Source organism: Lentzea tibetensis (assembly GCF_007845675.1).
In the GTDB taxonomy this organism is placed as follows: Bacteria; Actinomycetota; Actinomycetes; order Mycobacteriales; family Pseudonocardiaceae; genus Lentzea; species Lentzea tibetensis.
The window spans coordinates 1-57,671 of record NZ_VOBR01000031.1; the positions used below are offsets into that span (position 1 = coordinate 1).

A 57,671-nucleotide genomic window follows, 5' to 3' on the forward strand; every position below is an offset into this window, starting at 1 on the left:
AGATCCAGCAGGCGATCACCGAGGTGTTCGATCTGCGTCCGGCTGCGATCATCCGCGACCTCGACCTGTTGCGTCCGATCTACGCGCCGACCGCCGCGTACGGCCACTTCGGCCGCACCGACGTCGCACTGCCGTGGGAGTCCACCAACCGCGTCGCCGAGCTCCGCCAGGCGATCGGTCTTCAGTAGAGCCGAGGAGCACCGGTGAGTCAGACGTTGATCAGCCCGCTGGCGACCGACCCCCGCGAGCCGATGAGGCGGTTGTCCGCGTTGCTGGACCTGGGTACCGCACAGCTGGTGAGCGGAGGTGGGTCCAGCGGCGTCGTGGTCGTGACGGGCGAGGTTCGCGGCCTCGAGGTGGTGGCGTTCTGCACCGATGCCACGCTCATGGGAGGTGCGCTCGGCGTCGAAGGAGCCACGCACATCGCCGATGCCACCGATCTCGCGGTGAGCAGGGAAGTGCCCGTGATCGGAGTCTGGCACTCCGGCGGGGCCAAGCTCGCCGACGGCGTCGAGTCGATGGACGGCGTCGGCCGCATCTTCGCCGCCATGACCCGTGCGTCGGGACGGGTGCCACAGCTGTCCGTGGTGGTCGGTCCGGCGGCGGGAGCGGCGTCCTACGGTCCCGCGCTCACCGACGTGGTGATCATGGCGGCGGACGCCAGGATGTTCGTGACCGGCCCGGACGTCGTGCGCAGCGTGACCGGGGAGCAGGTCGACATGGCCGGCCTCGGCGGACCCGAGGCGCACAGCCGGAAGTCCGGTGTCGCGCACGTCGTCGTGGCCGATGAGGAGGACGCGTACGAGCGGGCACGTGAGCTGACCGAGCTGCTCGCCCGCCAAGGACGGTTCACGCCGGTGGGAACGCACGGCGACCTGAGGTTGCTGCTGCCGGAGTCGGCCAAACGCGCCTACGACGTGCGTCCACTCGTCAGCGCGGTGCTGGACGACGGCGTGGACTTCGTGGAGCTGCAGGAGAAGTGGGCGCCGAACGTGGTGACCGGGCTCGGCAGGCTCGGTGGCCGCACGGTCGGCGTGGTGGCGAACAACCCGCTCCGCAAAGGGGGATGTCTCGACTCCCCGTCCGCGGAGAAGGCGGCCAGGTTCGTGCGCATGTGCGACGCGTTCGGCGTGCCGCTCGTCGTGCTCGTCGACGTACCGGGGTACCTGCCGGGTGTCGGCCAGGAGTGGGGTGGCGTGATCCGGCGTGGAGCCAAGCTGTTGCACGCGTTCGCGGAGTCGGTCGTGCCGAGGGTCACTCTGGTCACCCGCAAGGCCTACGGCGGTGCGTACATCGCGATGAACTCCCGGTCGCTCGGGGCGTCGGCGGTGCTCGCCTGGCCGGGTTCGGAGGTCGCGGTGATGAGCGCGTCTGCGGCGGTCGACGTGTTGCACCGCAAGAAGCTCGCCCTCGTGCAGGGAGATGAGCAGGAACGCCTCCGCGCCGCGCTGCTGCGCGAGCACGAGCTGCTGGCCGGCGGGGTGGACCGCGCGGTGGCGATCGGCGTCGTGGACGGCGTGATCGCACCGGAGGAGACCCGGCGGGTGCTGGTGCGAGCGCTCGACTCGGCGCCACCGTTGCGCGGCAACCACACCAACATCCCGCTCTGAAGCCTGGAAAGCGGATGAAAGCGCACTGAATGCCGGCGCACCTAGCGTTCCGGTGACGACTGGCGAGTGCTACTCGGAGGTCCGGTGAGCAACTACAAGGAGCATCGAATCGCGGTGATCGGTGCCGGGGTGATGGGCACGAACATCGCGGCGACCGCGATCGGGCACGGCCTGCCGGTCGTGCTGGTGGACGTCGACGAGCACGTGGTCGAGGAAGCGCGCACCACCACGCTCAACCACGTCAGGCACGCCCAGCTGATGGGGGCGTTGCCTGCTGATCGTCCATTGGGGACTTTGACGACGAGCGTGTCGGTGGAGGACGCGGCGGACACGACCGCCGTGGTCGAGGCCATCGTCGAGTCGCCAGAGGTCAAGGCGAAACTGCTGACGGAGCTCTCCGCACTGGTCGCCGCGGGTACGCCGCTGATCTCGAACACGTCAGGGATCCCGATCGACGAGCTCGCGGACTGGGTCACCCGGCCCGCTGACCTGCTCGGCACGCACTTCATGAACCCGACCTACCTGATCAAGATGGTCGAAGTGATCCGCGGACCGCGGACGGGCGACGCCGCGCTGGAGTCGGTCGCCGACCTCCTCACGGCGATGGGACGGCAACCGGTCGTCGTGCGGGACGCTCCCGGCTTCGTCACGAGCCGTCTGCTGCACCCGATGCTGAACGACGCGGCCAGGATCGTCGGCGCCGGAACCGCGACGGTCGAGGACGTCGACGCGCTCATGTCGGGATGCCTCGGCCACCCGACGGGTCCGTTGCGCACGGCGGACCTCATCGGCCTCGACAACCTCGCGGACTCCCTTCGCGTGCTGCACGAACGCACGGGCGACGAGCGGTGTCGCCCGTGCGACCTGTTGCTGGACAAGGTCCGCGCGGGCCACCTCGGCAGGAAGTCCGGCCGCGGCTTCTACGACTACGGAAAGGCATTGTCGTGACGGCAGAACAAGACACCCGAACCGTCGAAGAGACGTTGCTCGGATTCCTCGAGGTCAAGACGAAAGCGAAGGTCGGGCTGGACCAGGACCTGTTCGCGTCCGGCCTCGTCACCTCGATGTTCGCGATGCAGCTCGTGGTGCACCTGGAGTCCGAGTACGGCGTGGCGATCGTCGGGTCCGACCTGAAGCTGGACAACTTCCGCACGGTGACGACGATGGCCGCTCTCGTGCGAAGGCTGCGCGACGAGTCGGCTGTGACCGAAGGTGTCTGACGCGATCGCGGACGCGATGGCCGCTGTGTCGGCACGCGTCCTCGACCGCGCCGCGGACTGGGACCTGGCCGGTGAAATCCCGCCATCGCTGTTGCGCGAGCTCGGCGACATGGGGTTGTTGTGCGCCGAGGTGCCCGCCGCCTTCGGCGGGCTCGGCATGACCAGCGCCGTGAGCGGAGAGCTCACGGCGCACGCGGGCAGCCTGTGCAGTTCGTTGCGCAGTGTCATGACGTCACAAGGGATGGCGGCGTGGACGATCCTGCGGCTCGGCGGCCTCGCGCAGCGGCGCGAGCTGCTGCCGCGGCTGACCGGCGGGGAGCTCGCCGCGGTCGGCTTCAGCGAGCGGGACGCGGGCAGCGACGTGGCGACCATGAGCACCCTGATCCGGCGGGACGGCGACGACGTCGTGGTCGACGGGGCGAAGGTCTGGATGACGGCGGCGGGCTACGCCGACCTCCTGGTCGTGTTCGGCCGGTTCGGAGACGACGCGGCCGCGGTGGTCGTACCGGCCAACGCGCCGGGGGTGCGGATCGAGCGCGTGCGCGATCCGCTCGGGTGCCGCGCCGCCGGGCACGCGAACGTGCTGCTCGACTCCGTCCGGCTGCCCGCTGGTCACCTGCTGGGTGGCGGCGGGCAGTCGTTGCAGCTGCTGGTGACGACCGCGTTGAGCTACGGCCGGATGTCGGTCGCGTGGGGATGCGTCGGCATCCTGCGGGCCTGCCTGGCCGCGGCCAGTGCGCACGCCAAGACGCGACAGCAGTTCGGCAAGACGCTCGGCGAGCACCAGCTGGTCGCGCGGCACCTCGCCGACCTGCTGATCGCCGAGCAGAGCGCGACCAGGGCGTGTGAACACGCCAGCAAGTGCTGGGACGACGGCTCTTCCGACGTGGTGATGGCGACCGTGCTGGCCAAGCACCTCAGCGCGACCTCCGCGGCAGCGGGTGCGTCGACCGCGGTGCAGGTGCTGGCCTCCGCGGGTGCTCAGGACGGGCACGTCGTCGCGCGGGCGTACCGGGACGCGAAGTTGATGGAGATCATCGAGGGCAGCAACGAGATCTGCCAGCTCGTGCTGGCGCAGCACGCGTTGACCCTGGCCTGAACCGAGGAGGGAGATCCGTGGCGAACAACCCGGCACTGGTGAAGTGCCTCGTGTGGGATCTGGACAACACGTTGTGGAAGGGCACGCTGCTGGAGGACGGCGAAGTGCACCTGCCGGAGGAGGTGCGTGACGTCGTCGTGGAGCTCGACTCGCGCGGTGTCCTCCAGTCGATCTCCAGCAAGAACGACAGCGATCTCGCACTGGCCCGGCTGAGGCAGTTCGGCCTCGCCGAGTACTTCGTGCTGCCGAAGATCGGCTGGGGACCCAAGTCGGACTCGGTCCGCGCGATCGCCGACGAGCTGAAGTTCGCTCTCGGCACCATCGCGTTCATCGACGACCAGCCGGCCGAACGCGCGGAGGTCGCCTACCACCTGCCCGAGGTGCGCTGCATCCCCGCGGACGAGGTGCTGTCCGTTGTGGACCTGCCGGAGTTCACCCCGGCCGCCGTCACCGTGGATTCGCGGCGCCGCAGGGAGATGTACCAGGCGAGCTTCGAGCGCGAGGCCGAGCAGGCCGCGTTCAAGGGACCCGACGAGGACTTCCTGAGGTCGCTCGACCTGGTCATGCGCGTCGACCGGGCCGACGCCGAACAGCTCACGCGGGTCGAGGAGCTGACGCTCCGCACCAGCCAGATGAACGCGACCGGTGTGCACTACTCGGACGCGGTGCTCCGCGAGCTGATGGCTGACCCTGAGCACGAGGTGCTCGTGACGACGCTGACCGACCGGTTCGGGCCCCACGGAGCCGTGGGCGTCATGCTGGTCGCGAAGCAGGACGGCCTGTGGCACCTCAAGTTGCTCGCGACGTCGTGCCGCGTGGTGTCCTTCGGTGTCGGTGCGGCGCTGCTCAACTGGATCGCGGACCAGGCCGCCCGCGCGGGTGTCCACCTCGTCGCGGATTTCCGGCGAACCGAGCGCAACCGGATGATGGAGATCGCCTATCGGTTCGCCGGCTTCACCGAGGAGTCGTGCGACTGCGTCGCCCGGCTCGGTGGCGACGACGGCACCCAACGTCTGCACCTGATCCCCGATCGCAGGCCCGCGCCGGCGACGATGCGGGTCATCACCCCTGAACTGACGGAGGCGTGAGGCGATGGCCGGTCAGCTGGAGTTGACTCCGGACCTGCTGGGATACGTCCGGGACGTGTCGTTGCGCGAGCATCCGGTGCTCGCCGAGCTCGGTGAGGAGACCGCGGGCCTGCCTGGCGGGACGACCATGCGGGTGATGGCCGAGGAAGGCCAGTTGCTGGCGATGCTGGCGTTGCTGATCGACGCCAGGTCGGTGGTCGAGGTCGGCACCTTCACCGGATACGGCACGCTCTGCCTCGCGCTCGCCGTTCCCGCGGACGGTCAGGTCGTGACCTGCGACATCACCAACCGGTGGCCGCTGGTCGGGGTGCCGCACTGGGAACGGGCCGGTGTGGCCGACCGGATCGACCTCCGGATCGGTGACGCCGCCGACACGATGACGGAGCTGCTGAAGGAGCGCGGTCCGGGAACGGTCGACCTCGTGTTCATCGACGCGGACAAGGTGAGCTACCGGCGGTACTACGAGCTCGCGCTGGAACTCCTGCGGCCGGGTGGCCTGGCCGTGGTGGACAACACCCTGTTCTCGGGCCGGGTCACCGACTCGTCCGTCGAAGACCCGGACACGCTGGCGATTCGCGAGTTCAACGCGTTTCTCCGCGACGACGACCGCGTCGACCTGTCGATGATCGTCATGGCCGATGGGATCACGTTGGCGCGCAAGAGGTTCTGAGGGGCGTGCACACCTGTCGTCACGTGCGGCGAGCGATGTTGTGCCGGTAGCTCCCGTCCGCGAGACCGGGCTGCGGCTCCGCGGACCACAGGAGTGCCTTGTTCACGAGGTTCGTGAACGCGCTGTTGCGGTAGCCCGCGAAGTCGGCGCCGAAGAGCCGGATGCCGCCGGGTCCGCCCAGGCGCCGGATGCCGATGGGCAGGTGCTTCTTCTTCTCGACGTACTGCTGTCGCGCGACGCTGCCGGGGAGCATCCGCCTCCGGATCGCGGCCCGGACGCCTTCGGAGATGTCGCGTTCGTGCACCCACTCGAGATCCGGGTTGCCCGCCTTGATCTGGTCGAACTCGGCCAGTCGCTGCGACGTGAAGATGTCGGTCTGCGAGAAGTAGCCTCCCGGCTTCAGCACGCGGGCGACCTCGCGGAAGAACTGGGGCAGGTCGGGGTAGTTGTGCGAGCTCTCGATGTTGAGCACCACGTCGAACTCGCCGTCGGCGAAGGGGAGGTCCTCGGCGTCACCCTGGACGAACTCCAGCTGCGGCGAGCGGGACAGCGTCGAGTTGGCCCGGTCGACCGCCCGCTTCGACAGGTCCAGGCCGATCAACCGTTCCGGCTGGATGATCCGGGAGAGGAAGTTGAGCCCCTCGCCCATGCCCGAGCCGATCTCGAGCACTCGCCTGGTGCGGTAGCCGGCGTAGTCGATCGGCAGTTCGCGAATGGTCAGCAGGTACATCTGCTCGGAGAAGGTGTCCGTGTCGAACTGACCGAACCCCGGGATGAGCTTCTCGATCTCGGCGGCGACATCGTCCTCGTGCAGCCCCCAGTTCCACAGTTCGCCCTTGACCGACGACTCGGTCGCGCCGTCGTAGACGGAGCTGATGGCGTCCTTCGGTACCCTCCCCCCGGGAGCCCCGGCATCTCCACCAGCTGAGTTCAGCTCGCGGAGATTTTCGAGAAAATCGTTCATCCCCTTGGTGTCCGCCATGCTCGGTGTCCTTTCACGGGAAATGGCTTCGGTCGATTCTATGGATTCTCGCTTTCATTTCGATTCTGCCCACGTTTTATTCGTCGGCTCGGTGCCGGGCGGTGGACCGCACTTCGTCCCTGGAAGCAAGGTGAAACCTGCGTGAGGGCGGGTGTCCCTATGGTCGTCGCGGATGCCTCGGCTCCCCGGACCGGGAGACGCGCAGATCTGGCCGCCGGGTGACGGAAGGAGTTAGCGATGGACCACTTGCAGCAGAACGCTCGGGAGGAAGTTGACCACGCGGCGCTCGACGGACTCCACTTCCCGTGGCACGGCTCTGCCGCTGACGACGACGGGCTGCAGCCGGTCGTCGTCCGGAGCTTCGACTGACGGCAGGGCGACACTCACCGATATCCACAACGGACAGGGGCTGTGCCCGGCCGGAGAACGCGGTCCGGCTCGGCGCAGCTCACTCCGCGCTTCGGGCGAGCAGGACCGCGCCGTGCAAGGACGACGCGACCGTGCAGGCGCTCGGTGCGATCTCCGGCAGGGCGCGGTGGCCGCGCCGCAGTTCGCCGGTGTGCTTCGCCAGCCTGTCCACGAAACCGTCGAGGCCCGTCGCGAACGCGCCGCCGACGACGATGATCTCCGGGTTGAGCACCTCGGCGATGTTGACCAGCGCCGTCGCCATCGCGACGCACGCGTCGTCCACTGCGGACACGGCCCACAGGTGCTGGTGGGAGAAGCCGATCTGCAGGTCCTCGAACGAGACCTCGCCACCGCGGCGCATCGCCGCCCGTTGCAGCACGGCCGGGCCGGAGCACACCGACTGGAGGCAGCCGCGCCTGCCGCACGCGCACGCTCGGCCGTACCGGTCGATGATCATGTGACCGAGCTCGATCGGCGGGTGTGGAGCAGCGGCCTTCACCTTGCCGTCGATCACGATCCCGCAGTCGATTCCCGCGTCGACCCCGACGTAGACGAGATCGTCGCAACCGGACACCGCCGACTCGGCGAGTGCCGAGAGCGCGCCGCGGTGGAGGTGCCGGACCTCGGCGCGGGGGAAGAGACCCGCGAGCGCCGAACGCAGATCGAGCCCCACCCAGTGGGACCGGTTCGACCAGACCGCGACGAGGCCCGCGGCGTCCAGGCTGGCTGGAACCGCCACGCCGACAGCGCCGACGGGTCCGGGCCAATCGTCCTGTGCGGACCGCACGTGAGCGGACAACGAGTCCAGATCGTGCTGCCACGAGTTTCCGGACGGCCAGTCGAAGCTGCTGCTGTGGACGAACCCGGCGTGGAACTCTGCGCGGAGCGAGACACCGTTGTCGCCGATGTCGATCCCCAGGTAGGCCATGTCGTGCCTTCCGTCACCAGTATTCGAAGCGGCCTTGGGTGCGGCAACTTCTGTCGTTCTTCTGTCATCGGCGGATCATCCCACCGTATAAGGACAGGTATACCTCGCGTTACCCCTCAGTCGACCCCTAGTGAACTTTATGCCCATTTGTTCACTCTTTCGGAGCATCGTCACAAATGGTCGCCATTGCATTTTGCACGGGCAGTTCGGTGTGCAGTGAATCAGGAATCGTCGCGTCGAATACCTGCGGAGCTAGTGTTGTTCCGCGGTAGTCACTTCGCGCCACCATCGCGCCGCACGAGTTCCATCTGGTTGACCGCGAGTTCCGACCAATGAGGCATCTTGTACTCGAGGAACGTCAGATTCGCCTGCTGGGCCAGCTCGAGTGCGGGCGAGGCGTGGGTTCGCATCAGCTCGACCCGCGACAGCGTCAGCCGGGCACGGGCGGCGTTGACCCGGTCGTTGTTGCGCTCGCAGATGACGATCGCCGTCCCGAGCTGCTCGGCCGCGGCGTCGAGCCTCCCGCGATGCATGTCGACGACTCCGGCCAGGTGAACGGCGTAGCTCTGCCCTTGCCTGTCGTTGGCCTCGCGAACGAGGTCCAGCACCTCGGCGATCAGCGTTGCCGCCGTCTCGTAGTCGCCCTGTGCGATGAGCACCTTGCAGATCTTGTACCGGATCTGCGACTCCATCCGCACGCTGCGCACCTCGCCGCAGATGAGGGCCGCCTTCTGGAGCAGTTCGAGCGCACGGGCCGCGCGGCCGTCGTCGAGCTCGATCTGGGCGATCTGCGACAGCACGCCCGCCTGGCCGACGACATCGCCGACACGGGCGAAGTTCGCCAGTGCTTCGTGGTAGCGCCGCACCGCCTCGGCCGGTTGACCGGTCTGCCGGTCCAGCAGTCCGAGGTTCCGCAGCGTCAACGCGAGTCCGTGGGTGTCGTTCAGCTCGCGGAAGATGTCGAAGGCCGGGATCAGCACCTCGCGCGCGAGGTCCAGGTGGTTCTGGTTGAGGTGCAACGACCCCAGGGAACACAGGACCGCGCCGGTACCCCGGTGGTTGCCCTTGCTCCGGGTCAGGTGGAGCACCTGTTGATGGGTGTCCATCCAGTCGTCGAAGTAGCTGCGCACCTCGAACAGCGAGACGGCGGTCACCGCGAGGTCCCAGCTCAGCTCGTCGAGCCCGGCGTCGACCCCGTGCGCGATGGCGGCGCAGATGTTGGCCCGTTCCAGCTCGAGCCACCGCAGCGGGTCCTCCACGACGGTCCGCATCTGCGCCGCAGGCAACGGCCAGCGATCCGCTGTGCCGTGCAGGATCGCGAAGTCACCGCCGTAGAGTCGTCGGTGGGCGTGCTCGGCCGAGAAGAGCCAGGCGCCCAGTGCGCGCCGCAGCACCTCGAGCTCCGAGTCGGGTTCGATCTCCCTGAGGCGTTCCCTCGCGAAGATCCGGATCAGGTCGTGGAACCGGAACCTCGGGGCGGTCGGGGATCCGTTGTCGACGGCGTCGAGCAGTTGGGTGTCCACCAGGCGATCCAGCTGGTCGGGCGCGCGGGGATCGTTGTCCAGCGCCACGGTCGCCATCCACGCCGGGAACTCGTCGGTGTTGAGAGCGCCGAGGCGGCGGACCAGCGTGGCGGTCGACGCGTCGAGACCGCTGTAGGCGAGCGCGAGGGTGCCGCGCACGTGCATGTCCCCGTGCACCAGCTCGTCCAGCCGCTGCGACTCGTCGGCGAGCCGGGTGACCATCGACGACAGCGACCAATGTGGACGGGCCGCCAGCCGGGCGCCGATGATGCGGAGCGCGAGGGGGAGACAGCCGGCGATGCGCACGAGTGCTCGGGCTTCGCGCAGCTCGTTGTTCAGGCGCGCGGTGCCGACCGAGGCTTCGAGGAGCATGAGCGCTTCTCTCGGCTCGAGCACGTCGACCGGTATCACCGCAGCGCCCGCCAGGCCCGCCAGCCGCGTGCGGCCCGTGAGCAGCACGGCGCACGTAGCCGTCCCCGGTACCAGAGCCGACACCTGCAGCTCGCTGGAGGCGTCTTCGAGCACGACGAGCACTCGCCGGTCCGCCAGGAACCCGCGGTACATCTCGGCGCGTTCGTCCTCGGTCTCCGGGATCGAGTCGCCGCCGACTCCCAGGGCGCGCAGGAAGCGTCCGAGCGCCTCGTGTGCGGTGATCGCCTGACCGGTGGTCGACTTCAGGTTGACGTACAGCTGACCGTCCGGAAAGGACCGCGCCGCGACCTGGTGCGCGACCTGCACGGCCAGCGCGCTCTTGCCGACGCCCGCCTTGCCGACGAGGCTGACCACCGGTACCGCACTGGCCGTCGCGCCGTTCCCGTCACGCAGCAGCGACTGTTCGATCGTCGCCACCAGTGCCGCGCGACCCGTGAAGTCGTGTATCGCCGAAGGCAGCTGTCGTGGGCTGGTCCAGCCGTCGCAGCGCGAGTCGGGGGCGGCCGGGGGTGGTGCCTGCACCAGCGAGCCGTTGTCGGCGAGGATCGCCACCTCGAGCTCCTTGAGCTTGGTGCCGGGATCCAGGCCGAGCTCGTTGATCAGCACCGTGCGACCGTCTCGATAGGCGTCCAGTGCCTCGCACTGCCTGCCCGACCGGTAGAGCGCCAGCATCAACAGGTAGCGGAACTCCTCGGAGAGCGGGTGCTCCACGACCAACGTGCGCAGCTCGCCGACGACGTCTCGGTGCCTCCCCAGCTCGAGCTCATGGCCGATGCACTCCTCGAGAGCGGTCGTGCGCAGCTCGTTCAACCAGACGAGTTGGTCGCGAACCCACGGAACAGCTCCCTCCAGCACCGGCCCGCGCCACAGTGCGAGTGCGGATCTGAACGCCGTTACCGCACCTTTCAGGTCGTCGTGCCGGGCGAGTCGCCTCGCCTGCTCGATTTGCGACTCGAACAGGTTCGCGTCAATTCTTCTCGCGGCAACGTCGAGTTTGTACCCAGGACGCTGGGTGACGATGTTCGCGGGCAGCTCGAGCGCTTTGAACTCGCTCCGCAGGGCATGTACGCAGAACTGGACCTGTGCTCGTGATGTGGACGGCGGCGTGTTGTTCCAAATGGCTCCGACGAGCTGGTCGATGCTGACGACCTGGTTCGCCCTGACGAGGAGAGTGGCGAGGACGACTTGCTGACGCCCGCCGAGTGGCCGCGCATCGCCAGATGGCGACACCAGCTCCAGGGGGCCGAGTGCACGAAAGGTGACATCGTTGTCAGCAATAGTTGTCCGTGGCACGTTCATTTAGCACCTCGATCAGCTGCGTCGCGACCTCGCCGCGGAATCTCTGGTGAAACACCTAGGTTCTGGAGGTTCCGGAGGTCGACATGGCGTTCCCCGATCGTCAACAGTTGAAACATCACGGTCTTCTTCTGCGGTAAAGCAAGCAAAGAGCATGGTCGCGTTGATCAAAATGGTCCCGGATCTAACAAGACCGCACAGTGACGGCGGCAACTGCGAGTAGTAGCGAGCTGAGACTCAATCGAGTTCGAATTCGGCCAACAACCTTGCCAGTTCCGCCCGTGATCCCGCGCCGTGGCGTCGCAACATCTGGCTCACATGGGTTCGCACGGTGCCCAGTGCGATGCCCAGTTGCTCCGCGATCTCCGCGTTGGTCCGGCCGGCGAGTATCAGTCTGGCGATGTCTTCCTGACGCCTTGTCAAGGTCGTGCTCGTGCCGCTCTTGCGAGACACGATGTCGACGAGTCCGGTGTGCGTCAACCGGGTGCCGCGGGCATGTGCTTTCCGGTAGAGACCGCTCCCGAGCTCGGCGACGGCCATCTGCTCCGCTGCCCGAGTTCTCTGCTTCCAGTATTCCCACGGTTCGGTTCCGGCGCGCTGGAGGGCCTGTGCGGCCGCTCCGAGCAGGACGGCGGTCTGGGAAGCATCACCCTGCCGGCTCGCCACGAGAGCGAGGCCGTGCAGCGCGAAGGAGAGAAAATAGGTTGTGTTCGCGCCGGTGATGACTCCTTCGGTGAAACACGTTCGAGCCTCGTCGAGATGGTCGCAGTCGAGCATCGCGAACCCGGCCGACGTGTGCACGTAGCACTTCCGGTAACCAGCGGCGTCGTCGGTCAGCAGTAAAAGAGACTGCCGTGCGACCGCGAGGGCTTCATCTTTCTGGCCGATCTGGCACAACGCTTTCACGAGATTCGACATGCACAACGCACTTCTCAGTGCGTCCCCGGACTGAACGGCTTGTCGGACGCTCGCCCGCAAGACGTCGATGGCTTGAGCGTCGTCGCCGGCCTGAATGGCTGCGAAGCCCACGGTGTTGAGCGCCACGGCCTGGTAAGCCGACGACCTGGATTTCCACAGATTCCGCAACTGGTTGGCGTGCCGCAGTGCTTCGGCGCCCTGTTCCAGTCGTATGTGGGACCATGCGGCGAAGTAGTGAACTTCCGCCGCGTAGTCGGAGTAACCGTGCTCGGCGAGCATCTGTTGTGCGAGGTGCAGGACTCGCTTGGCGTGTCCGTGCCGGGTCCAGGCATCGAGGATCGAAATGGCGAGGTATCCGTGCCTGGGGTCATTTCGCCGCTTGCACCAGTCGTGCGCGTTGATGAGGTGTGCGTGCAACACGAGGATGCGATCCTCGTTCGGCCGCGGTTCGTCCAGCTCCCAACCGGAGCGGGCGTGGTCGACCAGTGCGGCGACCAGTCTGTCGTAGGTCTGATCGGTGCCGTTGGTCGCTTTCAGGCGGTCGGCGGCGAACTGGCGAACAGGTTCGAGCAACCTGAACAGCAGCAGTTGATCTTTTTCCTCCTCGCGGACCAGCATCGACTTCGCGCACAGCGAAGAAATGACGTGGATGGCCGCGTGCCGCGGCGTGCTGCTGTCGCCGCAGACGCGCACTCCGAGGTCGAGGTCGAAGGTGCCAACCAAGATCGACAGCCGGTTCAACGCGTCGCGCTCGCCCGCGGAAAGACGTTCGTAGCTCCACGCGACCACCGCGTCGATGGTGCGGTGCCGCGGCGGCGATGCCGGATCGACCTGGTCGCCTGGGACCAGGGTGGACCGCATCGACTTCTCGAGCGCCTGCTCGATCTCGGCGAGCGAGAGCGTCCGCAGCCGGCGCGCGACGAGCTCGATGGGCAGGGGGAGATGTTCCACGCGATCGCACAGTCGGCCGATCAGGTCGTGGTCGCGGTCCCCGGCGACCAGGTGCGCCTGTACCGCGTCCGCTCGTCGGAGGAAGAGCGCGGTCGCGTCCGCGGGGTCCATCGGTCCGATGTAGACGCAGGCCTCACCGTCGAGGTCGAGTGGTTGCCTGCTGGTGACGAGAACCCTGAGGCGGTCACACGCCCGGAGGAGCTGGGTGACCACTTGGGCGCACGCCTCGACGAGGTGCTCGCAGTTGTCCAGCAGGACAACGGACTGGGTGCTCGCCAGTTGTTGAACGACCGCGCCGATGATGCTTCCGTGCACCTGTTCCCGCACGTCCACCGCGGACGCGATCGCGTGCCAGATCGAGTCGGGTCGCGACACGACGTCCAGATGAACTCGGACGGCCTGGTGGTCGTTCTTGAGCACTTCTTCGGCGAGCCGGGTCTTCCCGCTGCCGCCAGGTCCGACCAGGGTGACGAGTCGCCTGGACCTGAGCAGGCGTCTGACCTCGTTGAGCTCGCCGGCTCGGCCGATGAAGTCGGCGAGGTCGCGCTTCACCGGTCTGCTCTGCCCGGCCGCAGGAACCCGCCGGCCCCGACTCCCAGTCGGCTGACCTCGGCTGCGATCTGCGCGCGAGATCGCAGGCCGAGCTCTGCCTTGAGGCGGTGAACGCACTGCTCCGCGGTGCGGAGCGACACGTGCAGCCGAGCCGATATCTCGCGGTTGGTCAGCCCTTCCGCGATCAGCGTGGCGACCTTGGTCGCGCGGGTGTCCTGCCAGATGGTGGGGTCGGTGGTCGCCCCCCGAGCCGCGCACCGGGAGGTCAGCTGATCGCCCAGCTCGCCGACGAGTCCGCGGACCAGTGCCGAAGCCAGTGCGCGCCAGTCCTTCGTGCGCGGGGGAGTGAGGGTGAGTGCCTGGAAGAGGTTGGCCTGCTCCGCGTGCCACGTGGTCCTCGTGTCGATGCTGTCGGCCGCCGTGGCCATCGTGACGAGGCCGGTCCTGAGCGACTCGATGGCGGCGGCGAGCTCGCCGGTGTTCTGCAGGACGACTGTGGTGAAGGCGCGCACGCTCGCCGGCATTCGGCACCGGTCGTCCGTCCGTCCCGGTGTCAGAAGCGACTTCGCCGCCAGCGACTGAACCACCTGCCAGCTCATCGCAGGCTGGACGAGGCCGAAGAGCTCCCTGCTGACTCCGCCGGGCATGACGGCGATGGCGTGCACAGCCGACTTCTCGTCGGCGGACAGCGACCGGTAGCTCCAGTCGATCGCGGCGTGGAGGGACTGGTGCCGGGGAGGTGCGTCTCGCGGAGCACCCTCGAGCAGTGCGATCCCGGTGTCGAGACTGGAGAGGATCTCCGCCACCGAGAGGACTCTTCTCAAGCGTGCGGCCAGTTCCAGCGCGAGTGGCAGCCCGCCCAACCGGTCGCAGAGCAGGCGCAGCCGGGCCGGACTTTCCTGCGCGTGGGGGTCGATGCCGAGCTGGTGCGTGCGGTCGGTGAACAACCTGGCCGCGTCATCCGGCTGCAACGACCGGAGGAGGTACGTCTTCTCCTGCGGGAGTCCGAGTCGCTCCCGGCTCGCCACGACGATCTTCACCCTGGGACAGCTCTGGAGCAGGGTCCTCGCCACCTGGACGCACGGGGACAGTATTCGTTCCGGGCTGTCGAGCACGATGAGGTGAGGATTGCGGTTCAACGCGGTGGTGAGGGATTCGAGCCGCAGCGCCGGTAGATGTGCTGAATTGCAGATCGCGTCAACGACGTCCCGCGCGGAATGGGTTGTGGTCAGGTCGATGAATGCGACGTGTTGACGTCGTTCGACGAGCGCTTGAACCGCACGCGTCTTGCCCACGCCCGGTGGGCCGGTCACGGTGAGCAATGCGTGGTGAGTGATCAGCCGGTTCAACGCCGCGAGGTCGTCCGCGCGGCCGAGCATCGGGTTGAGGCGTTGTGCGGGCAGTGGGGACGTGCTGCGCCGGCGGCGGTACCCGCGTTGACGGCAGGCGGCGGAGCAGTACGTGGCCTGCGGTCTGAGAGATGAGCCGCACTCCAGGCAGCGTGAAATTGAGGATTCCGCGCCCATGAGCTCGTCGCCCTCCCGCGGCTATTTGACGCAGATCTGACGACCGGTTCAGCAGGTGCTCGTACCGTACGGCGGGCGTTGGTCTTGTGTCCAGACCGTGAGTTCGTCTGGGATGTCGTCTCAAATGGGGGTCGGCAGCGCTGCGAAGTGCGAAGATCCACAGTTGCGCGGTTGGTTCAACGGTTCTGGTGTGATGAGCGCGACAAATAAAGTGAGGATCGCTCACTTTTATTGTTCACCGATGTTCTTTCGCGGGCCTAGTGCTCGACGAGTGCGATCACGTCACCTTCCTGGACGAGGTCGCCCGCCTTCACCACGATGTCGACGAGCGTGCCCGTCCGTTCGGACCGCACCGGAATCTCCATCTTCATCGACTCGAGGATGACCAGGTCCGTTTCCGGTGTGACCGCCTCGCCTCGACGGACGAGCACGCTCGTCACGTTGCCCACGATCTCCGCAAGCACCTCTTCGGGCATCGGGAGCCTTCTTCCCTCGGTTCGCAGATGAGCGGTCTATTCGGACAATTCTAGAGCGACCCGCTTTCGTCTTGATTTTGTGCACGTTTCGCCGCTGGTCGGAGGCTGGGGACCCCCTATGTTTTGCGGTCTCCGTTGACGCTCTCAGGTGCTGATCGAAGAATCGTGTGCACGGAACCGTGATTGATTATCGGGGAGGCGCAATGGCCGGGCTGGACGTCAGCATCGAAAAGGTCGACTTTGAGAAGGCGTACCAGGACGCGATCGACGCCGGTGCGAAGATGCCGTGGGACATCGGTGCCCCGCAGCCGAAGCTCGTGGAGCTGGTGAAGGCCGGGGAGATCGGCGACGACGTGCTCGACGTCGGCTGCGGCCTCGGCGACAACGTGATCTACCTGGCCGCGCTCGGGCGGCGGGCGGTCGGCGTCGACATCGCGCCCAGCGCGGTCCGGCAAGCGGCCGAACGAGCGAAGGCGCAGGGCGTCGACGCCGAGTTCGCGGTGGCTGAGGCGACCAGCCTGGCTGGCTACGAGGGCCGGTTCGACACGATCATCGACTTCGCGCTCTACCACGGGCTCACGCCGGAGGCGCGGTTCAGCTACATCGACGCGTTGACCCGCGTCACGAAGCCGGGCGCCAGGCTGCACCTGTTCTGCCACTTCTCGATGGACCGGGGCGACGAGCTGCCTGAGGTCTTCCGGATCACCGAGGCGAGCCTGCGTGCGACCGTCGGAAAGACGTGGACGGTCACGCACATCGCGCCGACCGACTATTCCGCCGCACTCACCCCGGCGGAGCTGCACAAGGCCGTGCAGTCGATGGTGCCGACGCAGGAACTCGACGACGCGCGGATGGCCGAGCTTCCCGCTGATGAAGAGGGCCGTGCGGTGGTGAAGGTCTGGCAGCTGACCGCGATACGACCGTAACCCTTTTTTCTGGTGACCTTCCGGTCTTCGCCGCCCCGAACGCGATGGGGCGGCGAAGCCGCGTCGAAAGCCGCTTGATAGCGGGTCTGAATACGGTCGGCGGGAATGTGTTGCGCCGTCAACGGATAACCGATGAGAGGTGCGGGCTCGTGATCCGTGTGGATCTGATTCGACCAGTGACCGAGTTGCTTCGGGACAACGCCCGGCGGTTTCCCGAGAAGGTCGCGTTCGTCGATGCTCGACGCGCGGTCGGGTACGCGGAGCTGGAAGCGAGGACCCGCCGGATCGGCGCCGGACTGGCGGCGGCCGGGATCGAACGGGGAGACCGGGTCGCGCTCTTCCTGGACAACTCGGTCGAGGTCGTCGAGACCTACCTCGGCATCCTGCGCGCGGGCGCGATCGCCGTGCCGCTGAACCCGCACTCCTCCGATCACGAGCTCGGCTATCTGCTCGACGACAGCGGCGCCCGCCTGGTCGTCACCGATCCCGCACACCGCGAGCAGGTGACCCGGACGCTGGCCAGGGGCAGGGACTTCCAGCTCGTCGTCACGCGCACCGACGATCTCTACGAGTCGTGGGCGGCGACCGAGTCCGGGCAGGAGGCGCGCGACGGGCTGGGCCTCGACGAGCCCGCCTGGATCCTCTACACGTCGGGGACCACCGGCAACCCGAAGGGCGTGGTGTCCACCCAGCGCAACGCGCTGTGGTCGGTCGCCGCCTGCTACGCGCCGATCCCGTCGCTGTCGGCCGAGGACCGCGTCCTGTGGCCGTTGCCGCTGCACCACAGCCTCGCGCACATCGTGTGCGTCCTCGCCGTCACCGCGGTCGGTGCCACGGCTCGGATCATGGGCGGGTTCACGCCGGACGACGCACTGCGGCACCTGCGCGAGGACCGGTCCACCGTGCTGGTCGGTGTGCCCGCGCTCTACCACCACCTGGAACACGCGGCGCGCGGGCAGCGCTTCGAGGACCTCCGGCTCTGCCTGGTCGGGGGATCGGTGACCTCTCCCGATCTCCGTGCGGCCGTGGAGCGGACGTTCGGCGTCCCGCTGCTCGACGCCTACGGCAGCACGGAGACCTGCGGTGCGATCACCACGGGCGGCCTCGCGGTGCCGGGCCTCACCGTGCGCCTCGTCGACGACGCGGGCACCGACGTGCCCAGCGGCACCGAGGGCGAGGTCGTCGTCGGCAGCCCCGGCGTCGCGCTCGGCTACCACGAGCAGCCCGAGGCCACCGCCGAGGTGTTCCGCGACGGCTGGTACCACACCGGGGATCTGGCGCGGCGCGACGAGAACGGCTACCTGACGATCACCGGTCGCCGCCGCGAGCTCATCATCCGCGGCGGCGAGAACGTCCACCCGGCCGAGGTCGAGGACGTGATCCGCAAGGTGCCCGGCGTCGCCGACGTCGCGGTCGCCGGCCGCGCGCACGACGTGCTGGGCGAGGTGCCGATCGCTTACGTCGTGCCGGGCGACGAGGACCTCGACCCGGCCGCGGTCTTCGCCACGTGCCGCGAGTTCCTCGCGTTCTTCAAGGTGCCCGAGGAGATCTGCGCGATCGACGAGATCCCGCGCACCCCGTCGGGGAAGATCAAACGGCACCTGCTGGCCGAGCGGCCCGCGCGACTGCTCGCCACCGCGGACACCCGGCACGAGTTCGCGCCGGCGGCACCCGCGGCCGACAACGAGATCACCGCCGCGCTGCGCGAGCGGCTGGAGGGCACCGACGACCTCGCGTTCCTGATCGAGCTGATCCGTCGTGAGCTCGCGGAGCTGTGCGATGCGGGAAAGGCTCGTCCGGACACCGCTTTCCGGGCGCTGGGACTCACCTCCGTCACCGCCGTCGAACTGCGCAACCGGCTGACCGCGGCCACCGGACTGGAGCTGCCCGCGACCGTGGCGTTCGACCACCCGAACGCGGGTGCACTGGCCGAGCACCTGAGGGCGGAGCTGCTCGGCCTGCGCCCGAGCGTGCTGCCCGCGGTGCGGGTCACCGGATCACGTGAACCGATCGCGGTGGTCGGCATCGGCGTGCGCCTACCGGGTGGGGTGGCATCGCCCGAGGACCTGTGGGATCTGCTGGCGAACGGTCGCGACGTCATCGGTGACTTCCCCGATGACCGCGGCTGGGACGTCGACGCTCTCTACGACCCAGATCCGCACGCGCCGGGCAAGTCCTACACCCGCCGAGGCGGGTTTCTCGCCGACGCCGCGGAGTTCGACGCGGGGTTCTTCGAGATCTCACCGCGTGAAGCGCTGGCGATGGACCCGCAGCAGCGGCTCCTGCTGGAGACGTCGTGGGAAGCGCTGGAGCACGCCGGGATCGACCCGGCTTCGCTGCGCGGCACGGACGTCGGTGTCTACACCGGACTCATGAACCAGCACTACGGCACCGGGCGGGTGCCGGAGAGCGTCGAGGGCGTGCGGGCGATGGGCACCGCGACCAGCGTCGCCGCGGGCCGCGTCGCGTACGTGCTCGGCCTGCGCGGACCCGCGGTCGTGGTGGACACGGCCTGTTCGTCGTCGCTCGTCACGCTCCACCTCGCCGCGCAGGCCCTGCGGTCGGGGGAGTGCTCGATGGCGCTGGCGGGCGGCGCGACCGTGATGAGCACGCCGGAGTCCTTTGTGGACTTTTCACGGCAACAGGCGCTGGCCGCGGACGGCCGGTGCAAGGCGTTCGCCGACAGCGCGGACGGCACCGCGTGGGCCGAGGGCGCGGGCGTGCTGGTGCTGGAGCGGTTGTCCGACGCGCGGCGGAACGGGCACCAGGTGCTCGCGCTGCTGCGGGGGTCGGCGGTGAACCAGGACGGTGCGTCGAACGGGCTCAGCGCGCCGAACGGTCCCGCGCAGCAGCAGGTGATCCGGCAGGCGCTGGCGAACGCCGGCCTGACCGCGGCCGACGTGGACGCCGTCGAGGCGCACGGCACCGGCACGGCGCTGGGCGACCCGATCGAGGCGCAGGCGATCATCGCGGCCTACGGTCACGACCGCGCGCAGCCGCTGTGGCTGGGATCGTTGAAGTCGAACATCGGTCACGCCCAGGCGGCCGCGGGCGTCGCCGGCGTGATCAAGATGATCCTGTCGTTGCGGCACGGCGTGCTGCCGCGGACGCTGCACGTGGACGCTCCGTCGTCGAAGATCGACTGGTCCTCCGGCGCGGTCTCGCTCCTGACCGAGCAGCAGCACTGGCCCGAGCACGGCCGCCCGCGCAGGGCGGGCGTGTCGTCGTTCGGCGCCAGCGGTACCAACGCTCACGTCGTGCTCGAACAGGGTGACGCGGTCGCGCCGGCCGAAGGCACTGCGGCGACGACAGCACTCCCGATCGCGGTGTCGGGACGGAGCCGGGAGGCGTTGCGGGACCAGGCCGCGCGGTTGCGCGACGTGCTGAGCGACCAGGACGTGGGCGAGCTCGGCCGGGCACTCGTGTCGGACCGCACCGCGTGGGAACACCGCGCCGTGGTGCTCGCGGAGAGCATCGACCAGGCCGTGGCCGGGCTGGGCGTCGTCGCCGAGGACGGTTCGGCGCCGGACGTGCTGACCGGGGTCGCTGACGCGGACGGCAGGACGGTCTTCGTCTTCCCCGGCCAGGGCGCGCAGTGGGACGGCATGGCGCGCGGGCTGTGGGCCGCGGACGAGGTGTTCGCGGAACGCATGGAGGAGTGCGCGCGGGCGCTGGCGCCGCACGTCGACTGGTCGCTCGCGGACGTGGTCAACGGTGTGGCCGGCGCGCCGGGATACGACCGGGTGGACGTGCTGCAGCCCGTGACGTTCGCGGTGATGGTGTCGCTGGCCGCGGTGTGGCAGGCGCACGGCGTGCAGCCGGACGCGGTCGTCGGGCATTCACAAGGGGAACTGGCCGCGGCGTGTGTCGCCGGTGCGCTCCCGCTCGAGGACGCCGCCCGGATCATCGCGTTGCGCAGCAAGGCGATCGCCGCCGGACTGACCGGACGCGGCGCGATGCTGTCGGTGGTGGCGCCGGAGCCGGTCGTGCGGGACCTGGTGGCGCCGTGGGAGGACCGGCTGTGGATCGCCGCGGCCAACGGACCCGACGCGACGACCGTCTCCGGTGATCCGGACGCGCTGGTCGAGTTCGAGGCCGTGCTGTCCGGCAAGGCGATGCTGCGCTGGCGGCTGCCCGGTGTCGACTTCGCCGGGCACTCCGGCCACGTCGAGAGCATCCGCGACGAGCTGTTGCGCGCGTGCGAGGGAATCACGCCGCGCACGAGCCGCATTCCGTTCTACTCGACGGTGACCGGCGAGGTGCTGGACACGAGCGGCCTGGACGCGGAGTACTGGTACCGGAACCTGCGTCAGACGGTCCGGTTCGGTGCGACCACCGAGGCGCTGGCCGCGGCGGGGCACGGAGTTTTCGTCGAGGTCAGCACGCATCCGGTGCTGACCTCGAACATCCAGGAGATCGCGCGCGACGCCGTGGTGTGCGGCACGCTGCGCCGGGACACCGATGACCGGGCGCGGTTCGTGCGGTCGCTCGCGGAGCTGTTCACCCGCGGTGTGCCCGTCGACTGGGACGCGCTGCTGCCCGCGCGGACGCGGCGTCTCGCGTTGCCCACCTATGCGTTCCAACGCGATCACTACTGGCTGCCCAGCGCGGCCACCGGAGACCCGGCCGCGATCGGGCAGGCCGAGGCGTCGCACCCGTTGCTGGGTGCCGTGGTCGAGACACCGGAGTCCGGCGGCGTCGTGCTGACCGGCAGGTTGTCTCCCGCGGCGCAGCCGTGGCTGGCCGACCACGTCGTGTCCGGTGTGCCGACGGTGCCGTCGTCCGCGCTGGTCGACCTCGTCGTGCACGCGGGTGACCAGGTCGAGCACCCGGTGCTGGACGAGTTCGTGATCGAGAGCCCGATCGTCCTGCCGGACAACGGGTACGTGCGGGTGCAGGTCGCGGTCGGCGGCGCCGACGGGTCCGGCAGGCGCGCGGTGTCCGTGCACGCCAAGGCGGACGCCGGGCCGTGGATCCGGCACGCGACCGGTTTCCTGAGCGCGGGCGCCACCGTCGGTGGTGATCCGCTGCCGTGGCCGCCCGATGGTGCGCGGGCGGTCGAACCCGCCGAGCACTACGCGGCGCTCGCCGACCGGGGCGTCGGGCACGGCCCGGCGTTGCGGTGCCTGGAGAAGGTGTGGGTCCGCGGTGACGAGGTGTTCGGCGAGGCCCTGCTGCCGGAGCGGATGGACTCGGCGGGTTACGGCGTGCATCCGGCGTTGCTGGAGACCGCCGTGCAGCTGGTGCCCGCGGAACGGGATGCCGTGCCGGTGTCCTGGCAGCGGGTCGTGCTGCACGCGTCCGGTGCGACCTCGGTCCGGATCCGCCTGGCGGACAACGGTGTTGAGCTGACCGACGCGGACGGCAGGCCGGTGCTGACCGTCGGTGCGCTGGCGGCCGCGCCACTGGTGGCCGCTCGTCAGGACGACGCGCGGGACGCGTTGTTCGCGATCGACTGGGTGCCGTTCACCGGTGCGCGCGGCAGGACCGCGGCGTCGGGCTGGGTGCAGTTCGAGGTGCGGCCAGGCGATGTCGACGACGTGCGACGGGTGCGGCTGGCGCTCGGCGAGGCGCTGGCGGCCCTGCGGGAGTCCGGTCAGGAACGCCTCGTGGTGATCACCCGTGACGACACCGATCCGGCGGTCACCGCGGTGTGGGGTCTCGTGCGCGCCGCGCAGACGGAGAACCCGGACCGGATCATGCTGGCCGATCTCGGGCCGGACGGTCACCTCGACTTCGACCTCGACGCGCTCGCGGCCGCGGACGAGTGGCAGGTGTCCGTGCGCGACGGCCGGGTGTGCGTGCCCCGGCTGGTTCGCGCCGCGCACGAGCCGTCGTCCGGTGAGGTGCTCGATCCTGCGGGCACGGTGCTGGTCACCGGTGGCACCGGCACGCTGGGCGCGCTGATCGCCCGGCACGTGATCACGAACCACGGCGTGCGCAGTCTCGTGCTGGCGTCACGTCGCGGACTCGAAGCCCCTGGTGCCGCTGAACTTCAGGCCGAGCTCTCGGAGCTGGGCGCGCGGGTCGAGATCGTGGCCTGTGACATCGCCGAGCGCGACCAGGTGCGGGCACTGCTGTCGTGCGCGCCCGCCGACGCCCCGCTGACCGCGGTGGTGCACACCGCGGGTGTGCTGGACGACGGCGTCGTCACCGCACTCACCCCGGAACGCTTCGACGCGGTGCTGCGCCCGAAGGCCGACGCCGCGGTGCACCTCGACGAGCTGACCCGCGGTCTCGGCCTGGCCGCCTTCGTGTTGTTCTCGTCGGCGTCCGGCGTGTTCGGCAACGGCGGGCAGGGCAACTACGCGGCCGCCAACACGTTCCTCGACGCCGTCGCGGTGCGCAGGCGTGCCGCGGGTGAGGCCGCGGTGTCCCTCGCCTGGGGTTACTGGGGGCAGACGAGTGCGCTGACCAGCGGCCTCGGCCAGGCGGACATGGCCAGGATGGCCAGGCAGGGCATGAAACCGCTGGGATCCGCGCAGGGGGTGGTGCTGTTCGACCTCGGCCTCACGTCGTCTCGCGCGACGCTGGTGCCCGCCGCGCTGGACGTCGCGGCCCTGCGCCGGATGGCGGCGACCGGGCCGGTGCCATCGGTGCTGCGCGGTCTGGCGGGACGTGGTCGCAGCACGGCGAGGGCAGCGACCGGACTGGCCGCCAGGCTCTCCGGGCTGGCCGAGCCGAAGCAGCTGGACCTGCTGGTGGACGTCATCAGCGCGGAAGCCGCCACCGTGCTGGGTGGCGGTCGTGATCTGGTGCGGCGCACGCGGGCGTTCAAGGAGATGGGGTTCGACTCGCTCACGGCGGTCGAGCTGCGCAACCGGCTGAACGCGGTGACCGCGCTGCACCTGCCGACCACCCTGGTCTTCGACTACCCGAATCCGGCCGCGCTGGCCGCTCACCTGAGGGCCGAGCTGGTCGGGACGACCGCAGGGCCGGTGACGGCGGTCGCGTCGACGGTGACGGCTGAGCCGATCGCGGTGGTGGGCATCGGTGTCCGGCTGCCCGGCGGTGTGTCGAGTCCCGAGGAGCTGTGGGAGCTGCTGGCGCGTGGCGGTGACGTGATCGGCGACTTCCCGGCCGATCGCGGCTGGGACGCCGACGCCGTGTACGACCCGGATCCCGACGCGCCGGGGAAGTCCTACTCGCGCAGCGGCGGGTTCCTCTCCGGTGTGGCCGACTTCGACGCCGGGTTCTTCGGGATCTCGCCGCGTGAGGCGCTGGCGATGGATCCGCAGCAGCGGTTGTTGCTGGAGACGTCCTGGGAGGCGCTGGAGCGCGCCGGGGTCGATCCGGCCGCGTTGCGCGGCGAAGCGGTCGGTGTCTACACCGGACTGATCAACAACAACTACGTCGGCATTCCCGGTATCGGCACCGAGCTGGACGGGCATCTGCTCACCGGTGGTGCCTCGAGCGTCGCCGCGGGCCGGGTGTCCTACGTGCTGGGTGTCGAGGGTCCTGCGGTCACGGTGGACACGGCGTGTTCGTCGTCGTTGGTGGCGATTCACCTGGCATCGCAGGCTTTGCGGTCCGGTGAGTGCACGATGGCGCTGGCGGGCGGCGCGACCGTGATGGTGACCTCGGATCCGTTCATCGAGTTCTCCCGGCAACGCGGGTTGGCCGTGGACGGCCGGTGCAAGGCGTTCGCCGACGGGGCCGACGGCACCGGCTGGGGCGAGGGTGTCGGCGTGCTCGTGCTGGAGCGGCTGTCCGACGCGCGGCGCAACGGCAGGCGGATTCTCGGGCTCGTGCGGGGATCGGCGATCAACCAGGACGGTGCGTCGAACGGCCTGACGGCGCCGAACGGTCCGTCGCAGCAGCGGGTGATCAGGCAGGCGCTGGCCAACGCCGGTGTGTCCGCCGCCGAGGTCGACGCGGTCGAGGCGCACGGGACCGGCACCACCCTGGGTGATCCGATCGAGGCGCAGGCGTTGATCGCGACCTACGGCCAGAACCGCGCCGAGCCCCTGTACCTGGGGTCGTTGAAGTCCAACGTCGGCCACCCGCAGGCCGCGGCCGGGGTCGCGGGCGTGATCAAGATGCTGCTGGCGATGCGGCACGGCGTGCTGCCGCCGACGCTGCACGTCGACGCGCCGTCGTCGAAGATCGACTGGTCGGCCGGATCGGTCTCGCTGGTCACCGAGGCGGCCGACTGGCCGTCGACCGGACGTCCGCGCCGCGCGGGAGTCTCGTCCTTCGGGGTCAGCGGTACCAACGCTCACGTCGTTCTCGAGGAAGCGCCTCCGGTCGTCGACGTCGAGGTGACGCCTGCCCACGAGACGGCATTGCCCGTTGTGGTGTCGGCGCGTTCCACGGCTGCCCTGCAGGGGCAGGCGGCGCGACTGGCGGACTTCGCCGAGGACTCGAGTGCCTGTCTGACCGAGATCGCGGGAACGCTGGCAGGGCGATCGTCCTGGGAGTACCGCGCCGTGGTCGTGGCCGAGGACCGCGCCGAAGCCGTTGACGGTCTGCGGGCGCTGGCCGAGGGGCGTTCTGCGTCGAGTGTGGTGTCGGGCGTGGCTGACGTGTCGGGCAAAACCGTCTTCGTCTTTCCCGGGCAGGGCGCGCAGTGGGTGGGGATGGCCCGTGGGTTGTGGGCCGCTGATCCGGTGTTCGCCGCGCAGATGGCTCGGTGTGAGCAGGCGTTGGCTGCCGTTGTCGACTGGTCGTTGGCCGATGTGGTGCACGGTGTTGACGGTGCGCCGACGATTGACCGGGTTGATGTGGTGCAGCCGGTGTCGTTCGCGGTGATGGTGTCGCTGGCCGAGGTGTGGTGTTCCCGCGGGGTGACTCCGGACGCCGTGGTCGGGCATTCGCAGGGTGAGTTGGCAGCCGCGTGTGTGGCCGGTGCGTTGTCGTTGGAAGACGCTGCGCGGATTGTGGCGTTGCGCAGCAAGGTGATCGCGGCGGAGCTGGCCGGCCGGGGCGGCATGATGTCGGTCGCCGAGCCGGTGGATCGGGTGGCCGAGCGTCTGACCGGCCGGGTGGAGATCGCCGCGGTGAACGGACCCGAGTCGGTGGTCGTCGCCGGTGATCCGGACGCCCTCGACGAACTGCGGCAGCGGTGCCTGGACGACGGTGTGCGGGCTCGGTTGATCCCGGTGGACTACGCGTCGCACACGTGGCACGTGGACGCGATTCGTGAGCGGCTGGCGGAGTTGCTGGGCGGCATCGCTTCGAGTGCACCGGTGGTTCCATGGCTGTCCACTGTGGACTTCGAGTGGGTCGATGGGCCGGTCGACGCCGGTTACTGGTACCGGAACCTGCGGCAGCGGGTCCGGTTCGCGGACGCCATCGGCCTGCTCGCGAACGAGGACTTCGGCGTGTTCGTCGAGGTGTCGAGCCATCCGGTGCTCACGTCGAGCATGCAGGACGTGGTCGGCACGCGCGGCGTGATTTGCGGGACGCTGCGCCGCGACCAGGACGAACCGCGGAGGCTGCTCCAGTCGCTCGCCGAGCTGCACGTGCGCGGTGTTGCGGTCGACTGGGCGCTGCCCGCGGGCCGGGTCGAGCTGCCCACGTACGCGTTCCAGCGGGAGCGGTACTGGCTGACGCCGCCCGCCGGTGCGGGTGACCTGAGCGGGGTGGGGCTCGCCGGCACCGGGCACCCGTTGCTGGGTGCGGTGGTCGAGTCCCCGGACGGCGTGCTGCTGAGCGGGCGGATCTCACTCGGCACGCACGGGTGGCTGGCCGACCACGCGGTCTCGGATGTCGTCATCGTGCCCGGCACCGCGCTGGTCGAGATGGCGATCCACGCCGGTGACCAGGTGAACCACCCGGTGCTGGACGAGCTCGTCATCGAGACGCCGCTGCGACTCGCGGAGGGCGACGTGCTGCGGCTGCAGGTCGCGGTGAGCGACGCGGACGCGACCGGCAGGTGCCCGGTCACCATCCACTCGCGGCCGGACCGCGAGACGGGTGAGTGGACCCGGCACGCGACCGGCTTCCTCGCCGCGGGCTCCGCCGCCACCGGAGCGGACCTGACCGCGTGGCCGCCGCGAGACGCGGCGCCGATCGAGCTCAGCGAGTTCTACGACGAGCTGGCCGGCCGCGGCTACCACTACGGCCCGGCGTTCCGCGGGCTGACGGCCGCGTGGGTGCGCGGCGAGGAGATCTTCGCGGAGGTCGGTCTCCCCGAAGGCGTGGACGCGGCGGGTTTCGGCATCCACCCGGCGCTGTTCGACGCCGCGTTGCACGCCGGAGCAGTGACCACAGTGGACAGTGCGTCCGCCGACGAGAGCCAGGTGGCGCTGCCGTTCGCCTGGAACGGCGTCGTGCTGCGGGCGACCGGCGCCACCTCGGTGCGGGCACGGGTGGTGAACCACCCGGACGGCCTGCGACTCGACCTGGCCGACCCGCTCGGCGAACCGGTGCTGTCGATCTCCGCGCTGGTCACGCGAGCGACTCCGCTGGCGCAGCTCGGCGAGAGCCGCGACCGCGAGGTGCTGTACGCGGTCGACTGGACGCCGCTGCCGCTGGAGCTCACCGACACCGCCGGCGTGGTCGTCACGAATGTTCAGGACCTCACGGCGTTGCCGGAAACGCCGCCGTGGCTGGTGCTGCCGGTCGACGGCACCGAACTGGTCCGCGACGCGTTGTCGCGGGTGCTGGCCGTGCTGCAGGAAGTGTTGGCAGACCCGAGGTGGAGCTCGACCCGGCTGGCGGTGTGGACCCGCGGCGGTGTCGTGGCCAAGCACGGTGACGTGGTGGATCCGGCGGTCGCGGCCGTGTGGGGCCTGGTCCGGTCGGCGCAGACCGAGTGCCCGGAACGGGTGCTGCTGGCCGACGCGGACACGCTGCTGGGGCTCGACGTGGTGGCCGCGGCGGGGGAGTGGCAGGTCGCGATCCGCGACGGGATCGCGTACGCGCCCCGGCTCGCCCGCGCGGGCGGCGGCCTGCGACCGTCCGGCGTTCCGTGGGTGCTCGACACGACGGGTGCCGGGACGCTGGACAACCTGGCGCTGCTGCCGTGCCCGGATGCGTCGGCGCCGTTGGGCGCCGGCGAGGTGCGGGTGGACGTCCGCGCGTGTGGCCTGAACTTCCGCGACGTGCTGACCGCGCTCGGCATGTACCCCGGTGCGGCGAGCATGGGCGGCGAAGGCGCGGGTGTCGTGCTGGAGGTCGGTCCAGGGGTGACCAGGTTCGCGCCCGGCGATCGGGTGATGAGCCAGGACCTGCTGTTCGGACCGGTCGCGGTGGTCGAGGAACGGCTGCTGGCAACGGTTCCCGACGGGTGGTCGTTCGAACAGGCCGCGGCGACGCCGGTCGCGTTCCTCACCGCGTTCTACGGCCTGAGCGTGCTGGCCGGGGTGACGGAGGGCGAACGCGTGCTGGTGCACGCGGGTGCCGGCGGCGTCGGCATGGCCGCCGTGCAGCTGGCGCGCTACCTGGGCGCGGAGGTGTTCGCGACCGCGAGCACCGGCAAGCACGACGTGTTGCGCGCCATGGGCTTGGCCGACACGCACATCGGTGACTCCCGCTGCGTCGACTTCGAGCAGCGGTTCCGCGACGCCACCGGCGGTCGCGGTGTCGACGTGGTGCTGAACTCGCTCACCGGTGAGTTCGTGGACGCCTCGGCGCGGCTGCTGGCCGTCGGCGGCCGGTTCATCGAGATGGGCAAGACCGACATCCGCGACGCCGGGGCGTTCCCCGGTGTGCGGTACCAGGCTTTCGACCTGCGCGAGGCAGGGCCGGACGCGATCGGCCGGATGCTCCGCGACCTCGTCGTCCTCTTCGAGGCGGGCGCGCTCCGGCCGTTGCCGATCACCGTGTGGGACATGGGCGAGGCGCCGGACGCGTTCCGGCACATGGCGCAGGGCAAGCACGTGGGCAAGAACGTGCTGCGGGTCGGGCGGCCGCTCGACCAGGACGGGACCGTGCTGATCACCGGCGGCACCGGCACGCTCGGTGGACTGACCGCACGTCATCTCGTTGCCGGACACGGCGTTCGGCACGTCGTGCTGGCGTCGCGACGCGGACCAGATGCGCCGGGTGCCGACGGCCTGCGGGCCGAACTGGAGGGGCTCGGGGCGCGGGTGGACGTCGTCGCGTGCGACGTCTCGGACCGCGCGCAGGCCGAGTCGCTGCTGGCCGGGATCCCGGCGCTGACCGGCGTCGTGCACACCGCGGGCGCTCTGGACGACGGAGTGGTCAGCGCGCAGAACCCCGACCGCATCGACGCCGTGCTGCGCCCCAAGGCGGACGCGGCGGTGCACCTCGACGAGCTCACCCGAGGCAGGGACCTCGCCGCGTTCGTGCTCTTCTCCGCGGCGGCGGGTGTGCTGGGTGGTGCGGGCCAGTCCAACTACGCCGCGGCCAACACCTTCCTGGACGCGCTCGCTCAACGCAGGCGCGCCGCGGGCGAGGCCGCCACGTCGGTCGCCTGGGGCTACTGGGCCGAGACCAGTGAGCTGACCGCGAACCTCGGCGAGGCGGATCTGGCGCGCATGGCGCGAGCGGGTGTTCGCCCGCTGGAGTCGGCGCAGGGCATGGCTCTGCTCGACGCCGCACTGGTGTCCCCGCGTGCCGCGCTGGTGCCGATCGCGCTCGACGTGGCCGCGCTGCGCAGGCAGGCGGTGCCGTCGATCCTCAGCGGACTGGCCGGCCGGAGCCGGAAGGCGGCGAGCTCCGAGAAGGCCGCGACCGGGCTGGTCGCGCGACTCGCCGCCCTGCCGCGTGACGAGCAGGTCGCCGCGCTCGTCGAGCTGGTGCGCACCGAGGCGGCCGCCGTGCTCGGCGGTGCGCCCGACCTGGTGCGGGCGACCGGCGCGTTCCGGGACGCCGGGTTCGACTCGCTCACCGCGGTGGAGCTGCGCAACAGGCTCACCGGGATCACCGAGCTGCAGCTGCCCGCGACACTGGTCTTCGACCACCCCAACCCGGCGAACCTGGCCGAGCACCTGCACGGCAGACTGCTCGGCTCGGCCGCCGAGGCCGTGCGCGTGGCGGCGCCGGTGGCGTTGCAGGAGCCGATCGCGATCGTCGGGATCGGCGTCCGGCTGCCGGGCGGGATCTTCGGACCCGACGAGTTCTGGGACCTCCTCGCCGCCGGCGGCGACGTCATGGGCGGCTTCCCGGAGGACCGCGGCTGGAACGTCGAGACGCTGTACGACCCGGACCCGGACGCGCCGGGGAAGTCCTACACCCGCAGCGGTGCGTTCCTCGATCACGCGGCCGAGTTCGACGCGGCGTTCTTCGGGATCTCGCCGCGTGAGGCGTTGGCGATGGATCCGCAGCAGCGGTTGTTGCTGGAGACGACGTGGGAGGCGCTGGAACGTGCTGAAATCGATCCGACCTCGTTGCGCGGCAAGGACATTGGTGTCTACACCGGACTGATTTACCACGACTACGGCACCGGCGAGGGAGCCGTGCCGGAGGGCCTCGAGGGACACCGGGTGGCCGGCGCCGCGGGCAGTGTCGCCGCGGGACGCGTGTCGTACGTGCTCGGACTCGAGGGACCCGCGGTGGTCGTCGACACGGCGTGCTCGTCGTCGCTGGTGGCGCTGCACCTGGCCGCTCAGGGCCTGCGGCTCGGCGAGTGCTCGATGGCGCTCGCGGGTGGTGCGACCGTGATGGCGACACCGCAGACGTTCGTGGACTTCTCCCGGCAGGGCGGGCTCTCCGTCGACGGGCGCTGCAAGGCGTTCGCCGATGCCGCGGACGGCACCGGCTGGGCCGAGGGTGTCGGTGTGCTCGTGCTCGAACGGTTGTCCGACGCGCGGCGCCACGGTCGCCAGATCCTCGGTGTGGTGCGGGGTTCGGCGATGAACCAGGACGGCGCGTCGAACGGTCTGACGGCGCCGAACGGTCCGGCTCAGCAGCGGGTGATTCGTCAGGCGCTGGCGAACGCCGGTGTCCCGGCCGCGGAGGTCGACGTCGTCGAGGCGCACGGGACCGGTACGACGCTGGGCGATCCGATCGAGGCGCAGGCGGTGATCGCGACCTACGGGCAGGACCGCGCGCAACCGTTGTGGCTCGGCTCGGTGAAGTCCAACCTCGGGCACACCCAGGCCGCCGCCGGTGTGGTCGCGGTGATCAAGATGCTGCTGGCCATGCGGCACGGTGTTATGCCGCGCACGCTGCACGTGGACGCCCCGTCGTCGAAGGTCGACTGGTCCGCGGGGTCGGTCTCGGTGCTGGCCGATCATCGTGAGTGGCCGCGGGACGGTCATCCGCGCCGCGCGGGCGTGTCGTCGTTCGGTGTGTCCGGGACGAACGCGCACCTTGTCCTGGAGGAGGCGCCGGACGTTGAGGCTCCTGCAGTGTCTGATGTGGACGGTGTGGTACCGCTGGTGGTGTCGGGCCGATCGGCGGATGCGTTGCGGGGTCAGGCTGCTCGGTTGGCTGAGGTCGACGCGGGTGTTGGTGAGTTGGCCGGTTCGTTGGTGGGGCGGTCGTTGTGGGAGCACCGCGCGGTGGTGCTGGCTGAGGATCGTGACAGTGCTGTTGCCGGGTTGCGGGCGTTGGCTGAGGGGCGTTCGGCTTCCGGCGTGGTGACCGGTGTCGCCGATGGGCTCGCCGGGAAGCTGGTGTTCGCGTTCACGGGTCAGGGTGCGCAGCGGTCCGGTATGGGTCGTGAGTTGTACGAGGCCTATCCGGTGTTCGCGGCGAGGTTCGATGAGGTGTGTGCTGCGCTGGGTACTCCGGTGCGGGATGTGGTCTTTGGTGAGCCGGATGGTCGGCTTGATCAGACGGTGTTCACGCAGCCCGCGTTGTTCGCGTTCGAGGTCGCGTTGGCTGCGTTGTTGGAGTCCTGGGGCATGCGCCCGGAAGTGCTGGTGGGCCACTCGATTGGTGAGTTGAGCGCCGCCTACGTGGCTGGTGTGTGGTCGCTGCCGGACGCGGCGAAGCTGGTGACGGCGCGGGCCGGGTTGATGCAGGCGTTGCCCGAGGGCGGCGCGATGGCGGCGGTCGCGGCGACCGAGGACGAGGTTCTCGAGGTGTTGGCGTCGTGGGACGGTGCGTGTGTCGCGGCGGTGAACGGCGCGTCCTCGGTGGTGATCTCCGGGACGGCGGAGGCCGTGGCCGGTGCGAGCGCGGTGCTGGTCGAGCGCGGCCACCGGGTCAAGCCGCTGCGGGTGAGTCACGCGTTCCACTCGGCGCTGATGGAGCCGATGCTGGCCGAGTTCCGCGAGGTGGCCGAGTCGGTCGAGTACCGGGAGCCGCGGATTCCGATCGTGTCCACGGCGGGCGGTGACATGGGCACGCCCGAGTACTGGGTGCAGCAGGTGCGCCGCCCGGTGCGGTTCGCGGACGCGGTCGCGACGGTGGCGCAGCAGGGTGATCGGGTGTGGGTGGAGGTCGGCCCCGACGGGGCGTTGACGGCCATGACGCCCGACGCGGCCGCGATCGCCTTGTGCCGCAGGGACAAGCCCGAGGTGACCACGCTGCTCACCGGGCTGGCGGAGCTGTTCACGCGGGGCGTGCCGACCGACTGGACGCACCACCTGCCCGAGTCGTCCGGCCGGGTCGTCCTGCCGACGTACGCGTTCCAGCGCGAGCGGTACTGGTTCACCCGGTCCGGCGGGACCGGCGACCTGGCCGCGGTCGGGCTGAACCCGGCCGAGCACCCGTTGCTGGGTGCCGTGATGGAGTCGCCCGCGGGCCTGACGCTGACCGGCCGGATCTCGCTCGCCACACACGCCTGGCTGGCCGATCACGCGGTGTCCGGTGTGGTGATCGTTCCTGGCGCGGCGTTGGTGGACATGGCGATCCACGCCGGTGACCGAGTCGAGCACCCCGTGCTGGACGAGCTCGTGATCGAGGCACCGATGCGGCTGACCGAGGCGACCGTGCTGCGGGTCCAGGTGAGCGTCGCCGAGGTCGACGGGACCGGCCGGCGACCGGTGGAGATCCACTCCTGCTCGGACGGCGACTGGGTCCGCAACGCGACCGGGTTCCTCGCTCCCGACAGCCCACCGGTCTCCACTGCACTCGCGGTGTGGCCACCCGAGGGCGCCGAAGCCGTTGGGCTCGGCGGCTTCTACGAGACGTTGACGGAGCGCGGTTACGAGTACGGGCCGGTGTTCCAGGGGCTGACCGCGGCGTGGGTGCGCGGCGACGAGGTGTTCGGCGAGGTCACCCTGCCCGATCCGGGCGACGCCACTGGGTTCGGCATCCACCCGGCGCTGCTCGACGCGGCACTGCACACGGGCGCGGTCGTGGACGAGCCCGAGGAGACGGGAACGGTGAAGCTGCCGTTCGCGTGGAACCGGGTCGCGTTGCACGCGAACGGTGCGACCGCGGTGCGGGTGCACGCCGTCGAAGGTCCGGACGGGCTCTCGCTCGAACTGTCCGACGCGGACGGCCGCCTCGTGCTGACGGTCGGGTCGCTGGTGACCCGCACGATTCCGGCGGGCGAGCTCGCGGTGACCGCGAAACGGGGCCAGGACGCGCTGTACGTCGTGGACTGGACGACGCTCGCCGTGGCACCCCGCCCACTGCCGGACGGTGCCGCGTGGCGCGTGGTGCACGCCGGCACCGACGTGCCGGGAGGTGCGGAGCCCGAGCGCACGAGGGTGGTGCTGGCACAGGTGCTCGATGCGCTGCAGGGATTTCTGGCCGACCCGGCGTCGAACCGGTTGCTGGTCACGACGTCCCGTGCGGTCGCCGTGGACGCGACTGAGGCGGTCGACCCGGTGGCGGCGGCGGTGTGGGGCCTGGTGCGGGCGGCGCAGGCGGAGAACCCGGACCGGATCGTGCTGGCGGACCTCGACTCGCGGATCGACGTCGACCCGGACGAGCTCGCCGATCTCGGCGAGTGGCAGGTCGCGGTGCGCGGGGACCGGATCCACGCGCCACGCCTGGCCCGTGCGGGCGGCGAGCTCCGGCCCGCTGACGACGGACCGTGGGTGCTCGACACGACCGCAGCGGGGACACTGGAGAACCTGGCACTGGTGCCGCACCCGGAGGCGCTGGCGCCGCTGGGTGGCGGCGAGGTGCGGGTGGACGTCCGGGCCTGCGGCCTGAACTTCCGCGACGTGCTGATGGCGTTGGGCATGTACCCCGGCGAGATCAGCCTCGGCGGCGAAGGCGCCGGTGTGGTGGTCGAGGTCGGCCCCGAGGTCACCGCGTTGCGGCCGGGGGACCGGGTGATGGGGCTCGGGCTCGCGTTCGGACCCGTGGTGGTCGCGGACGGACGGCTGCTCACCCGCATCCCGCCGCACTGGTCGTTCGAGCAGGCCGCGGCGGTGCCGACGGCGTACCTCACCGCGTTCTACGGGCTGCGCGTGCTCGGTGGACTGACCGAGGGGGAGCGCGTGCTGGTGCACGCCGGTGCGGGCGGCGTCGGCATGGCGGCGGTGCAGCTGGCCCAGCACTTCGGTGCGGAGGTGTTCGCCACGGCGAGCACCGGGAAGCACGACGTGTTGCGGGCCATGGGACTGGACGACGCGCACATCGGTGACTCGCGGAGTCTCGAGTTCGAGCAACGCTTCCGCGACGGTGTCGACGTGGTGCTGGACTCGCTCGCGGGTGAGTTCGTGGACGCGTCGCTGCGGTTGCTGCGTCCGGGCGGCCGGTTCCTGGAGATGGGCAAGACGGACGTCCGGGACGCGGCAGAAGTTGCTCGCCGTCACGACCGGGTGCTCTACCAGGCGTTCGACCTCGTGGAAGCGGGGCCGGTCCTGATCGGGCAGATGCTGGGCGAACTGGTGACCCTGCTGGAAAGCGGCGCGGTGCGGCCGTTGCCGCTGACGGTGTGGGACATCCGGCAGGCGCCGGACGCGTTCCGGCACATGGCGCAGGCCAAGCACGTCGGCAAGAACGTGCTGCGGATCGGACGGTCGCTCGATCAGGACGGGACCGTGCTGATCACCGGTGGCACCGGTGCGCTGGGTGGTTCGGTGGCCCGGCACGTGGTGACCGGGCACGGGGTCCGCGACCTCGTGCTGGCGTCCAGGAGCGGAGCGGAGGCTCCCGGCGCGGCCGAGCTGCGGGCCGAGCTCGAACAGCTCGGAGCGCGGGTCTCGTTCGTAGCCTGCGATGTTGCCTCCCGCGCGCAGGTCGAGACGTTGCTGGCCGGGATTCCGAACCTCACCGGCGTCATCCACACCGCGGGTGTGCTCGACGACGGCCTCGTCACCGCGCTCACCGCGGAACGGATGGACACCGTGCTGCGGCCCAAGGTGGACGCCGCGGTGCACCTCGACGAACTGACCCGTGGCCGGGATCTGGCGGCGTTCGTGTTGTTCTCCTCGGCTTCCGGCGTGCTCGGCAGCGGTGGTCAGGGCAGCTACTGCGCGGCCAACACGTTCCTCGACGCGGTCGCCGAACGGCGCCGCGCCGCGGGTGAGTCCGCGACGTCTCTCGCCTGGGGCGCCTGGGAAGGCGGCATGGTGGCCCGGCTCGGTGAGACGGACCTGGCCAGGATGGCGCGATCCGGCATGCGGGCGCTCGACCCCGCACTGGGCATGGAGCTGCTCGACGCGGGCATCACGTCGCCCCGGCCGGCGCTCGTGCCGATCGACCTCGATCTCGCGGCGCTGCGCAAGCAGGCGGCGACGGGCGCGCTGGCGCCGATCCTGCGCGGCCTCGCCGGGCGCACCCGGCGCACCGCGAGCGTCGCGCAGGCGTCGACCGGTCTCCTCGCGAAGCTGGTCGCCCTGCCGGAGTCCGAGCAGATCGGCACGCTGGTGGAGCTCGTCCGGACCGAGGCGGCTGCGGTGCTCGGAGGTTCGACGGATCTGGTGCGGGCCAACGGCGCGTTCAGGGACGCCGGGTTCGACTCGCTGACCGCGGTCGAACTGCGCAACCGGCTCACGTCGCTGACCGAGGTCACGCTCCCCGCGACGCTCGTGTTCGACTACCCCAATCCCCAGGCTCTCGCGGAACACCTGCACGGCCAGCTCGTCGACGGCGCGGGTCCGCAGTCCGTCGTCCTGCCGATGGTGCTCACCGCGCTGGACACCGCGGCGAACCTCATCGACCGCTTCGCAGGGTCCACTTCGGACGCTTCGCACATCCGACTGAAGCTCCGCGGCATCTTCGACGGCCTCGGCGACCGCAACGAGCTGAGCGACATCGAAGACGCAACAACGGAAGACCTCTACGACATCCTTGATCAAGAACTCGACGCGATCTAGCGGAGTGATGTGGTGATGGAAAGTGATGACAAGGCGATCGCTTACCTCAAACGGACCGCTGCTGAGTTGCGTCAGACCCGGCAACGCCTGAGCGAGATCGAAGCGAGCAGGGTCGAGCCGATCGCGGTGGTGGGCATCGGTGTCCGGCTGCCGGGTGGCGTGGCCAGCGCCGAGGACCTGTGGACCGCACTGGCGAACGGCGCTGATCTCGTGGGTGACTTTCCCGCCGATCGCGGCTGGGACGTCGACGGCTTGTACGACCCGGATCCGGATGCGCCGGGGAAGTCCTACACGCGGCGGGGTGGTTTCCTCACCGGTGCGGCGGAGTTCGACGCGGGGTTCTTCGGGATCTCGCCGCGTGAGGCGTTGGCGATGGATCCGCAGCAGCGCCTGCTGCTGGAGACGTCCTGGGAGGCGCTCGAGCACGCCGGGATCGACCCGACCCGGCTGCGTGGTGAGGCAGTCGGTGTCTACACCGGACTGATCACTCATGACTACGCCACGCTGGGTGGCGCGAACGAGGCGGTGGAAGGACTGCGAGCCGCGGGCAGTGCGGGCAGCGTGGCCGCGGGCCGGGTGTCGTACGTCCTGGGTGTCGAAGGTCCTGCGGTGACGGTGGACACGGCGTGTTCGTCGTCGCTGGTGGCGATTCACCTGGCGGTGCAGGCGTTGCGGTCCGGCGAGTGCCGGATGGCGCTCGCGGGTGGCGCCACGGTGATGGCGACGCCCGAGGCGTTCGTCGAGTTCTCCCGGCAGCGCGGCCTCTCCGCGGATGGGCGTTGCCGTGCGTTCGCCGAGGGTGCGGACGGCACCGGGTGGGCCGAAGGTGCCGGTGTCGTGGTGCTGGAGCGGTTGTCCGACGCACAGCGCACTGGCCGCCGGATCCTGGGCGTGATCCGGGGTACCGCGGTCAACCAGGATGGTGCGTCGAATGGTTTGACGGCGCCGAACGGGCCCGCGCAGCAGAAGGTCATCACCCAGGCGTTGACGAACGCCGGGTTGTCGGCCGGTGACGTGGACCTGGTGGAGGCGCACGGCACCGGCACCACCCTGGGTGATCCGATCGAGGCTCAGGCGTTGATCGCGGCTTATGGCCAGAATCGTGAGACGCCGCTGTACTTGGGGTCGTTGAAGTCGAACATCGGCCATGCGCAGGCTGCGGCCGGTGTTGCCGGTGTGATCAAGATGATTCTGTCGATGCGGCACGGTGTCATGCCGCGGACGCTTCACGTGGATGCGCCGTCGTCGAGGATCGACTGGTCGGCTGGTGCGGTGGAGTTGTTGACTGAGGCGCGTGAGTGGCCGTCGTCCGGCCGCCCGCGTCGTGCTGGTGTCTCGTCTTTTGGTGTCTCTGGGACGAACGCGCACGTGATCGTGGAGGAGGGGCCGCCCATCGAGCCTCCTGCGGTGTCTGCTGTGGACGGTGTCGTACCTCTGGTGGTGTCGGCTCGGTCGGCGGCAGCGTTGCAGGAGCAGGCTTCCCGGCTGGCTGAGGTTGACGCGGGCGTCGGCGATGTTGCTGGTGCCTTGCTCGCCCGGCCGTTGTGGGAGCACCGCGCGGTGGTGCTGGCTGGTGATGGGGACGAGCTACGTGATGGTCTGCACGCCTTGGCTGAAGGGCGTTCTGCTCCTGGTGTGACGACCGGTGTGGCTGATGCCGCGGGTAAGACCGTGTTCGTCTTTCCTGGGCAGGGCGCGCAGTGGGCCGGGATGGCCCGTGGGCTGTGGGCTGCTGACCCGGTGTTCGCCGCGCGGATGGCCGAGTGTGAGCGGGCCCTGGCTCCGGTTGTCGACTGGTCGTTGGCGGATGTGGTGCACGGTGTTGATGGTGCGCCGACGATTGACCGCGTTGACGTGGTGCAGCCGGTGTCGTTCGCGGTGATGGTGTCGCTGGCGGCGGTGTGGCAGGCGTGTGGGGTTCGGCCGGATGCGGTGGTCGGGCATTCGCAGGGTGAGTTGGCAGCCGCGTGTGTGGCTGGTGCGTTGTCGCTGGACGATGCTGCACGGATTGTGGCGTTGCGCAGCAAGGTGATCGCGGCGGAGCTGGCCGGCCGGGGCGGCATGATGTCGGTCGCCGAGCCGGTGGATCGGGTGGCCGAGCGTCTGACCGGCCGGGTCGAGATCGCCGCGGTGAACGGACCCGCTTCAGTTGTGGTGGCTGGTGATCTGGACGCGTTGGAGTCGCTGCGGGTCGCTTGTGAGAGCGATGGTGTTCGGGCTCGACTGATCCCCGTTGACTACGCGTCGCACACCTGGCACGTGGACGCGATCGAGGAACAGCTGGCTGAGCTGTCCGGCGTGGGCGCGCCGACGGTGCCGTGGTTGTCCACCGTGGATGTCGAGTGGGTGACGGGTCCGGTCGAGTCGGGCTACTGGTTCCGGAACCTGCGGCAGCAGGTGCGGTTCGCGGACGCCGTCGGCCAGCTGGCGGACCAGGGTTTCGGTGTGTTCGTCGAGGTGTCGAGCCATCCCGTGCTGACCTCGTCCGTGGAGGACGTCGTCGGTCCCGGCAAGGTCGTGTGCGGGACGCTGCGGCGGGACCAAGACGAGTCGCGGAGGCTTCTCCAGTCGCTCGCTGAGTTGTTCGTGCGGGGTGTGCCGGTCGACTGGAGCCGGTACGTGCCCGAGGGCGGGCATGTCGAGCTGCCGGCGTACGCGTTCCAGCGGGAGCGGTACTGGCTGGCAGCTGCTCCCGGCACGGGTGATCTGGCCGGGCTGGGTCTGCGAAGTGCCGGGCATCCGTTGCTGGGTGCGGTGGTCGAGGTTCCTGAGTCGGGGTGGTGTGGTGCTGACCGGCCGGGTGGCGGTGGGTGCGCATCCGTGGCTGGCTGATCACGCGATCTCCGGTGCGGTGCTGGTGCCCGGTGCGGCGTTGGTGGAGATGGCGATCCACGCCGGTGACCAGGTGAGCTGTCCGGTGCTGGACGAGCTGGTGCTCGAGGCGCCGTTGCGGTTGGACGGTGTCACGCGGGTGCAGGTGAGCGTGGGCGAGGTCGACGCCTCGGGGCGGCGGCCGGTGTCGATTCATTCCTGTGTGGACGGTGGCGAGTGGGTCCGGAACGCGATCGGGTCGCTGGCCGTTGACGGCTCGGCTCAGGACGTGGACTTCTCGGTGTGGCCGCCGGAGGGTGCGCGGCCGGTGGAGCTGGCTGAGTTCTACTCGTCGTTGGCCGAGCGCGGCTACGACTACGGCCCGGCCTTCCAGGGGCTCAGCTCGGTGTGGGTGCGGGGGAGTGAGGTCTTCGGCGAGGTCGTGCTCCCGGACGCCACGTCCCCCGCTGGTTTCGGCATCCATCCCGCGTTGCTCGACGCGGCGCTGCAGGGTGCTTCCGTTGCCGCGCCGCCGGCCGAGGACGGCTCGGTCTCGATGCCGTTCGCCTGGAACGGGGTCGTGCTGCACGCGACCGGTGCGGCCGCGGCGCGACTGCGTCTCGTGGCGACCGCGGACGCGATCGAGCTCAACCTCGCCGATGCGACCGGGCGCCCGGTGCTCTCGATCGGGTCGATCGCGATGCGGCAGGTGCCGGTGGAACGACTGGCCGGTCAGCGATCCCGCGGCACCTCGTTCGGCATCGACTGGGAGTGTCTCCCGACTGCCGAAAGTGCGCCGGACCTGCCCGAACTCCCGCTCACCGTGCCCGATGAGGTGCCTCCGTGGGTGGTGACGCACGCCGCGATCACCGAGTTCTCGCAGGACGAGGTGAGCCGGATCTCCGCTCTGCTGCACGACTTCATCACCGAGCCGGCGTGGAGCACCGCCCGCCTCGTGGTGACCGTGTCCGCGAGCGTTGCGGTCGACCCGACCGACGCGGTCGACCCGGTGCAGGCCGCGGTGTGGGGACTGGTGCGCAGCGCCCAGGCCGCCAACCCCGGCCGGATCCTGCTCGCCGACGTCGACCTGGCGGACGGACCGGGATTCGACCCGGACGAGCTGGCCGAGGCCGGTGAGTGGCAGGTCGCGGTCCGCGACTCGCGGATCTGGGTGCCGAGGCTCGTGTCCGCAGGCCAGGACTCGACAGGCGGTGCCGGGCTGGACCCGGCGGGGACGGTGCTGATCGCCGGGACGCTCGCCGAGATGGCCGCGCGCCACCTCGTCGTTGAGCACGGAGTCCGTTCGCTGGTCCTGGCTTCTCCGGATGATCTTGGCACGGAGGTCGTGGCCGAGTTGGAGGCGCTCGGGGCACGGGTGGTCGTCTGCGATGGTCCTGATCGCAGTCAGGTGGAGGCGTTGCTCAGCCGGGTGCCGGGCGACGCTCCGCTGACCGGTGTTGTGTACGCGGACGCGTCCCCGAACGCGGACTTCCTGCTGCAACTGGACGAGCTGACCCGCGGTGTGGACCTCGCCGCGTTCGTGGTGTTCTCCTCGGCGAGCGCGCTACTGGGTGGTGGCGAGGTGGTAGGCGCGACCAGCGCGTTCGTCGACGCGGTCGCGCAGCGGCGCCGGGCGGCCGGCGAGACCGCGGTGTCGGTGGCCTGGGGATCGGAGCAGGTGAGGGCGGGGGTGCGCGTCCTGCCGCTGGATGCCGGTCCGGAACTGCTGGACGCGGCGCTGGTGTCCGCGCGGCCACTGCTGGTCGCAGTCGCACTGGACGTTGCGACGGTGCGGCGGCACGCCGGGACTTCCGCACTGCTGAAGCGCTTCGCCGGTCCTGGCCGCCGCGTCGCGCACGCGGCCGTCGGCGACTCGGGCCTGCTGGGACGGCTCGCCGGCCTGGCTGAGGCCGAGCAGCTCGCCCTGTTGACCGAGTTGGTGCGGGCTGAGGCCGGGTCGGTGCTGGGTGGTGGTTCGGATCTGGTGGGTTCGGGCCAGGCGTTCAAGGACGCCGGGTTCGACTCGTTGACCGCCGTTGAGCTGCGGAATCGGTTGACGGCGGTGACCGGTGTGCGGTTGCCCGCGACTTTGGTGTTCGACTATCCGAACGCGTCGGTGCTTGCCTCGCACCTGCGTGCGGAGCTGGGTGGCGAGGCTGATGCGGCGCGCGTGGTGCGAGCCGCTGTCGCGGTCTCGCAGGAGCCGATCGCGGTGGTGGGTCTGGGGATCCGGCTGCCGGGCGACGTGACAGGGCCCGACGAGCTGTGGGAACTGCTGTTGCGCGGCGCGGACCTGGTCGGCGAGTTCCCGTCGGATCGTGGCTGGGACGTCGACGGCTTGTACGACCCGGATCCCGACGCGCCGGGCAAGGCGTACACCCGCGGCGGAGGATTCCTCGGGCAGGCGTCGGCGTTCGACGCGGCCTTCTTCGGGATCTCGCCGCGTGAGGCGCTGGCGATGGATCCGCAGCAGCGCCTGTTGCTGGAGACGACGTGGGAGGCGCTGGAACGCGCGGGAGTCGACCCGACTTCGCTGCGGGGCAAGGACATCGGCGTTTACACCGGACTGATCCACCACGACTACGGCTCGACCAGCGGTGAGCTTCCGCCCGGTGTCGAGGGTCTGCTGATGGCGGGCAACGCCGGCAGCGTCGCGGCCGGTCGGGTGTCGTACGTGCTGGGTGTCGAGGGTCCGGCGGTCATGGTGGACACGGCGTGTTCGTCGTCGTTGGTGGCGATTCACCTGGCGTCGCAGGCACTTCGCTCGGGCGAGTGTTCGATGGCGCTCGCGGGCGGCGCGACCGTGATGGCGTCGCTGGACGGGTTCATCGAGTTCTCCCGGCAGCGCGCGCTCGCGGCGGACGGCCGGTGCAAGGCGTTCTCGGAGTTCGGCGACGGGTTCGGCATGGCCGAGGGCGTCGGCGTGCTGGTGCTGGAGCGATTGTCGGACGCGCAGCGCAACGGTCGGCGGATTCTGGCGGTGGTGCGGGGTTCGGCGGTGAACCAGGATGGTGCGTCGAATGGTTTGACGGCGCCGAATGGTCCTGCGCAGCAACGGGTGATTCGTCAGGCGTTGGCGAATGCCGGGTTGTCGACCGGTGATGTGGATGTGGTGGAGGCACACGGCACGGGCACCTCGTTGGGTGATCCGATCGAGGCGCAGGCTCTGCTGGCCACCTACGGCCAGGACCGTGAGACGCCGCTGTACCTGGGGTCGTTGAAGTCGAACATCGGTCACGCGCAGGCTGCGGCCGGTGTCGCTGGTGTGATCAAGATGATTCTGTCGATGCGGCACGGTGTCATGCCGCGCACGCTGCACGCGGAGACACCGTCGTCGAGGATCGACTGGTCGGCCGGTTCTGTCGAGTTGCTGACCGCGGCACGTGAGTGGCCGTCGTCCGATCGTCCGCGTCGTGCTGGTGTGTCGTCCTTCGGTGTGTCCGGGACGAACGCGCACGTGATCGTGGAGGAAGCGCCGCCTGCCGGGTCCGTCTCAGTGTCTGATGTGGACGGTGTGGTGCCGCTCGTGCTGTCGGGCCGGTCAGCGGAGGCGTTGCGAGGTCAGGCTGCTCGGTTGGCCGGTCTTGACGCTGGTGTTGGCGAGTTGGCTGGTTCGTTGTTGGGGCGGTCGTTGTGGGAGCACCGGGCGGTGGTGCTGGCGGCTGATGGGGACGGGCTTCGTGATGGTCTGCGGGCGTTGGCTGAGGGTCGGTCGGCTCCCGGTGTGGTGACCGGTGTCGCCGATGGGGCTGCCGGGAAGCTGGTGTTCGCGTTCACGGGTCAGGGTGCGCAGCGGGCTGGCATGGGCCGTGAGCTCTATGACTCGTATCCGGTGTTTGCTGAGAAGTTCGACGAGGTGTGTGCTGCGCTGGACACCGAACGTTCGGTGCGGGACGTGGTCTTCGGTGAGCCGGATGGCCTACTTGATCAGACGTTGTACACGCAGCCTGCGTTGTTCGCGTTCGAGGTTGCGTTGGCTGCGTTGTTGGAGTCGTGGGGTGTGCGGCCGGATGTGCTGGTGGGGCATTCGATTGGTGAGCTGAGTGCTGCGCACGTGGCCGGTGTGTGGTCACTGCCGGATGCGGCCAAGCTGGTCACGGCTCGGGCGCGGTTGATGCAGGCGCTGCCCGCTGGTGGGGCGATGACGGCGGTCGCTGCCACCGAGGACGAGGTTCTCGAGGTGCTGGCCGGTCGTGATGGTGTGGGTGTCGCGGCGGTGAACGGTCCGTCTTCGGTGGTGATCTCCGGGACTGCGGAGGCTGTTGCCGAGGTGGGGCGGGTGTTCGTCGAGCGGGGCCGGAAGGTCAAGCCGTTGACGGTGAGTCACGCGTTCCACTCGGTGTTGATGGAGCCGATGCTGGACGAGTTCCGTGAGGTCGCTGAGTCGATCGAGTACCTGGAGCCGAGGATCCCGATCGTCTCGACGGCGGGTGGTGACCTGTGCACGCCGGACTACTGGGTGGAGCAGGTGCGCAAGCCGGTGCGGTTCGCGGACGCGGCGACGTCGCTGCGGGATGCGCGGTGGGTGGAGGTCGGACCGGACGGTGTGCTCACCGCGATGGTCCGCGATGTGCTCGGTGATGTGGTGGCGGCTGCGTTGTGTCGTCGGGACAAGCCCGAGGTCGCCACGCTGCTCGGTGGGCTGGCGGAGTTGTTCACGCACGGCGTGCCGGTCGACTGGACGCACCACGTTCCCGAGCCGTCCGGCCGGGTCGAGCTGCCGACCTACGCGTTCCAGCACGACCACTACTGGCTCACCGCGAGCAAACAGGTCGGTGACCTCGCCGGAGTCGGACTCACGTCGGCGGACCACCCGTTGCTGGGCGCGGTGGTCGACGCCCCGGACGGTGTCGTGCTGACCGGCCGGATCTCGTTGTCGACGCACGCGTGGCTCGCTGATCACGCGGTCGCGGGTGAGGTGTTTGTTCCCGGCGCGGCGTTGGTGGAGATGGCGATCCACGCAGGCGATCGGGTCGGGCACCCGGTGCTGGACGAGCTGGTGCTGGAGATGCCGTTGCGGTTGAGCGAGACGGGTGCGCTGCGGCTGCGGGTCGGCGTCGGCGAGATCGACGCGACCGGACGCAGGTCCGTGACCGTCCACTCGCGACCGGACAGCGGAGACGGCGAGTGGGCGCGGCACGCGGCCGGTCTGCTCGCGACCGAGGCTCCCGGGGCCCAGCACGACTTCACCGACTGGCCGCCGCCGGGTGCGGAACCGGTGGGGCTCACCGACTTCTACCAGGGCGTGACCGGCCGCGGCTACGACTACGGCCCGGCGTTCCAGGGCCTCACCGCGGCCTGGGTGCGCGGCGACGAGGTGTTCGGCGAGGTGACGTTGCCGGAGGGGATTGACCCGGCCGGGTTCGGCATCCACCCCGCACTGCTCGACGCCGCGCTGCACACCGGTGCCGCGGGCACGACGGAGACCGCCGACGACGGAACGGTCCGGCTGCCCTTCGCCTGGAACCGCGTCGTCCTGCACGCGACCGGGGCCCGTCAGCTGCGGGTGCGGGTGGTGCGTGCGGCGGAGTCGTTCGGGCTCGAGCTGGCCGACCCGCTCGGCGCGCCGGTGCTCTCGGCGGGTTCGCTGGTGTCGCGGTCCGTGCCGGTGGCGCAGCTGTCCGGTGTGACGCACCAGGACGGGCTGTTCGCGGTCGAGTGGACCACCGCGCCCGCGACGGGCGCACCCTGCGCGGTCACGGTGATCACGGACGGGCTGACCGGGCTCAGCGGCGACTGGTTGCTGTTGCCCGCGGAGTCCGATGTGGACATCGCGGACGAGACGGAACGGGTCCGCGAGCTGGTGGGACGAGTGCTGTCGGTCCTGCAGGAGTTCATCACGGATCCAGCGTTCGCCTCGTGCAGGATGGTCGTGGCGACCCGCGGTGCGATGGTGGTGGACCCCGCCGACCAGGTCGATCCGGCCGCCGCCGCGGTGTGGGGCCTCGTGCGCGCGGCGCAGGCGGAGAACCCGGACCGCATCGTGCTCGCGGATCTCGACGAGGGTGCCGTCGAGCTGGACCTCGACGGGCTCACGGCCGCGGGCGAGTGGCAGGTGGCGGTGCGCGGCGACCGGATCTCCGTGCCCCGCCTGGCCCGCGCTGACGCGGACGGCCTGCAGCCACCGGCGGAAGGGCCGTGGGTGCTGGACACGACCGCCGCGGGAACGATCGAGAACCTCGCACTGGTGCCGTGCCCGGACGCGTTGGCGCCGTTGGGGTCCGGCGAGGTGCGGGTCGCCGTTCGGGCGTGCGGCCTGAACTTCCGCGACGTGCTGATGGCGTTGGGCATGTATCCCGGCGAGGTCAGCCTCGGTGGCGAAGGCGCGGGCGTGGTGCTCGAGGTCGGTACCGGCGTGACCTCGCTGGCACCTGGCGACCGGGTGGTGGGCGCCAGCCTGGCGTTCGGTCCCATCGCCGTCACCGAGGAACGGTCGCTGGCGAGGATTCCGGCCGGATGGTCGTTCGAGCAGGCCGCGTCGGTGCCCGCCGCGTTCCTCACCGCCTCGTACGGGCTCACGGTCCTCGGTGGGCTGTGCGCCGGTGAACGCGTGCTGGTGCACGCCGGTGCGGGTGGCGTCGGCATGGCAGCCGTGCGGCTGGCCCAGCACCTCGGGGCCGAGGTCTTCGCGACGGCCAGCACCGGCAAGCACGCCGTGCTCCGTGAGATGGGGCTCGACGACGACCACATCGGCGACTCCCGGACCTGTGAGTTCGAGCAGCACTTCCTGGCCGCCACCGGAGGCGAGGGCGTCGACGTCGTGCTGAACGCGCTGGCAGGCGAGTTCGTGGACGCGTCGCTGCGGTTGCTGCGTCCGGGCGGCCGGTTCCTGGAGATGGGCAAGACCGACGTCCGCGACGCCGCGGCCGTCGCCGAAGCGCATGCGGGTGTGCTGTACCAGTCGTTCGACCTGCAGGAGGCGGGCACCGACGCGATCGGGCGGATGCTGCGCTCGCTGGTCGAGTCGTTCGAGTCCGGTGACCTCCGGCCGTTGCCGATCACGGTGTGGGACATCAGGAAGGCGCCGGACGCGTTCCGGCACATGGCGCAGGCCAAGCACGTCGGCAAGAACGTGCTGCGGCTCGGGCGGCCGCTCGATCGGGACGGGACCGTGCTGATCACCGGTGGCACCGGCACGCTCGGCGCGCTCACCGCCCGGCACGTGATCGCGCACCACGGCGTGCGCAGCGTGGTGCTCGCCTCGCGCCGGGGCGAGGGCGTGCCGGGCGCCGCTGAGTTGCGGGCCGAACTGGAGGACCTGGGTGCGCGGGTGGAGTTCGTCGCCTGCGACGTCGCGGACCGCGACCAGGTCAGGGCGATGCTCGCCTGCGTTCCGGCAGACGCCCCGTTGACGGGGATCGTGCACACCGCCGGTGTGCTGGACGACGGTGTGATCACCGCGCTCACCCCGGAGCGGGTGGACGGGGTGCTGCGTCCCAAGGCGGACGCGGCGCTGCACCTCGACGAGCTGACCCGCGGCACGGATCTAGCGGCCTTCGTGGTGTTCTCCTCGTCGTCGGGCGTGCTCGGCAGCGGTGGCCAGGGCAACTACGGCGCCGCGAACACCTACCTCGACGCGCTGGCCGAACGCAGGCGCCGCGCGGGTGAGGCGGCCGTGGCGTTGGCCTGGGGCGCTTGGGAAAGCGGGATGGCCGGTCAGCTCAGCCACGCCGACCTCGCGCGGATGGCCCGCTCCGGCATGCGGGCGCTCGACGCGGAACGCGGGATGGCGCTGTTCGACGCCGGTCTTCGTGCGGCCCGAGCGACGCTCGTGCCGACGCTGCTGGACATCGCGGCGATCCGGCGGCACGCCGCAGCAGGGCAGGTACCGCCGCTGTTCCGTTCGCTGGCGGGAGCCGGACGACGGGCCGCGGGCACTGCGGACGCGGGCTCCGGCCTGCTCGTGCGGCTGCGCGCCATGCCGGAAGCGGAGCAGACGACCGCGCTGGTCGAGCTGGTCCGTGCCGAGGCGGGCGAGGTGCTCGGTGGCGGTGCGGACCTGGTGCGGCCGGGGCAGGCGTTCAAGGACGCCGGGTTCGACTCGCTCACGGCGGTCGAGCTGAGGAACCGGCTGACCGCGCTGACCGGAGTGCCGTTGCCCGCCACGATGGTGTTCGACTACCCGAACCCCGTCGCACTGGCGGAACACCTGCGCGGTGCGCTGACCGACCAGGCGCCGGTGGTGGGACCGGTGGTGGCCGCCACGACCTCGTCGCAGGAGCCGATCGCGATCGTCGGTCTCGGGCTGCGGCTGCCGGGCGGTGTCTCCGGGCCGGAGGAGCTCTGGGAGGCGCTGGTCCGCGGTGCCGACCTGGTGAGCGAGTTCCCGTCCGACCGAGGCTGGGACCTGGCCGGGCTGTACGACCCGGATCCGGACGCGCCGGGCAAGGCGTACACCCGCGCGGGTGGGTTCGTGCGACAGGTCGCCGACTTCGACGCGGACTTCTTCGGTGTGTCTCCGCGCGAGGCGCTGGCGATGGACCCCCAGCAGCGGTTGCTGCTGGAGACGACTTGGGAAGCGCTCGAGCGCGCCGGCGTCGACCCGACTTCCCTGCGGGGCCAGGACGTCGGTGTCTACACGGGACTGACGTCGAACAACTACCTCAGTCTCGTCGCGTCCGGCACCGAGCTCGACGGCTACCTGATGACCGGCACGACCTCCAGCGTGGCCGCTGGGCGCGTGTCCTACCTGCTGGGCGTCGAGGGACCTGCGGTGACGGTGGACACGGCGTGTTCTTCGTCGCTGGTGGCGATTCACCTGGCGGCGCAGGCACTTCGGTCCGGCGAGTGTTCGCTGGCGCTGGCCGGCGGCGCCACGGTGATGGCGACACCGGGCGGGTTCATCGAGTTCTCCAGGCAGCGCGGACTGTCCCCCGACGGGAAGTGCAAGTCGTTCGCCGAGGGAGCCGACGGCACCGGCTGGGGTGAAGGTGCGGGCGTCCTGGTGCTGGAGCGGTTGTCCGACGCGCAGCGCAACGGCAGGCGGATTCTGGCCGTGGTGCGGGGTTCGGCGGTCAACCAGGACGGTGCGTCGAACGGCTTGACGGCACCGAACGGCCCGGCTCAGCAGCGGGTGATTCGTCAGGCTTTGGCGAACGCCGGTGTGCAAGCCGCCGAGGTCGACGTCGTCGAGGCGCACGGCACGGGTACCGCGCTGGGTGATCCGATCGAGGCGCAGGCCGTGATCGCGACCTACGGCCAGAACCGCGAGGCCCCGCTGTACCTGGGGTCGTTGAAGTCGAACATCGGGCACATCCAGGCGGCGGCCGGTGTCGCAGGCGTGATCAAGATGGTGCTGTCACTGCGGCACGGTGTCATGCCGCGCACGCTGCACGTCGACGCGCCGTCGACCAAGATCGACTGGTCGACCGGGTCCGTGTCGCTGCTGACCGAGGCGCGGGAGTGGACTGCGAACGGGCATCCCCGTCGCGGCGCTGTCTCCGCGTTCGGTGTGTCCGGTACGAACGCGCACCTGGTGCTGGAGGAGGCACCGCCCGTGCCGCCACCTGCAGTGTCCGGTGTGTCCGGTGTGGTGCCGTTGGTGCTCTCAGGGCGGTCTGCGGCCGCGTTGCGCGGTCAGGCTGCTCGGCTGGCCGAAGTCGACGCGGGTGTGGGCGAGGTGGCTGGCGCCTTGCTCTCGCGGTCGTTGTGGGAGCACCGGGCGGTGGTGCTGGCGGCTGATCGGGGCGAGGCCGTAGATGGCCTGCGTGCGTTGGCTGAGGGGCGTGCTGCCTCGGCTGTGGTGAGCGGTGTCGCTGACGTGTCGGGCAAGACGGTGTTCGTCTTTCCTGGGCAGGGCGCGCAGTGGGTTGGGATGGCTCGCGGCTTGTGGGCAGCTGACCCGGTGTTCGGTGCTCGGATGGCCGAGTGTGAGCGTGCTCTGGCTCCGTTCGTCGACTGGTCGTTGGCCGATGTGGTGCACGGTGTTGATGGCGCCCCGACCATTGACCGGGTTGATGTGGTGCAGCCGGTTTCGTTCGCCGTGATGGTGTCGCTAGCTGAGGCCTGGCGTTCCCGTGGTGTGGCACCGGACGCGGTGGTCGGACATTCGCAGGGTGAGTTGGCCGCGGCGTGTGTGGCTGGCGCGTTGTCGTTGGAGGATGCGGCGCGGATTGTTGCTTTGCGCAGTCAGGTGATCGCGGCGGAGCTGGCTGGCCGTGGCGGGATGATGTCGATCGCTGAGCCGGTGGAGCGGGTGGCCGAGCGTCTCACCGGTCGGGTCGAGATCGCCGCGGTCAACGGACCCGCTTCGGTGGTGGTGGCTGGTGATCTGGACGCGTTGGAGTCGCTGCGGGTCGGTTGTGAGAGCGATGGTGTTCGGGCTCGACTGATCCCCGTTGACTATGCGTCGCACACCTGGCATGTGGATGCGATTCGCGAGCGTCTGGCGGAGTTGCTGGACGACATCGCGTCGAGTGCCCCGGTCGTTCCGTGGCTGTCCACTGTGGATGGCGAGTGGATCAACGGGCCGGTGGACGCTGGCTACTGGTTCCGCAACCTGCGGCAGCGGGTCCGGTTCGCGGACGCCATCGGCCAGCTGGCGAACGAGGGTTTTGGTGTGTTCGTGGAGGTGTCGAGCCATCCGGTGCTGACTTCGTCCGTGGAGGACGTGGTCGGTCCTGACCGGGTGGTGTGCGGGACGTTGCGGCGGGATCAGGACGAGTCGGCGCGATTCGTCCAGTCGATGGCGGAGCTGTTCGTGCGGGGCGTGCCGGTCGACTGGACCCGGTTCGTGCCCGAGGGCGGCGAGTTGGAACTGCCCACGTACGCGTTCCAACGCGCTCGGTTCTGGCCGGAGCCCGCGGAAGCCGATGCCGATCCGGCGGACACCGAGTTCTGGCAGGCCGTCGAACGGCAGGAGCTCGCCGGGCTCGGTGACGAGGAACTGCAGTCCGCGCTCGCGCCCGCGTTGCCGGTGCTCGCGTCGTGGCGTCGCCGGCGCAGGGAGCAGACGGAGCTCGACTCGTGGCGGTACGGCGTCACCTGGACGTCGCTCGCGGACGGCGACGCGAGCCTGTCCGGGGCCTGGCTCGTCCTGGTGCCCACCGGGTTCGGCGACGACGAGTCGGTGCTCGGCGCGGTCGACGCGCTCTCCGAGCACGGAGCCCAGCCGAAGGTCGTCACGGTGGGACCGGACGACGAGCTCGGTCTCACCGGCGACTTCGCGGGCGTGCTGTCGTTCCTGGCGTTCGCCGAGGAGCCGGGCGCGGCGACCGAAGCGCTCACGCCGGGACTCGCCATGACCGTGAAGCTGGTGCGGGCGGGTGTGTCCGCACCGCTGTGGTGCGTCACGCGCGCCGCGGTCTCGACCGGGCCGGACGACCAGGAGGTGAGCCCGGCGCAGGCCGCGGTGTGGGGACTCGGGCGCGTCGCGGCACTCGAACACCCGCGGGACTGGGGCGGGCTCGTCGATCTTCCACCCGTGCTGGACGAGCAGGCGAAACGACGGCTGTGCGCGGTGCTGACCGGCACCGAGGACCAGGTCGCCATCCGGGCGTCGGGAGCGTTCGGGCGCAGGCTGGAGCGCGCCGCCTGGACGACAGGTGCACCGTGGCGGCCGACCGGCACCGTGCTGGTCACCGGCGGAACAGGTGCGCTGGGCACGTCGGTGGCGCGGTGGCTGGCAGGCAACGGCGCCGAGCACCTGGTGCTCACGAGCAGGCGGGGACCGGACGCACCGGGCGCGGGCGAACTGACCGCCGAACTCACCGCGCTCGGCGTGCAGGTCACCGTGGCGGCCTGTGACGTGGGTGATCGGGCCCAGTTGGCCGCCCTGCTGGAGCAGGTGCCGGACGTCCGCGCCGTGTTCCACGCCGCGGGCATCGACCGGCCGGCCACGTTGTCCGAGATGGATTTCGCGGACTTGGCCGACGTGTTGTCCGCCAAGGCATCGGGCGCGCTGCACCTCGACGAGCTGCTCGGTGCGTCGGTCGACGCGTTCGTGCTGTTCTCGTCGGGCGCGGGCGTGTGGGGCAGCGGGTTCCAGGGTGCGTACGCGGCGGCCAACGCCTGTCTCGACGGTGTGGCGTTGCGCCGGCGGGCCAGGGGCATGTCCGCCTTGTCGATCGCCTGGGGTGCTTGGGGCGGCGGCGGCATGGTGCACGAATCGGGCGAGGAGCAGCTCAACAGCCGAGGCGTCGTCGCGATGGCGCCGGACCTCGCGGTGGCGGCGCTGAGCAGGGCGCTCGACCAGGACGAGCCGACGGTGACGGTGGCGAACGTGGACTGGGACCGGTTCGTCCCGTCGTTCACCTGGGAGCGACCGGCCGCGCTGTTCGACGGGCTCGTCGAAGCCGTGGCCGAACCCGCGGCGTCGGACGAGGTCTCCGTCCTGCGGGCCAGGCTGGAGTCGTTGCCGCGCGCAGACTGCGAACGAGAGCTCGTCGACCTCGTGCGCACCTGCGCCGCGGCCGCGATCGGGCATTCGTCGTCCGGTCAGATCGAGCCGAAGCGACCGTTCAAGGACGCCGGGTTCGACTCACTGGCGGCGGTGGACCTGCGGAACCGGCTGCGCGCGGCGACCGGTGTCGTGCTGCCCGCGACGCTGATCTTCGATCACCCGACGCCGGTGGCGGTCGCGCGACAGCTGCTCGGTGAGATCGCGGGCCGGGACGACGGCGTGGTGACCGAGTCGTCGGTGCTGGGCCAACTCGATGCGCTCGAAGGCGTGCTGGTCGCTGCCGGTGGGCTCGGCGGGGACGTGCGGGCGCGGTTGACGGGACGGCTGCAGGCGATCTTGTCGGGCTGGGTCGGCTCCTCGTCGGACGACGTCGCGGACCAGCTCGAGAGCGCCTCCGACGACGAGATCTTCGCCTTCATCCGATCCGAGCTCGGGCGCGAGTCGTAACCAGCTGACGTGCACCATCTGACGATCCGGAGAGTGGTTTTCCATGGCTACGACCGACGAGCTTCGTGACTACCTGAAGTGGGTCACCGCGGACCTGCACCAGACCCGTCAGCGGTTGCAGAAGATCGAGTCGGCCGGGCGGGAACCGATCGCTGTCGTCGGCATCGGCGTGCGGCTGCCGGGCGGCATCGAGAGCCCGGACGACCTGTGGCGGCTCGTGTCGGGCGGCGGTGACGCGGTGGGTGACTTCCCCGCCGACCGCGGCTGGGACGTCGACGCGCTGTACGACCCCGACCCGGACGCGGTGGGCAAGTCCTACACCCGTCAGGGCGGCTTTCTCCGCAACGGCACGGAGTTCGATGCGGGGTTCTTCGGGATCTCGCCGCGTGAGGCGTTGGCGATGGATCCGCAGCAGCGGTTGTTGCTGGAGACGTCGTGGGAGGCGCTGGAACGGGCGGGTGTCGACCCGACCGCGCTCGAGGGCCAGAACGTCGGTGTCTTCACCGGGTTCACCGCCAACGAGTACATGACTCTCGCGGATGGCCGGTCCGAACTGGACGGGTTCCGGCTGACCGGTGGCAGCGCCAGTGCCGCGGCCGGCCGGGTGTCGTACGTGCTGGGTGTCGAGGGTCCCGCGGTGACGGTGGACACGGCGTGTTCGTCGTCGTTGGTGGCGATTCACCTGGCGTCGCAGGCACTTCGGGCCGGTGAGTGCTCACTGGCGCTGGCCGGCGGTGCGGCGGTGATGGCGACGCCGACCGGGTTCCTCGAGTTCTCCCGGCAACGGGGCCTGGCGGCCGATGGCCGGTGCAAGTCGTTCGCGGACGCCGCCGACGGGACCGGCTGGTCCGAGGGTGCGGGTGTGCTGGTGCTGGAGCGGTTGTCGGACGCGCAGCGCAACGGTCGGCGGATTCTGGCTGTGGTGCGGGGTTCGGCGGTGAACCAGGATGGTGCGTCGAATGGTTTGACGGCGCCGAATGGTCCTGCGCAGCAACGGGTGATTCGTCAGGCGTTGGCGAATGCCGGGTTGTCGACCGGTGATGTGGATCTGGTGGAGGCGCACGGCACCGGTACGGCGTTGGGTGATCCGATCGAGGCGCAGGCTCTGCTGGCCACCTACGGCCAGGGGCGTGAGACGCCGTTGTGGTTGGGGTCGTTGAAGTCGAACGTCGGCCACGCGCAGGCTGCGGCCGGTGTCGCCGGTGTGATCAAGATGATCCTGTCGATGCGGCACGGTCTCATGCCGCGCACGCTTCATGTGGATGCGCCGTCGTCGCAGATCGACTGGTCAGCGGGTGCGGTCTCGTTGTTGACCGAGGCGCGTGACTGGCCTTCGTCCGATCGTCCGCGTCGGGCCGGGGTGTCCGCCTTCGGTGTGTCCGGGACGAACGCGCACGTGATCGTGGAGGAAGCGCCGGACGCTGAGTCTTCTGCGGTGTCTGATGTGGACGGTGTGGTGCCGCTGGTGGTGTCGGGCCGGTCGGCGGATGCGTTGCGGGGTCAAGCTGCTCGGTTGGCCGAGGTCGACGCGGGTGTCGGTGAGGTGGCTGGCGCGCTGCTGGGGCGGTCGTTGTGGGAGCACCGGGCGGTGGTGCTGGCCGAGGATCGTGATGGCGCTGTTGCGGGATTGCGTGCGGTGGCCGAGGGGCGGTCGGCTTCCGGTGTAGTGACTGGCGTGCCCGGCGCTGCTGAGAAGACGGTCTTTGCCTTTACTGGTCAGGGCGCGCAGCGGTCCGGCATGGGGCGTGAGCTGTACGAGGCCTATCCGGTGTTCGCTGAGAAGTTTGATGAGGTGTGCGCTGCCCTGGGCACACCGGTGCGGGACGTGGTCTTTGGTGAGCCGGATGGTCGGCTTGATCAGACGGAGTTCACGCAGCCCGCGTTGTTCGCGTTCGAGGTTGCGTTGGCTGCGTTGCTGGAGTCCTGGGGTGTGCGGCCGGATGTGCTGGTGGGGCATTCGATTGGTGAGCTGAGTGCTGCGCACGTGGCCGGTGTGTGGTCACTGCCGGATGCGGCCAAGCTGGTCACGGCTCGGGCGCGGTTGATGCAGGCGTTGCCTGCCGGTGGGGCGATGGCCGCGGTCGCCGCCACCGAGGACGAGGTACTCGAGGTGCTGGCCTCGTGGGACGGTGCGTGTGTCGCGGCGGTGAACGGTCCGTCCACGGTGGTGATCTCCGGGACCGCGGAGGCGGTGGCCGGTGCGGCCGGGGTGCTGGCCGGGCAGGGCCGGAAGGTCAAGTCGTTGACGGTGAGCCACGCGTTCCACTCGGCCTTGATGGAACCGATGCTGGACGAGTTCCGCGAGGTCGCCGAGTCGATCGAGTACCGGGAGCCGCGGATCCCGATCGTCTCGACGGCGGGTGGGGATGTGCGCTCACCGGACTACTGGGTCGAGCAGGTGCGCAAGCCGGTGCGGTTCGCGGATGCCGTTGCCTCACTCGAGGGTGCCTGGGTGGAGATCGGGCCGGACGGTGTGCTCACCGCGATGGTCCGGGACGTGCACGGTGACGTCGTGGCGGCGGCGTTGTGCCGCCGGGACAAGCCCGAGGTCGCCACGCTGCTGACCGGGCTCGCGGAGCTGTTCGCCCGCGGTGTGCCGGTCGACTGGACGCACCACGTTCCCGAGCACCGCGGGCACCTGGAGCTGCCGACCTACGCGTTCCAGCGCGAGCGCTACTGGTTGACCAGGTCGGGCGCCGGGGATCTGCCGGGGACCGGGCATCCGTTGCTGGGTGCGGTGGTCGAGGTTCCTGAGTCGGGTGGTGTGGTGCTGACCGGCCGGGTGTCGGTGGGTGCGCATCCGTGGCTGGCCGACCACACGATCTCCGGCGCGGTGCTGGTTCCCGGTGCGGCACTGGTGGAGATGGCGATCCACGCAGGCGACCAGGTGGACCACCCGGTGCTGGACGAGCTGGTGCTCGAAGCGCCGCTGCGGCTCGACGGTGTCAGGCGGGTCCAGGTGAGCGTGGGCCAGGTCGACGCCTCGGGGCGACGGCCGGTGTCGATTCACTCCTGTGTGGACGGTGGTGAGTGGGTCCGTCACGCCGCCGGGTTCGTGGCCAGCGCAGGTGATCGTGGCCGCGATGTGGACCTCGGTGTCTGGCCGCCGGAAGGGGCGCGGCCGGTGGAGCTGGCGGACTTCTACGCGACGCTGGCCGACCGCGGCTACGACTACGGTCCGGCGTTCCAGGGCGTGACCGCCGCGTGGATCCGGAACGGCGAGGTGTTCGGCGAGGTCGCCCTGCCCGCGCAGGAGGATCCGGCGGGGTTCGGCATCCATCCGGCACTCCTGGACGCGGCAACACACCTGTTGTCGCTCAGGAGCTTCACCACCGACGACGACGCGACGGTCGAGCTGCCGTTCTCGTTGGAGCGGGTCGTGTTGCACGCGACCGGCGCCACGAAGGTCAGGGTTCGGGTCGGGGACGGCATCGACCTCGTCGACGAGGCAGGCGACCCGGTGCTGCAGGTCGGGTCGTTCGTGACCCGGCCGATGCCCGTCGAGCAGCAGGCCCGCTCCGGGGAAGCGTTGTTCGCGGTGGACTGGGTCGAGCACTCGGCGCTGGGCAGGAGCACGGCGGCGCGGTGGATCGGGGAACTGGCCGAGGTGCGCGCGGAGCCGCCGAGGTGGGTCGTCCTCACCCCCGGAGAGAGCGACCTGCCGGAGGTGGGTCGAGTGCGCGCGGAGGTCGCGCGCGTCCTGGCGGTGGTGCAGGAGTTCGTGACGGATCCGGTGTGGGCGTCGTCGCGACTCGTCGTGGCCACGTGCGGCGGTGAGCTCGATCCGGTCGCCGCGGCGGTGTGGGGCCTGGTGCGGGCCGCACAGGCGGAGAACCCGGAACGGATCATGCTGGCCGATCTCGACACCGAGACGGCGGAGCTGGATCTGGACGGGCTCGCCGAAGCAGGCGAGTGGCAGGTCGCGGTGCGGGGCGATCGCATCACCGTGCCCAGGCTGGTGCGGCTCGGTGAAGAGCAGGTGGGTGCACTCGACCCGGCCGGAACGGTCCTGGTCACCGGTGGCACCGGAAGCCTCGGTGCGCTCGTCGCCCGGCACGTCGTCACCCGGCACGGCGTGCGCAGCGTGGTGCTGGCCTCCCGGCGCGGCCCCGATGCTCCTGGCGCGGCAGAGCTGCGGGACGAACTGCAGGATCTTGGTGCGCGAGTGGACGTCGTCGCCTGCGACACAGCGGAACGCGACCAGGTCGAGGCGCTGCTGGCCCGAGTGCCCGCGGACGCGCCGTTGACGGCCGTCGTGCACGCCGCCGGTGTGCTGGACGACGGTGTGATCACTGCGCTCACCCCGGAGCGGGTGGACACCGTGCTCCGCCCGAAAGCCGACGCGGCACTGCACCTCGACGAGCTCACCCGAGGCACCGGGCTCTCCGCGTTCGTGTTCTTCTCCTCGACCGCCGGCGTGCTCGGTAGCGGTGGCCAGGGCAACTACGGCGCGGCCAACACGTTCCTGGACGCCCTCGCCGAACGCCGGCGGGCGGCGGGCGACTCGGCGGTGTCCATCGCCTGGGGCCTCTGGGCGCAGAGCGGCGGCATGGCCGACGGGCTCGGCGACCGGTTCGCCGGCTCCGGGATGCGCGGGTTGAGCGCGGACGCCGGTATGCGACTGCTCGACGCGAGCCTGACGTCGTCGCGTGCCGTGGTCGTGGCGGCCGATCTCGATCTCCCGCTGTTGCGGCGGGCGCAGGAGGTTCCTGCGGTGTTCAGGAGCCTGACCGGGCGGTCCCGACGGGTGGCCCGGCAGAACGGCGGCGGCTCCGGGCTGGCCGGACGGCTCGCCGGGCTGGCCGAGGCAGAGCAGCTGGCCGTGCTGCTGGAGTTGGTGCGGGCCGAGGCCGGATCGGTGCTGGGTGGTGGTTCGGATCTGGTCGGTTCGGGCCAGGCGTTCAAGGACGCCGGGTTCGACTCGTTGACCGCCGTTGAGCTGCGGAATCGGCTGACCGCGGTGACCGGTGTGCGGTTGCCCGCGACTTTGGTGTTCGACTACCCGAACGCGTCCGCACTGGCCGGGCACCTGCGAACGGAGCTGACGGGGTCCGACGAGGTGGTGACGGCGCGCGCCGCGGTGACCTCGCAGGAGCCGATCGCGGTGGTGGGGCTGGGACTCCGGCTGCCGGGTGGGGTGTCGAGCCCCGAGGACCTGTGGGACGCCCTGCTGGACGGTGCTGACCTCGTCGGGGACTTTCCCGCCGATCGCGGCTGGGACGTCGACGGCCTGTACGACCCGGACCCCGACGCGCCGGGGAAGACCTACACCCGGCGGGGCGGGTTCCTGTCGCAGGCGGCGGAGTTCGACGCGTCGTTCTTCGGGATCTCGCCGCGTGAGGCGTTGGCGATGGATCCGCAGCAGCGGTTGTTGCTGGAGACGACGTGGGAGGCGCTGGAGCGGGCCGACATCGATCCGACTTCGTTGCAGGGAAAGGACATCGGTGTCTACACCGGACTGATGTACCACGACTACGGCACCAATGCCGGTCCGCTGCCTCCCGGTGTGGAGGGACTGCGGGCGACCGGTGTCTCCGGCAGCGTGGCCGCTGGTCGGGTCTCGTACGTGCTCGGCGTCGAGGGCCCGGCGGTCATGGTGGACACGGCGTGTTCGTCGTCGTTGGTGGCGATTCACCTGGCGTCGCAGGCACTTCGAGCCGGTGAGTGCTCGATGGCGCTCGCGGGTGGCGCCACCGTGATGGCCACCCCCGGCTCGTTCGTCGAGCTGTCCCGTCAGCGCGGGCTGGCGGCCGACGGCCGGTGCAAGGCTTTCGCCGACGCCGCGGACGGCACCGGCTGGGCCGAAGGCGCGGGCGTCGTGGTGCTGGAGCGCTTGTCCGACGCGCGGCGCAACGGCCGCCGGATCCTGGGCGTGATCCGGGGGACCGCGGTGAACCAGGACGGTGCGTCGAACGGGTTGACGGCGCCGAACGGCCCCTCGCAGCAGCGGGTGATTCGGCAGGCGTTGGCGAATGCCGGTCTGGCCGCGGCCGAGGTGGACGTCGTCGAGGCGCACGGCACGGGCACCTCGTTGGGTGATCCGATCGAGGCGCAGGCCGTGATCGCGACCTACGGTCAGGAACGCGAGACGCCGTTGTGGTTGGGGTCGTTGAAGTCGAACATCGGGCATGCCCAGGCCGCGGCGGGTGTGGCCGGTGTGATCAAGATGATTCTGTCGATGCGGCACGGTTTGATGCCGCGCACGCTGCACATCGACGCGCCGTCGTCGAAGGTCGACTGGTCGGCGGGTGCGGTCTCGTTGTTGACCGAGGCGCGTGAGTGGCCTTCGGCTGGCCGTCCGCGTCGGGCGGGTGTGTCGTCCTTCG

General features: G+C 70.3%; 19 protein-coding genes (1 of these 19 running past the window's edge). 13 read left to right on the forward strand and 6 right to left on the reverse strand.

Translation table 11 applies throughout. The features are described from left to right. The 7 genes from FKR81_RS35010 to FKR81_RS35040 form a co-directional block, all read left to right on the forward strand. The coding region (locus tag FKR81_RS35010) for a methionine adenosyltransferase domain-containing protein (protein ID WP_186763359.1) at positions 1–188 on the forward strand (188 nt) is incomplete at its 5' end. Between the two features lie 15 nt (positions 189–203). Further along, positions 204–1,610 carry a carboxyl transferase domain-containing protein gene (locus FKR81_RS35015; protein ID WP_268891594.1) on the forward strand — a complete coding sequence of 469 codons (1,407 nt, stop codon included), beginning with the start codon at positions 204–206 and terminating at the stop codon, positions 1,608–1,610. Between the two features lie 66 nt (positions 1,611–1,676). Next, positions 1,677–2,558: a 3-hydroxyacyl-CoA dehydrogenase family protein gene (locus FKR81_RS35020; RefSeq protein ID WP_407936567.1), complete on the forward strand. Its 882-nt coding sequence runs from the start codon at positions 1,677–1,679 to the stop codon at positions 2,556–2,558. Further along, complete coding sequence (locus FKR81_RS35025; RefSeq protein ID WP_146358538.1) at positions 2,555–2,830, forward strand: acyl carrier protein; 276 nt, start codon at positions 2,555–2,557, stop codon at positions 2,828–2,830. The genes FKR81_RS35020 and FKR81_RS35025 overlap by 4 nt, the downstream gene beginning before the upstream one ends. A gap of 16 nt (positions 2,831–2,846) precedes the next feature. After that, entirely contained in the window at positions 2,847–3,929 is a 1,083-nt protein-coding gene (locus FKR81_RS35030) for an acyl-CoA dehydrogenase family protein (RefSeq protein ID WP_222598506.1), read from the forward strand. Positions 3,930–3,946: 17 nt separating this feature from the next. After that, a complete protein-coding gene (locus tag FKR81_RS35035; protein WP_146358540.1) occupies positions 3,947–5,017 on the forward strand; it encodes an HAD-IIIC family phosphatase in 1,071 nt (356 codons plus the stop codon). A 4-nt stretch (positions 5,018–5,021) separates the two neighbouring features. Then, positions 5,022–5,687: an O-methyltransferase gene (locus tag FKR81_RS35040; protein WP_146358541.1), complete on the forward strand. Its 666-nt coding sequence runs from the start codon at positions 5,022–5,024 to the stop codon at positions 5,685–5,687. A 19-nt stretch (positions 5,688–5,706) separates the two neighbouring features. Here FKR81_RS35040 and FKR81_RS35045 read toward each other — a convergent pair whose 3' ends face one another. Beyond that, entirely contained in the window at positions 5,707–6,669 is a 963-nt protein-coding gene (locus tag FKR81_RS35045; protein WP_146358542.1) for a class I SAM-dependent methyltransferase, read from the reverse strand. 237 nt (positions 6,670–6,906) lie between these two features. Here FKR81_RS35045 and FKR81_RS45730 point away from each other — a divergent pair, with 237 nt between their 5' ends. After that, a complete protein-coding gene (locus FKR81_RS45730) occupies positions 6,907–7,038 on the forward strand; it encodes a hypothetical protein (protein ID WP_268891595.1) in 132 nt (43 codons plus the stop codon). A gap of 79 nt (positions 7,039–7,117) precedes the next feature. On the opposite strand, the gene FKR81_RS35050 is transcribed toward FKR81_RS45730, so the two are convergent. From FKR81_RS35050 to FKR81_RS35070, 5 genes are all read right to left on the reverse strand, one after another. Beyond that, positions 7,118–8,005, reverse strand: coding sequence for an ROK family protein (locus tag FKR81_RS35050; RefSeq protein ID WP_146358543.1), 888 nt, complete (start codon positions 8,003–8,005; stop codon positions 7,118–7,120). A 272-nt stretch (positions 8,006–8,277) separates the two neighbouring features. After that, positions 8,278–11,190, reverse strand: a complete 2,913-nt coding sequence (locus FKR81_RS35055; protein WP_186763360.1) for an AfsR/SARP family transcriptional regulator — start codon at positions 11,188–11,190, stop codon at positions 8,278–8,280. A 303-nt stretch (positions 11,191–11,493) separates the two neighbouring features. Next, positions 11,494–13,677 carry an ATP-binding protein gene (locus FKR81_RS35060; RefSeq protein WP_235922037.1) on the reverse strand — a complete coding sequence of 728 codons (2,184 nt, stop codon included), beginning with the start codon at positions 13,675–13,677 and terminating at the stop codon, positions 11,494–11,496. Continuing rightward, entirely contained in the window at positions 13,674–15,056 is a 1,383-nt protein-coding gene (locus FKR81_RS35065; RefSeq protein WP_186763361.1) for a helix-turn-helix transcriptional regulator, read from the reverse strand. The genes FKR81_RS35060 and FKR81_RS35065 overlap by 4 nt, the downstream gene beginning before the upstream one ends. A gap of 404 nt (positions 15,057–15,460) precedes the next feature. Next, entirely contained in the window at positions 15,461–15,679 is a 219-nt protein-coding gene (locus FKR81_RS35070; RefSeq protein WP_146358547.1) for a biotin/lipoyl-binding carrier protein, read from the reverse strand. A 203-nt stretch (positions 15,680–15,882) separates the two neighbouring features. Between FKR81_RS35070 and FKR81_RS35075 the strand changes: the two genes are divergently transcribed. The 5 genes from FKR81_RS35075 to FKR81_RS35095 form a co-directional block, all read left to right on the forward strand. Then, on the forward strand, positions 15,883–16,605 hold the full coding sequence (locus FKR81_RS35075; RefSeq protein ID WP_146358548.1) for a class I SAM-dependent methyltransferase: 723 nt from the start codon (positions 15,883–15,885) through the stop codon (positions 16,603–16,605). Between the two features lie 176 nt (positions 16,606–16,781). Further along, the gene (locus tag FKR81_RS45330; RefSeq protein WP_235922027.1) at positions 16,782–35,687 is read left to right on the forward strand and encodes a type I polyketide synthase; all 18,906 of its coding nucleotides are present in this window, start codon (positions 16,782–16,784) and stop codon (positions 35,685–35,687) included. A gap of 12 nt (positions 35,688–35,699) precedes the next feature. Next, entirely contained in the window at positions 35,700–38,519 is a 2,820-nt protein-coding gene (locus FKR81_RS35085) for a type I polyketide synthase (RefSeq protein ID WP_407936568.1), read from the forward strand. After that, on the forward strand, positions 38,473–51,345 hold the full coding sequence (locus FKR81_RS35090; protein WP_186763362.1) for a type I polyketide synthase: 12,873 nt from the start codon (positions 38,473–38,475) through the stop codon (positions 51,343–51,345). Before FKR81_RS35085 ends, FKR81_RS35090 begins: the two co-directional genes overlap by 47 nt. A 43-nt stretch (positions 51,346–51,388) precedes the next feature. Further along, positions 51,389–57,671 carry the 5' portion of a type I polyketide synthase gene (locus tag FKR81_RS35095; RefSeq protein ID WP_146358552.1) on the forward strand. Its footprint extends 3,860 nt past the window's final position, so only the first 6,283 of its 10,143 coding nucleotides appear in the window; it begins with the start codon at positions 51,389–51,391; its stop codon lies beyond the right edge, outside the window.

Coding starts and splice junctions, on each gene's coding strand:
- FKR81_RS35030 (WP_222598506.1), top strand. CDS start 2,847: ATGGCCGCTGTGTCGGCACGCGTCCTCGACCGCGCCGCGGACTGGGAC.
- FKR81_RS35040 (WP_146358541.1), top strand. CDS start 5,022: ATGGCCGGTCAGCTGGAGTTGACTCCGGACCTGCTGGGATACGTCCGG.
- FKR81_RS35045 (WP_146358542.1), bottom strand. CDS start 6,669: ATGGCGGACACCAAGGGGATGAACGATTTTCTCGAAAATCTCCGCGAG.
- FKR81_RS45730 (WP_268891595.1), top strand. CDS start 6,907: ATGGACCACTTGCAGCAGAACGCTCGGGAGGAAGTTGACCACGCGGCG.
- FKR81_RS35050 (WP_146358543.1), bottom strand. CDS start 8,005: ATGGCCTACCTGGGGATCGACATCGGCGACAACGGTGTCTCGCTCCGC.
- FKR81_RS35065 (WP_186763361.1), bottom strand. CDS start 15,056: ATGCTCGGCCGCGCGGACGACCTCGCGGCGTTGAACCGGCTGATCACT.
- FKR81_RS35070 (WP_146358547.1), bottom strand. CDS start 15,679: ATGCCCGAAGAGGTGCTTGCGGAGATCGTGGGCAACGTGACGAGCGTG.
- FKR81_RS35075 (WP_146358548.1), top strand. CDS start 15,883: ATGGCCGGGCTGGACGTCAGCATCGAAAAGGTCGACTTTGAGAAGGCG.